Here is a 57,671-nt window from a genome sequence, read left to right as displayed (position 1 = left end):
GTGCCGAACGCGTGCCAGTGATCGGGATAGTCGGCGAGGCTCACCGCGTCCGCGTCGGCCAGACGCTCCACCTTGTCCGGGTCGAAGTCGAGCAGATGCGGGTGCGCGTCGTGCGCGCCCTTCCACCACTTCGCCAGATCGGCCACGCACGTCACATCCACGGGGACCACGGCGTTGTAGAAGTCGAACAGGTCCTCGTCGCTCACGGTCTGCGCCATCTGGCGCGTGCGGTTCGCGTCGTCGGCGGCCTCCTCGAGGATGTCGCGGTTGCGCGCCACGAACTCGTCGTAGCTGAAACGCTGCTGGACGTCGCCCTCCACAAGGCCCTGACGCAGCAGGAAGTCGCGTGCCTCGGCCGGGTTGATGCGTCCCCACTGCACGGTGCGGTCCTGCACGATGGGCAGGCCGTACAGCAGCACGCGCGCGCTCGCCACCGCGGAGCCGCGCGAGCCGGACCAGTGGGGCTCCGCGTACGTGGTGCGGGTGAGGGATCCGGCGAGCGGCTCGGCCCATGCCGGATCGATGGACGCCGAGTAGCGCGCCCACAGCCGGCTCGTCTCCACCAGCTCCGTGCTCATCACCCACGGCGGCGTCGACTTGGCCACGGCGGAGGCGGGGAACAGCGCGAAGTGCGTGCCGCGCGCGCCCAGATACTCGTTCTTCGACTGCTTCTGCGCACGCTTCATCGCGCGGGCGCGCGCGGCTCCCGTCAGGCCCGCGAAGTCGGACGCCTTGGGCTCGCGCACCACCTGCATGCCCATGTTGGACAGCAGTCCCGCCAGCATGGCGGTGTGGATGCCGCGGTCGTCCCACGAGCAGATCATGCTGCGCGCCGGCTGCTGGTTGATCGGCAGCTGACGCACCGTCAGGTCCGGACGAGACGCCGGCTGCGGCACGCCCACCCTGAATTTGAGCTCGCGGCACATCTCGGTGAGCTGATGGACCAGATCGCGCCACTGGCGCATCCTCAGCCAGCTCAGGTACTCGGTCTTGCAGATGCGGCGCAGCGCCGAGTTGCTCGGCTCGCCGTCCGCCTGGAACACGCGGTCCCACAGGTTGAGGGCCGTGAGGAAGTCGCTGGTGGGGTCCGCGTAGCGGTTGTGGATGCGGTCGGCCTCGTCGCGGTTCTCGTCCGGGCGCTCGCGCGGGTCCTGCAGGCTCAGGAACGCCACGATCACCAGCACCGCGGCCAGCGTGTCCGGCGTGGACTTGGACGCCTCGATCACCATGCGTCCCAGACGCACGTCGATCGGGATGCGCGCCAGCTGGCGGCCGATGTGCGTGAGCGTCACCTCGCCGCGCCGGCGGCCGATCGCCTTGAGCTCGGTGAGCTCGTTGAAGCCGTCGGAAACGGCCTTCATGTCCGGCGGGTCGATGAATCCGAAGCGCGTCACGTCCTCGGCGGTGCGCGCCACGCCCACCGACAGCATGTGCAGCACCACGGCGCCCAGCGACGTGCGCAGGATCTCCGGCTCGGTGAAGCGCGGACGCGTCTCGTAGTCCTCGCGCGAATACAGGCGGATCGCGATGCCGTCGGCGATGCGGCCGCATCGGCCGGAACGCTGGTCGGCGCTCGCCTGGCTGATCGGCTCGATGGGCAGACGCTGCACCTTCGCGGTCTTCGAATAGCGCGAGATGCGGGCGGTGCCCGGGTCCACCACGTAGCGGATGCCCGGCACGGTCAGCGACGTCTCGGCCACGTTGGTGGCGATGACGATGCGCTGGTGCGTGTGCGGCTCGAACACGCGATGCTGGTCCTTGGCGGACAGCCTCGCGAACAGCGGCATGATCTCGATGGCGTCCGGGCGGCGCATGTCGTCCGCGCGCGGGCCGTAGTGACGGTGCAGCGCGTTCTCGAAGTCGTGGATGTCGCGCTCGCCGGAGGCGAAGACCAGGATGTCGCGGGCGCCCCGCTCGTGGCTCGAATGGATGACGAGCTCGGCGCAGGCGCGGGCCACGGCGGTGGGCATGTCCGTGATGCCGTCGTCCGCGCCGCCTCCCGAACGCGACCGTCCGCCGCGCGGCGCGTCGTCGTCGGACGCGATGGCGGTGGACAGCTCCTCGTAGTCGGCGTCGCCGGGACGCGCGCCCACGGCGAATCCGGGCACCTCGCGCATCAGCGCCGGCGCGGTGCCGAGCGGCTCGTACAGCACCTGCACGGGGTAGGTGCGGCCTGACACCTCGATGACCGGCACCTTGGCCTTGAGCGCATGCTCGAAATGCTCCTTGAACTTCACCGAGTCGATGGTCGCGGACGTGATGATGAGCTTGAGGTCGCGCCGCCTGGGCAGCAGGGCGGTGAAGTAGCCGAGCAGGAAGTCGATGTTGAGGCTGCGCTCGTGCGCCTCGTCGATGACGATCGTGTCGTACTGGCTGAGCTTCGGATCGCGCTGGATCTGCGCGAGCAGGATGCCGTCGGTGACCACGCGAAGACGGGTCTTCGGCGAGCTTTCGTCGGTGAAGCGCACCTGGAAGCCCACCTCATCGCCCAGTTTCACGCCCAGCTCGGCGGCGATGCGCTCGGCCACGGTGCGCGCGGCGATGCGGCGGGGCTGCGTGTGTACGATCTGCCGTCCGTGCGTGCCGCGTCCCATCTCCAGCAGGATCTTCGGGATCTGCGTGGTTTTGCCGGAGCCGGTCTGGCCGGAGACGATCACCACCTGCGAGGTGCGCACGGCCTCGGCGATCTCGTCGCGTGCAGCGGAAACCGGCAGTTCAGTGGGATATTCGAAGTTCATGTCCGTTCAGCAGATCCTTGGAAATAAGTCAGTGGCGCGTATCGGCGGCCCCGCTCGGCCGTGCCTGAGCAGCGTCGGGGCGGTGCGGGATGCGCTATCGGCGCAAAACCTCAATGATACGGTAGCCCTTGGAACTGGCGTATTTGCTCACGGTAAAGTCGTCGCCGAGCGTTTCGTCGAGCCAGGGGATGAGCGAATCGGCGCCGAGGTTCTTCTGCACGACCAGATAGGCGCCGCCGCCGGCGTTGAGGCGCGGCAGCCAGGTCATGAGCAGCTCGTGCAGCGCGTCCTTGCCGATGCGGATCGGCGGGTTCGACCAGATGAGGTCGAACGTGAGGTCGGACGGCACGGCGTCGGCGGCGAGCACGGTCACGTTGCCGCAGCCGTTGGCCTTCGCGTTGGCCGAGGTGAGCTCCAGCGCTCGCTCATTCACGTCCACGGCCACGACCTGCGCGTTCGGCGAGGCTTCGGCGAGGGCGAGCGTGATCGGCCCCCAGCCGCAGCCGACGTCGAGGAAGCGCCCGGTCTCGGGCGGCTCCGGGGCGCCGCGCAGCAGCACCGACGTGCCCAGATCCACGCGGTTGCCGGAGAACACGCCGTTGGACACCTGCACCCGCTGCTCGCGGCCGCGCAGGGTCACCGTGAGCGTGCGGCGCACGTCCGCGGAGGTGGGCGCGGCGTTGAAGTACTGTTCGCCGTCGGCGGCGTGCGCGCGCCGGTCGGCGTGCCGCGCGGAGGCGCGTGTGCTCGATGATGCGTTCATGGCGTTCCGTCCTGTCTTCGTGGGTCGTCCGCGGGGCGTCGCGGATCGTTTCCGGACCCGTCCGTCCTGTCTTCTCAACCGATGATAATAATGAAGCGGAAAAGAACCGCGTCCGTAGGGCTTGAAGAGGTGCACTTGAATTCCAGCAGCAGCGAGCAGCGTCCGTTCATCCGGCGATCCGACGTCGACGTCGACGGTGACGGCGTCGGAGGCGCCGGGGTCATTGGGGTAGCCGGAGCCGTTGGGGGAGCCGGAGGAATCGACGCCGGGAACGATGGCGCTTCGGGCGCCGAGGGCGGCGCGGGTGACGTGCTCGCCGGGCGTTCCGACATCCTGCTCGACGAGGGCGCCGCGGGCGTCGGCGCGGCCGAGCGGCATGATCTGGACTGGCAGGAGCGTCAGCAGCGCAACGAGCTCAAGCACGTGGCCGGTCTGGGCGAGCTCAAGGACGTCGCCGAGGTCGAATACCGCAAGGTGCGTCTGGAGCGCGTGGTGCTTGTGGGCGTCTGGTCGAGCGCCGTGACCACGCAGGCGAAGGCCGAGGAGTCGCTGCGCGAGCTCGCCGCGCTGGCCGAGACCGCCGGCGCCGTGGTGTGCGACGGCCTGCTGCAGCATCGCCTCAAGCCGGACGCGGCCACGTACGTGGGCTCCGGCAAGGCGCGCGAGATCGCCGACATCGTGGCCCGGCACGAGGCCGACACGATCGTCGTGGACGACGATCTGGCCCCTTCGCAGCGCCGAGCGCTGGAGGACGTGGCCAAGGTCAAGGTGGTGGACCGCACGGCCGTGATCCTCGACATTTTCGCCCAGCACGCCACGAGCCGCGAAGGCAAGGCGCAGGTGGAGCTGGCGCAGCTGGAGTATATGCTGCCGCGTCTGCGCGGCTGGGGCGGTTCGCTGTCCCGTCAGGCGGGCGGACGCGCCGCCGGCGCCGACGCGGGCATCGGTTCCCGCGGCCCCGGCGAGACGAAGATCGAGATGGATCGCCGCGTCATCCGTTCGCGCATCGCGCGTCTGAGGCGCCAGATCCGCGAGATGGCGCCCGCGCGCGAGGTCAAGCGCGGTTCCCGCCGCCGCTACGAGCTGCCCACCGTGGCCGTGGTGGGCTACACCAACGCCGGCAAGTCCTCGCTGACCAACCGGCTCACCGGTTCCGCCGAGCTCGTGGAGAACGCGCTGTTCGCCACGCTGGACACCGCCGTGCGCCGCGCCGTGTCGCGCGACGGACGCCAGTACGCCTACGTGGACACGGTCGGGTTCGTGCGCCGCCTGCCCACGCAGCTCGTGGAGGCGTTCAAGTCCACGCTGGAGGAGGTGGCGGACGCGGACGTCATCCTGCACGTGGTGGACGGCTCGCACCCCGACCCGTTCTCGCAGATCGACGCCGTCAACGCCATCCTGGCGGACATCCCGGGCGCCGAGTCGATCCCCCGCATCGTGGCGTTCAACAAGTCCGACCGCATCGACGCCGCCACGGCCGATCGCCTGACGAGCCTGGACCCGGACGCGTTCCTGGTCTCCGCGTTCTCCGGGGACGGGCTCGACGCCCTGCGCGACCGCATCGAGGCGCTGCTGCCGGTGCCGAACGTGCACGTGGAGGCAGTGCTGCCGTATGCCGCCGGGGCGCTGCTGTCGCGCATCCGCGAGTACGGCAAGGTGGGGAAGGTCGACTACCGCGCCGACGGCGTGTACGTGGAGGCCGACGTCAGCGACCGTCTGGCGGCGCAGGTCATCGACGTCGCCGTAGCGTAGCCCGGAGCGGTTCGCGGGGCCGTGCGCCGACGTCGTGTGAGCGATAACAGACGTTCCCGCGCCGCGTGTCCAGCGTGTTGCCTCGAGTTGCCTTTTCGTCATGAGATGTGGTTACAGTGTGATAACGGAACGGAATGGAATGCGGCCCGCCCCCGTGGACGGGCCGGACGCCAAGGAGAGGTAAGTAACTATGGCTAATTCGCCCATCAAGCCCACGAAGCTCGCCATCATCGGCGCGGGCGCCGTCGGTTCGACCATGGCCTTCGCCGCCGCCCAGCGCGGCGTCGCGCGCGAGATCGTCCTCGAGGACATCGCCAAGGAGCGCGTGGAGGCCGAGGTGCTCGACATGCAGCACGGCTCCAGCTTCTACCCGACCGTGTCCATCAGCGGCTCCGACGACCCGGAGATCTGCCGCGACGCCGACATGGTGGTCATCACCGCCGGCGCCCGCCAGAAGCCCGGCCAGTCCCGTCTGGACCTCGCCGGCGCGACCATCAACATCATGAAGTCCATCATCCCGAACCTCGTGAAGGTCGCTCCGAACGCCATCTACATGCTGGTCACCAACCCGGTGGACGTGGTCACCCACGTGTCCATGAAGCTCTCCGGCCTGCCGGCCAACCAGATCTTCGGCTCCGGCACCAACCTGGACTCCGCCCGTCTGCGCTTCCTGATCGCGCAGCAGACCGGCGTCAACGTCAAGAACGTGCACGCCTACATCGCCGGCGAGCACGGCGACTCCGAGGTTCCGCTGTGGGCCTCCGCCACCATCGGCGGCGTGCCGATGTGCGACTGGACCGCCCTGCCCGGCCACGAGCCGCTGGACGCCGCCAAGCGCGAGGAGATCCACCAGGAGGTCAAGAACGCCGCCTACAAGATCATCGAGGGCAAGGGCGCGACCAACTACGCCATCGCCATGTCCGGCGTGGACATCATCGAGGCCATCCTGCACGACACCAACCGCATCCTGCCGGTGAGCTCGCTGCTCGACGACTTCCACGGCATCTCCGACGTGTGCATGTCCGTGCCGTCCGTGCTCAACCGCGCCGGCGTCAACACGCACATCAACACCCCGCTGTCCGACCACGAGCTGGCCGCCCTGAAGCGCTCCGCGGAGACGCTCAAGGAGACCGCCGCCAAGTTCGGCTTCTGATCGGCTCGGCCGTCTTCGGCCGCAGATCGCGCGTGAGGCCCGGTTCGCAGATTCGCGAACCGGGCCTCACGCATATGTCGGGCGTGTGTGCGGCGCACTGCTCGGCTACCTCACGTTCTTGATGCCGAAGACGGAGACGGCGGCGATCGTCAGCACGATGAAGCCCATGGGGAACAGCCCGGCGTAGCCGAACATGCCGATCACGGCGGCGGCCAGCAGCGGGGCGAGCATCTGCCCGATGGTGCCGGCCACGTTGAGGAAGGCGAGATCCTTGGCAGCGGTGTCCTTGCTGGGAAGCACCGAGGTCATGAGCGCCTGGTCGAGCGCCACGAAGATGCCGCCGCCCAGACCGGACAGCGCCACGTAGATGGTGTACATGAGCGGGGTGGGGATGAAGAACGGCAGCCAGCAGGGCACGCCCACCAGGAACACGGCGATGGCCACCGGCACCTTGATGGTCTTCAGATGGTCGGCGAGCGGCCCGGACAGCACCGCGGCGGCCACTGCCATGACGAGGCTCAGCGCCGCCATGAGGCTCATCCACTTCGCGGCGGCCTCGGCCGGGGTGCCCATGTAGTCGGTGAGCGTGTACAGACGGTAGGTGCCGATGCCGCCGGGCATCATGTACATCAGACGTGCGGCGGCGGCGAACCAGTAGTCGCGTCCCGCGCGGCGGGGCGGCAGGAAGCTCTCCTTCAGGGATTCGAGGGAGAACGGCTTCCGGGGCACGTGGCGGTTGGATTTCTCACGGCAGATCACCACGGCGACGATCAGCGCGATGTCCGCGATGATCAGCAGGGTGAACACGCCCGTGGACACGTCGGTGATGTACAGGGACGCCAGCGACTGCGCGCCGTTGAGGCCGATCTGCGTGGCCACGCCGAACATGGCGGAGGCGGAGCCGCGATGTCTCGGCGCGATCATGTCCGGCATCCACGCCATGGCCGCGGCCATGATCGCGTTGTACCACACCACGTACACGTACCATGCGCCCAGTGCGAGCGTGGTGTCGGATGCGGTGGCGAAGACGATCAGACAGACCGTGGCGAGGACGCCGCCGCCCACGATCCACGGGGTGCGGGCGCCGAACCGGGAGCGCGTCATGTCGCATAGCGCGCCGCAGATGAAGCCGGCGAACACCGAGATGAGCAGCGTGACGGTGGTGGCGCTGGCGGTCATCGCGACCTTGTTGTCCGGGTCGATCATCGCGATCTTGGCGGGCAGCAGCACGGCGCTGATGCCGAAGAACGGCGCGTAGAAGCCGATGGTGGCGAAGAACTGCGCGATGGAGGGGCGCCAGGGGAAGCGGCTCTGCTGCGCGTCGGTTATGCTGGCGTTGGCGACGTTGATGTTCATGGCGGCCCGGGATGCTCCTTTGCGATGCGGCGAATGCGGCGGACGGCATCGGATCTTGCAAGCGCTTTCATAGCGCCTGCGTTGCATTGCGGGCGAATGCGGGGTTCTGTGATTCGCTGCACGGTTGAAGTGCTGCAATGCAAGGTGGCGTCCGATGCGTGACCGCCGTTTTGTTGTGGCTGCCGTTACGGTACAACGTAATGAAACCGGTTTCAATCTGCGGTGTGTCGCGCATTCGGAAACGGGTTCCGTCCGCGGCGCGCCCGTCGGCGCGTTCCGTCGTGTTCCCACCGGCGTCTTGCGGGTCGCGGCGATCGGGTCTATTCTCAATAAAGTTTCGTTATTGAGAATCAAGGGGTGACGCATGGCTCACGATCATGCCGCTGCGCGGACGTCCGGGACGTCCGGGGATGCGGGGGCTTCGCATCAGCGGCGACTGCTGATGACGCTGGGGCTCACGGGCACGGTGTTCGTGGCCGAGGTGATCGGCGCGGTCGTCACGCAGTCGCTGGCGCTGCTGGTGGATGCCGGCCACATGCTTACGGACATGTCGGTGCTGATCGCCTCCGCGATCACGGCGGCGCTCATGCGGCGCAAGCCGAACAGCAGCCGGACGTGGGGATGGGCCCGTCTGGAGGTGCTCACGGCCGCGGGCGGCGCGATCGTGCTGTTCGTCGTGGGCGTCTACGCGTTGGTGGAGGCCGGCATGCGACTGTTCGGCGGCAGGGCGGATGCGGTGCACGACGTGAACCTGCTGCTGTTCTTCGGCGTGCTGGGACTGGCGGCCAATCTGGGATCCATCGGCATCCTGGCCTCGCAGCACAAGGACAACATGAACATGGGCGCGGCGTTCCTCGAGGTGATGAACGACGCGCTCGGATCGGTGGCGGTGGTGATCTCCGCGCTGGTGATGATGTCGACGGGCTGGGACGGCTTCGACGCCGTGGCCGGCGCGCTGATCGCGGTGCTCATGATCCCGCGTGCGGTCGGGCTGCTGCGCAACGCCGTGCGCGTGTTGCTGGAGGAGACGCCGAGCGGGCTGGATCTCGACGCCGTCCGCCGTCATCTGGAGCACGTGCCGCATGTGGTGGCCGTGCACGACCTGCATGCGAGCACGGTGGCCACCGGCCTGCCGAGGCTGACCGCGCACGTGGTGGTGGAGCGGGGCCTCTCGATGGAGCAGGCGGCGCAGGTGCTGCATCTGCTGCAGGAATGCCTGCGCGAGCACTTCCCCGTGGCGATCGAGCACACCACGTTCCAGCTCGAGCCCGAAGGCTACGAGCTGCGCAACCACGAGGAGGGCATGCACTCCTGATCGTGCATTCCTGATCGTGCGTCCCGCGGCCGGGCTCCGTGCGGCGGCTACAGCTTGCGCAGCACGGTGACGACCTTGCCCATGATCTCGGCGTGCGTGCCGTCGATGGGGGAGTAGGCGGGGTTGTGCGGCATGAGCCAGACGTGGCCGTTCTCCTTGCGGAAGGTCTTCACGGTGGCCTCGTCGTCCAGCAGTGCGGCCACGATGTCGCCGTTGACGGCGGAGTGCTGCTCCCTGACCACCACGAAGTCGCCGTCGCAGATGGCGGCGTCGACCATGGAGTCGCCGTGTACCTCGAGCATGAAGAGGTTGCCGCCGCCGGTGAGGCGTTCCGGCAGTCGCATGACGTCCTCGACGTGCTGCTCGGCGGTGATGGGGATGCCGGCGGCGATGCGGCCGACCAGCGGCACGTCCCGCGACTGCATGATGGAGACGGGGGCGTCCGACCGTCCGCTGCTCGGCGGCATGGGCGCGACGACGGACGCGCCTCCGTCGCGCGGGCGGGGCGTCTGGTCGGCGACGATCTCGATGGCGCGCCCCTTGTTGGCGTTCATGCGGATGAAGCCCTTCTGCGCAAGCGCCTCGAGCTGATGCTTGACCGATGAGGGGCTCTTGAGGCCCGCGGCCTCGCCGATCTCGCGGAACGACGGCGCGAAGCCCTGCCTGCTGACGTGCGTGCGGATGGCTTCCAGCACCTTGCGCTGGCGCTCGGTGAGCGCCGCGTCGTCCCGGTCCGCCTGACCGCGTGCGGGGTTGGTGGGGATGGTGGTCACGGGGGCTCCTTTCGTCGTTGTTGCCAGTGTAGCGTGAACGCCCGGTGAAATCAAACATCTGTTCGAAGGTGTTTCGGCGTGTCGTCGAACAGATGTGCCATCATGATACATACGTTCGATAGTACGCATGTTCGAAAGGAGTGGTCGTATGGCACGGGGAGCAACGGCCGCCGCGATGACGGCCATCGGAGGAGAACTCGGGAACGACGTCGTCGGGCACGTCGAGAACGCAGGCGGTGAAACGGGACGCCGTCGAGGGGGCGCCGTGCGGGATCTGCTCGCCGCGGCGTGCGTCGGGGCGCTGTGCATGTGCCTCATGGTGGCGCCGATGGTCCACCGGGCGTGGGGCGTCGACGAGCCGCGCGCGTTCGTCGCCTACACCGTGCAGCCGGGGGATACGCTGTGGGGCTATGCGGTCAGGGCCACGCCGGCGGGCGGCGACGTCAACGATTCGGTCGATGCGCGCGGATCAATCACCTCGATTCGGTCACGCTGGACGTGGGGCAGCGCATCCTGGTGCCGGTCGCGGAGTCGTGACCGTGGCGCGGGGAACGCCGCGCGGGGAAGCGATCGATGCCGCAACGTGCCGGCCGTGTCGTGCGTCGGCATGGTTGGGATACTGTAGAGGCATGCATTGTCCCTTCTGCCAGAATCCCGACACCAAGGTCGTCGATACGCGCATCAGCGAGGACGGCCACGCGATACGTCGCCGCCGCGAGTGCCCGAAGTGCGGCAAGCGGTTCACCACCATGGAGACGTCCACGCTGCTGGTGCTCAAACGTTCGGGCAACGCCGAGCCGTTCAGCCGGGACAAGGTGATCTCCGGCGTGCGTAAGGCGTGTCAGGGCAGGCCCATCAGGGAGGAGGACCTGAAGCTGCTCGGGCAGAAGGTCGAGGAGGACCTGCGCTCCCGCGGTCTGGCGCAGATCGACTCGGACGAGGTGGGGCGCGCGATCCTCAAGCCGCTGCGCGATCTGGACGAGGTCGCGTACCTGCGGTTCGCCAGCGTGTACCAGCACTTCAACGGGCTGGCCGACTTCGAGGCGGCCATCAACGACCTCAAGCGCCGCGACGACTGACCACTCGACGACTGACCACTCGACGGCCGGCCAGACAACGACCGGCCACGCGACGACCGTCAAACAACGACCGGCCAAACAACAGTCAGGCGAACGACGACCGGTCAAACAACGCCGGGGGCCATGTCCGCCGTGCCCGAATGACGTGCATGACCGGAGACATGGTTCGGCCCCGGCGCCGTAAGGGTGCCGGGGCCGAACCATGGGCGTGCGTGCGGGGAGCCATCCGCCGGGAGGCTCCGGCGTTCCCGCGGCGCAGAAGCCGTCAGCGCACGACGCGCATGCGGATCGTGCCGTTGAGGTGGGCGAGCTTGTCCAGCGTCTCCTGGCTCGGCATGGTGGCCACGTCGGTGACCACGTAGCCCAGCTCGCCCTCGGTGGCCAGCGACTGCGCGGAGATGTTGATGTTCTCGTCGCCGAGCACGTGGTTCACGCGGGCCAGCACGCCGGGCAGGTTCTCGTGCAGGTGCGCGATGCGCGCCACGCCGGTGTGGGGACCGAGGTTGATCTGCGGCAGATTCACCGAGAGCGACGTGGATCCCTTCTCGAAGTAGTCCTCCAGACGCTGCGAGACGAAGTGACCAATGGCCTCCTGCGCTTCCAGCGTGGACCCGCCGATGTGCGGGGTGAGGATCATGTTGTCCTCCTCGGCCAGCGGCGTGGCGAACGGGTCGCCCGCCTTCTTGGGCTCAACCGGGAACACGTCCACGGCCGCGCCGGCCACGCTGCCGTCGTCCAGATGCCGCTTCAGGGCGTCCAGATCGGCCACGAAGCCGCGCGACAGGTTGATGAAGATGGCGCCCGGCTTCATGTGCGCGAACTGGTCCTCGCCGAAGAAGCCGGTGTTCGACTTGCGGCCGTCCACATGCAGCGTCACGGCGTCGGACTGCTCGAGCAGCTCGTTGAGCGTGGCGCAGCGGTGCGCGTTGCCCAGCGCGAGCTTCTCCTCGAGGTCGTAGAACACCACGCGCATGCCCAGCGCCTCGGCCAGCACGGACAGCTGGGAGCCGATGTTGCCGTAGCCGATGATGCCGAGCGTCTTGCCGCGCACCTCGTGCGAGCCGGACGCGGACTTGTCCCACACGCCGTGCTTGATGTGGTGGGTGTGGGCCGGGATGCGGCGCATCAGGCAGATGATGTCGCAGATCACCAGCTCCACCACGGAACGCGTGTTGGAGTACGGGGCGTTGAACACGGCGATGCCCCTGCGCCCGGCGTCGGCCAGGTCGACCTGGTTGGTGCCGATGCAGAAGCATCCCACCGCGGTCAGGCCCGGGCGGGCCGCGAGCACCTTGGAGGTGACGTTGGTCTTGGACCGCACGCCGAGCACGTCGACGCCGTCCAGGGCCTCGATGAGCTCGTCCTCGCCCAGGGCGCCCTTCATGGTCTCGACCTCGAAGCCATGGTTGCGCAGGCTTTCGGCCGCAAACGGATGGATGTTTTCCAGAAGTAGTGCTTTAGGCATGCCACCCACTCTAGAAGGTGAGGTCGTCTTACAGGGGCAGCTCGTCCGCATCGCGTTCGGTGCGCACGATCACGAGGCGCTGCGTGGGGCGGGTCATCGCCACGTACAGGTCGGATGCGGCCACCAGACGGGACGCCGCGTCCTCCTCGATCTCGCCGGGCTGCACCACCACCACCGCGTCGTATTCGAGTCCCTTGACCTCCTCGGTGCCGCACACCACCACCTGACGGTCCCAGTCGCCCTGCGACTCGAGACGGTGCGCGTTCGCCTCGCCGAGCGCCTTGGCCACCGCCTTGGCCACCGCCTTGCGCACCGCGGCGAGACGGGCGTCCGGGGCGATCACCGCCACGCGGCCGGTGCCGTCCGCGGACACGAACTCCTGCGCCAGTCGCGCGGCGGTGCGCGCCGTGCGACGGATCAGATCGTCGTCGTCCTCCGCCAGCAGCCGCTGCACCGAGCCGGGCACCTGGCGCACGGCGTTCACCGTGGAGATGTAGAGGCCCTCGGCGGTGGCGAACGAGGCCGCCATGTCCGAGACCTCCTGCGGGTTGCGGTAGTTGATGGTCAGCTCGTTGAGGTCCCAGTTGTCCGCGCCGAACAGCGGGTCCAGCGTCCGTGCCCAGTGGCGGGTGCCTCCCAGCGCCGAGGTCTGCGCCACGTCGCCCACGATCGTGAACGAGCGCGAGGGGCAGCGGCGGATCAGCATGCGCCAGTCCATGGCCGTCAGCTCCTGCGCCTCGTCCACCACGATGTGCCCGTACGTCCATTCGCGGTCCGCGGCGGCGCGCTGCGCGGCGGTCTCGTCGTCCATGCCGTTGATCTGGTCCACGAGCATCTGCGAGGTGACGATGCCGGAGCCGATGCCGGCCTGCGCAAGCGTGTCGCGCGCGTACTGCTCCTCCTCGGCGCGCTGCGCGTCCGCCGCGGCGTTGCGCCCGGCGAGCTTCGGATCCGGGCCCAGCAGCTCGAACGCCTCGTCCAGCAGCGGGATGTCCGAGCGCGTGAGCGGCGCGCCCTTGGGGCGCGCGAGCTCGGCCACGTCGGCGTCCGTGAGCCACGGGGCGAAGCGGCGCAGGCGCTTGGGCTTGCTGAACATGTTGTCGATGAGCCACGGCGCGTTCATCGGCAGCCAGGCGAGGTTGAGCGTGGTGCGCACCTTGTCGTTCATGCGCAGCAGCGAGGTGACGCGGCTCAGCTCGGACTGCTCGGGCGTGTAGTCGAGCTGTTCGGCGTAGCGCGCGGTCATGGCGCGCAGCATCGATTTGACGAAGGTCTCGCGCGCCTTGTTGTGCGTCTGGCGGGTGCGCCTGGCATCCAGCTGGGCCTGCTCGATGTCCGCGGCGGTCATCGGCACCATGAAGCCGTTGACCGGGATGCGCGGCAGGTCGTGCGGCACGCGGATGCGGGCAGCCACGGCGTTGGCCACCGCGGACGCCATGCGGCGGTCGCCCTTGAGCTGCGCGGCGCGCGGGGAGTCGACGGCGGTGGCCTCGATGCCCGGGATCAGATCGGCGATGGTGCGGCTGACCACGCCGGTCTCGCCCAGCGAGGGGAGCACCTGGTCGATGTAGTGCAGGAACGCGGAGGACGGGCCCACCACCAGCACGCCGGAGTGCTCGAGCGCGCGGCGATGCGTGTAGAGCAGGTAGGCGGCGCGGTGCAGCGCCACGGCGGTCTTGCCGGTGCCGGGTCCGCCCTGCACCACCACGGCCCGCTTGAGCTCGGTGCGGATGATGCGGTCCTGCTCGGCCTGGATGGTGGCGACGATGTCCGTCATCTTGCCGGTGCGGCGCGAGCTGAGCGAGGCGAGCAGCGCGCCCTCGCCGGTGAGCGTGCCGGCGGACGAGGCCTCGCCCACCTGATCGGAGTGGACGTCGAGCACCTCGTCCTCCACGCCCACCACCTTGCGGAAGCTCAGCGTGATGTGGCGGCGCATCACGATGTCGCCGTGCGCCGACGGCGTGGCCTCGTAGAACGGGCGGGCGGCCTCGGCGCGCCAGTCGGTCAGGATCGGCTCGTGCGCCTCGCTGGACAGGCCGATGCGTCCGATGTACCGGCGCTCGTCCGAGGACGTGTCGAGGCGACCGAACACCAGACGGTCCTCCACGGCGCGCAGCTGGGCCAGGCGGTCCTCGTACATCGTGGCGAAGGAGTCGCGTTCGGTGCGCTGGGTGGGGGATCCATGCGACCCGGCGGCGCGCACGTCGCGCAGACGCGTACGGGCCTGGGTGCGCAGCGCATCCAGACGGCCGTAGGCGCGGTCGACGGCCTCTTGCTCCTCGCTCAGCTGGGACGCGTAACCCGACATATCGCTCCGTTCTCGCGGCCCTCGGACCGGGGCCGCGCAGTGACAACTTGGAAAAACTAGGACCACCAACTTACTCCCACCTCCCTACGGGGAGTCGTCCGACGATGCCCGGCGAGGTGAATTCACGGTGAACTCGCCGCGTCCGCGCACGTGCCGCGCCGCCGGTCGCGCGGACGTCCCCGGACGCCCGTGGGGGCCGTGTGCGCGGCCGTGCAGGCAGGTGTGGAGGAAATTGGCGGTTTTGACGGCGTGGTGGGGAGTTTTGGGGAGCCGTGGGGTAGAGTGGGGAACGTTCCGCGGAAGTGTCCGCGTGGTCGTGCGTTTGATGCCGTTCAGGCGCAGCTCAGCAACGAAAAAAGGAGGTGGGGGTCGTGCCGGAAGAATCCGAAGACGTGTTCGATGCGCTGCCTCCGCTGCTGCTGGGCACCTACACGCCCAAGATCGACGCCAAGGGCCGCATGGCGCTGCCCGCGAAGTTCCGCGCCCAGCTCGGGGGAGGGCTGGTGATGGCCCGCGGTCAGGAGCGGTGCGTGTACGTGCTGCCCATCGCGGAGTTCCGTCGCGTGGCGGCGCAGATCCAGCGCACGTCGCTGGGCAACAAGGCCGCGCGCGAATATCTGCGCATCTTCCTGTCCGGGGCCACCGACGAGGTGCCGGACAAGCAGGGGCGCGTGCTCGTGCCGCAGATGCTGCGCGACTACGCGGGCCTTGGCGACGACATCGTGGTGATCGGCGTGGGCACCCGCGCCGAGATCTGGGACCGCGCCTCCTGGGAGGAGTACCTGAGCGCCAAGGAAGAGGCCTATTCCGATATCGCGGACGACGTATTGCCGGTGGTGGATTTCTGATGACGATGACCGAGACGACCGATTTCAACGCCATTCATCAGCCCGTGCTGCTCGACGACTGCGTGGGCCTCGTCGCGCCCGCGCTGGACCGTCCGGGCGCCGTGGCGGTCGACTGCACGCTGGGCCTGGCCGGGCATTCCACCGCGTTCCTCGCCGCCGCGCCGCAGGCGCGCCTGATCGGCATCGACCGCGACGCCGAGGCGCTGTCCCTGGCCACCGAGCGCATCGCCAGGGCCGGGTTCGCCGACCGCTTCACGCCGGTGCACGCCGCGTTCGACGCCTTGGGCGACGTGCTCGAGGAGCGCGGGATCGACGCCGTGGACGCCGTGTTCATGGATCTGGGCCTCTCCAGCCTGCAAATCGACGAGACCGACCGCGGATTCTCCTATGCGCACGACGCGCCGCTGGACATGCGCATGGATCCCACGCAGCCGCTCACGGCGCAGGACGTCCTGGCGACCTACGACCAGCGCGAGCTGACGCGCATCTTCAAAGAGTACGGCGAGGAGCGGTTTGCGCGCCAGATCGCCGCGCGCATCGTGCGCGACCGCGCCGACGCGCCGCTGACCAGCTCCGGCCAGCTCACCCGTCTGGTGGACGCCGTGGTGCCGCAGGCGCATCGTCCCGCCGGCAACCCGGCCAAGCGCGTGTTCCAGGCGCTGCGCATCGAGGTCAACGGCGAGCTGGACAAGCTCGCGCGCACGCTGCCGCAGGCGGCGCTGCACCTGAACGTGGGCGGCCGTCTGGTGGTGGAGTCCTACCATTCGCTCGAGGACCGCACGGTCAAGCGCTTCATGGCGCAGGGCCTGAAGGCGGACGTGCCCGCGGGCCTGCCGGTGATCCCGGAGGACGCCATGCCGTTCCTGAGGGACCTGACCCACGGCGCCGTCAAGGCGGACGAGGCCGAGATCGCGCGCAACCCCCGCTCCGCCTCGGTGCGTCTGCGCGCCGCGGAGATGACGCGGCCGCTGCCCGACCGGTGGGTCAGGCGCTTCTCCGAGGACGCCGAGTCCGGCGCGTACGGGAGGTCGGGACGATGACGCTCACCGTTCGATCGGCGCGCGTGGCGCGTTCCGCGCGCAGCGCCGAGACCGGTCGTCCCCGTCCCCACACGGACGAGCGCACGGCCGCCAGACCGGACGAATCCCGCGGCGAATCCCGCGCCCGCAGGGAGCGTTCCGTGGACGTCTCCGCGATGAGCGAGGGCTTCGGCCGCATCCTGCGCTGGGTGATGAACCGCAGGGCGCCGTTCCTGCCCACCGTGCTCGCCGCGCTGTTCCTCATCGGCACCCTGCTGGGCACCCTCGCCCTACGCACACAGATGGTGGAGAACTCCTTCGAGGCCACAAGACTGAATCGGTCGATCAGCAACCTCACGCAGGACGCGCAGACCTACCAGAGCGAGCTCGACCGTCTCGAGGCCCAGCTGCCCACCAAGGCCAAGGATCTGGGCATGGTGCCGCAGCAGGGCTCGATCACCATTGACCTGCAGGGCTATCAGGCGCCGGCCGACTCGCCGTCCGCCTCGGCATCCGGCGCCGCCACGGGCGCGGAAGGAGCGCAGTGACCCCCATGTTCGCATCGTTCAAGCGTCGTCTGAGCCAGCACACGCCGTTCTTCAACCGCGTGGTCGCCGTGGCGGTCGTCTTCGCGGTCATCGCGGCGCTCTCGATCGTCAAGCTCGCCACCATCCAGCTGCTCGAGGGCTCGGCCACCGCGCAGGCCGCCACCAACAGCCGCACCACCAAGACCACGCTGTACGCGCAGCGCGGGTCCATCGTGGACGCCAACGGCACGGTGCTCGCGCAGAGCGTGGAGCGGTACACGCTCATCGGCGACCCGCTCATGGCCTCCTCGTTCAAGCCCATCGACTGCGGCACCGCGGAGGCGAAGAGCAACGGATACTGCCACAGCATCGACGGGCAGAACGTGGGCGACACGGGGCCGGCCGCCGTGGCCAGACTGCTCGCGCCGCTGCTCAACATGAGCGCGCAGGAGCTGGGCGCCAAGCTCACCGGCACCAGCCGCTACGTGGTGCTCGCCAGGAACGTGGAGCCCACCGTGAAGCGCCAGATCGACCAGCTGCACATCTCCAGCGTGGTCAGCGCGCAGAACGCCAGCCAGCGCACCTACCCCAACGGCACGCTGCTGGGCGCCGTGCTCGGCGGCGTGGACGACTCCGGCGCCGGCGTGGCGGGACTCGAGCAGATGGAGAACGACGTGCTCACCGGCACCGACGGCTACCAGATCTACCAGCAGGGCAATCTGGGCCAGAAGATCCCCGGCACGCAGACCGAGTCCGTGGACCCGGTGAACGGCTCCACCGTCAAGCTCACCATCGACCGCGACGTGCAGTGGTACGTGGAGCAGGCCATCCAGGAGGGCACGAAGAAATACAGCGCCAAGTGGGGCATGGCCGTGGTCTCCGACCTCCAGGGCAATATCATCGCCATGGCCGACTCCGACACCTACGAGGCCGGCAGCACCGACGCCAAGATGCACGCCTCCCGCGTGGGCACCGAGACGTTCGAGCCGGGCTCCACCGGCAAGGTCATCACCATGGCCGCCCTCATGCAGGAGGGCCTGCACAAGGCCACCGACCAGTTCTCCGTGCCGTCCACCATCACCGAGGACGGCCAGACCTACAAGGACTCGCACGACCACGGCACCTCGCAGTGGACGCTCGCGGGCATCCTGCAGAACTCCTCGAACGTGGGCATGATCATGGCCTCCAAGAACTACTCCGACGCCAAGCGCTACGAGTACCTCACGAAGTTCGGTGTGGGCCAGTCCACCGGCATCGGGCTGCCCGGCGAATCCAACGGGTACCTCGCCCCGTCCGCGGACCGCTGGGACCGCCGCACCCGCAACACCGTGCTGTTCGGCCAGGGCTACTCGATGACCGCGCTGCAGCTGACCAACATGGGCGTCACCATCGCCAACAAGGGCGTCAAGCCGCAGCAGCGGCTCGTCAAGTCCGTCATCGACGCCAACGGCAAGGAGACCGCCGCCTCGAACGACGGGGCGACGCGCGTGGTGGACGAACAGGTGGCGGCGGACACGCTCAACGCGATGGAGTCCGTGGCCGAGGACTACAGGAAGGTCGTCTCGGTGCCCGGATACCGCATCGCCGCCAAGACCGGCACCGCCGAGGTGGCCGGGGACAACGGGTCGCTCACGTCGATCGTGGCCGACTGGGTGGGCATCCTGCCGGCCGACAACCCGCAGTTCGTGGTGACCGTGGTCCTCAAGGACCCGTCCGGCATCTACGGCGGCATGACCGCCGGACCGATCTTCGCGCAGATCGGCCAGTTCCTCATGCAGAAGTACGAGGTGACGCCCTCCGCGCCGCGGACGGACGCCATCCCCGTGGACTGGTGAGGGGAAGGAGCGACGTTATGAGTGCGGTGAACGAAGCGCTGGCGCAGCGGATCACGCTCGGGGCCCTGGCGGACCGGTACGGGCTGATGCTCGATCCGCCGTTCGCGTCCCCGGTGACCGTGACGTCCCTGGCGGACGAGCTCGACGACATCCGTCCGGGCTCCCTGTACATGCCCGCGGACGCGGACCCCACCACCGATCTGGTGCGCCGGGCCTCGCTGCTGGGCGCGTACGCGGTGCTGGCGCCCGGCGCGGTGCGCGGCACCATCGACGACCCGGACATCCCCGTGCTCTACGGCGATCTGGACGGGCGGCAGGTGGGCGGCTTGGCGGCGTGGATGGCCGGCGAGCCGTCCGACGGGCTGGCCATGTTCGGCGTGGTGGGGCCGGACGGCGCGGGGACGGCCCGCGCGCTCGCCTCGTTCCTCCACGTGCTCGGCAATCCGGTGGGCAGGATCGGCGCCGGCGAATCGTATTCGCTCGACCGGGACCTGTCCCTGGACTATCCGCTCGACAGCCTGGACGTGCAGCACGTGCTGTCCGTGTGCGCGGAGGACGGCGCGGCCGCGGCGGTGCTGTCCGTGGACGACGCGACGCTGCGCGGCGGCACGCTCGGCGGTGTGAAGTTCGACGTGCTGGCCGTGGCCTCGACGTCGCGGATGGGCGTGGACGAGCAGCGCAGGATCCTCGACGCCGCGGCGCGGCGCTACGGGTTCCGCATCGACGACGACACCCACGTGGCCTGGCGCACCAGCGACTCCGACGCGCTGGCGCAGCAGTCGGGCGACGTGCACGACCCCGTCGACGTGGCGCGGCTGTCCTGCGGCATCGCCATGGTGATGGCCGCGGGCGTGCGGCGCAGCAACATCCGCAGCGCGCTGCGCGTCTCGCACGAGCTGTCGTGACGGTGCGGGCGGACGGCGGGGAGCGCCCCCGTCTGCGGCGCCGCAACGAACGTGAATGACTGACGTAACCGACGCAAAGGTTCAGAGGAAAGGTTGGTAGAACGAACATGATGTCCATGACCCCACGCCAGATCGCCGAGGCGGTCGGCGGCAGACTCGTCGAGGCGCCCGGCTCCGAGCGCGGAGCCGACGGTCCCGCGGTCGCCGGCGCGGTCAGCGATTCGCGGCAGGTGACGCCCGGCACGCTGTTCGTCGCCATCCGCGGCGAGCGCGTGGACGGCCATGACTTCGTGGCCCGCGCGGCCGGGGCGGGGGCTCCGGCGGCCATCGTCGAGCACGAGGTGCCCGGCGCGGCGCTGGCGCAGATCGTCGTCGACGACTCGGTGCGGGCGCTGGGCGATCTGGCGCGGCACAACCTGCGTCTGCGCCGCGAACAGGCCGATCCGTTCACCATCATCGGCATCACCGGTTCAGTGGGCAAGACCACCACCAAGGACCTGCTGCGCGCCATGCTCGCCGAGCTGGGCGAGACGGTGGCGCCGGTCGGATCGTTCAACAACGAGATCGGCATGCCGCTCACCGCGCTCAAGGTGGGGGCCTCCACGCGCTTCCTCGTGGCCGAGATGGGCGCGAACCACGTGGGCGAGATCGCGCACCTGACCACCATCGCGCCGCCGGACGTGGCCGTGGTGCTCAAGGTGGGCGTGGCGCATCTGGGCGAGTTCGGCTCGGTGGAGCGCATCGCGCAGGCCAAGAGCGAGCTGGTGCGCGGTCTGGTGCCGCACGGGGTCTCCGTGCTCAACGCCGACGACGCGCACGTGGCCGCCATGGCCGCGATCGCGCCCGGGGACGTGGTGTGGTTCGGCCGCGGCGCGGGCCTCGGCGACGGCGTGGAGCGTCCCACGGCGCTGGGCGCGCGCGACGTGCACCACGACGAGCTCGACCATCCCTCGTTCACCCTGACGAAGGGGGACCGGTCCGTGGACGTGCATCTGGCGATCTGCGGCGACCACAACGTGATGAACGCGCTGGCCGCGGCCACCGTGGCCGACCTCATGGGCCTGCCGCTGGAGCGCATCGCGGCGGTGCTGGCCGACCAGCGCCACATCAGCCCGCACCGCATGGCCGTGGGCGAGGTGGACCGCGACGGCGTGCGCTTCACGCTCATCGACGATTCGTTCAACGCGAACCCCGATTCGATGCGTGCCGGCCTCGACGGCCTTGCCGCGTGGGGCGCGTCCCGCGCCGGGCACACGGTGCGCGTGGGCGTGCTGGGCGCGATGCTGGAGCTCGGCGCCGACGAGCACGAGCTGCACCGGTCCATCGGCGCGTACGCCGTCTCGCTCGGGCTGGACGCGGTGATCGCGGTGGGCAGCGCGTCCGACGCCGCGCTGGACGCCCTGGCCGGCGACATCGCCGCGGGCGCCGATCGGGCCGCGGAGGGGCGCGACGCGTCGCATCCGGTCTCGGTGAAGCTGGTGCACGACGTGGACGGTGCGGACCGCGCGGTGCGCGCCATCGCGGCGGCGCATCCCGGCACGACGGTGCTGCTCAAGGGGTCGCACGCCTCCGGCCTGAGCGCGCTGGCCGAACGCTGGGGATCGGAAGGGGCCGCGGCGTGACGCGTCGCGCGCAACCATAGCTACCATGAGGTCGTCAAGAGGGAAGGTGTTGTTGTGATCGCACTCATCATCGGCATGCTGGTGTCGCTCATCGTGACCATCGTCGGCACGCCGCTGCTCATCAGGCTGGTGCACAGGCTGCACTACGGCCAGTACATCCGCCAGGACGGTCCGCAGTCGCATCTGGTCAAGCGCGGCACGCCCACGCTCGGCGGCGTGGTCATCAACCTCGCCGTGCTGCTGGGATGGGCCTGCTCGGCGCTGTTCCGGTATTCGCGCACGGGGGAGACGCCGTCGTGGTCGGCCGTGCTGGTGCTGTTCGCCATGCTGTCGATGGGCGTGCTCGGCTTCATCGACGACTTCGCCAAGGTGCGCAAGAAGCAGAGCGAGGGCCTGACCGTGCGCGGCAAGTTCTTCGGACAGTTCGTGTTCGCCACCGTCTACGCGGTGCTTTCGCTGCTCGTCCCCACCAAGTCGGGCTTCCCGAGCGCGCAGGCGGGCATGAGCTTCATCGAGACGCCGTTCCTGAGCTTCGAGTTCGCCGGGCGCGTGGTGGCCATCGTGCTGTTCGTCATCTGGGTGAACCTGCTGCTGACGGCCTGGACCAACGCGATCAACCTCACCGACGGCCTCGACGGGCTCGCGGCGGGCAGCTCGATGATCGCGTTCGTGGGCTACGCGATCATCGCGTTCTGGGAGAGCTACCACATCAAGGGCGGCACGCACGAGGGCTTCTCCTACGCGGTGTCCGACCCGCTCGACCTGACGATCATCGCCGTGTGCGCGGCCGTGGCCTGCTTCGGCTTCCTGTGGTACAACTGCAACCCCGCCGAGGTGTTCATGGGCGACACCGGCTCGCTCGCGCTGGGCGGCCTGTTCGCGGCCCTGTCGATCGCCACGCACACCGAGTTCCTCGCCGTGATCCTGGGCGGCCTGTTCGTCATCGAGACCTGCTCGGACGTGATCCAGGTGGGCTACTTCAAGATGACGCACCGCCGCGTGTTCAAGATGGCGCCCATCCACCACCACTTCGAGCTGTGCGGATGGCCGGAGACGCGCGTGGTGGTACGGTTCTGGATGATCGAGCTCATGTTCGTGCTTGTCGCGCTGGTGCTCTTCTACTCGGACTGGGCGTCCCGGTCCGGGCTGCTGTGGTGACGCGCCGCGCGGCGACGCGGGGACGATGCGCGCCGGTCCGCCGGCGCCGATGCACAAGGGAAGTGGTTGACATGATGGACTTTTCCGACAAGACCGTGCTGGTGGCCGGTCTGGGCGTCTCCGGACGCAGCGTGCGCGAGGTGCTGCAGGGGCGCGCCAGGCGCGTGATCGGCGTGGACGAACGCCGCGAGGACGCCGACCTGCGCTCCTTCGACGCGATCGACTGGGACGACGTGGACATGGTGATGACCTCGCCGGTGTTCAACCCGCGCACTCCGTTCATCCTCGAGGCGCAGCGCCGCGGCATCCCCGTGGTCTCCGAGGTGGAGATCGCCTGGCTGCTGCGCGCGGACAACGAGCGCACCGGGCGCCCGGCCGGATGGATCGGCATCACCGGCACCAACGGCAAGACGTCCACCACCGAGATGACCTCCGCGATGCTCACCGAGGCCGGCCTGACGGCTCCGGCCGTGGGCAACATCGGCAGGGCCGTGTCGCACGCGGCCGTGGATCCCGGCAACGACGCGCTGTGCGTGGAGCTCAGCTCGTTCCAGCTGCACTTCACCGAGTCGCTCGCCCTGGAATGCGCGGTCATCACGAACCTCGCGGACGACCACCTCGACTGGCACGGCGGATTCGACAACTACGCGCACGACAAGGCCAAGGTGTACCGCGGCGTCAGGCGCGCCCTGGTCTACAACGCCGACGACGCGCGCGTCACCGCGCTCGCGCGCGAGGCGCGTCCCGCCGAGGGCTGCCGCCGCATCGGCTTCACGCTCGGCGCGCCCGAGGCGGGCCAGATCGGCGTGGAGGACGGCTGGATCGTCGACCGCAGCGGCGTGGCCGGGGGAGCGCCCGGAGAGGCCGTGCGCGTCGCCGAGGTCGCCTCGTTCACGCATCTGACCGAGCCGGACGGCACCGTGTACCCGCATCTGCTGGCCGACGGCCTGACCGCGCTGGCGCTCGCGCTGGGCTACGGCGTGCCGCTCGAGCCGGCGGTGAGGGCGCTGCGGGCGTTCGCCCCCGGCGGCCACCGCATCGCCACCGTTGCCACGCTGGGCGAGGGCGCCGACGCGATCCGCTTCGTGGACGACTCCAAGGCCACCAACGCGCACGCCGCGCACGCCTCGCTGTCCAGCTTCGGCCCCAAGCGCGTGGTGTGGATCGCCGGCGGACTCGCCAAGGGCAGCCGCTTCGAGCATCTGGTCGCCGACCAGGCGCACACCATCGCCGCGGCCGTGATCATCGGCAGGGACCAGCGGCCCATGCTCGACGCCTTCGCCGCCAGCGCCCCCGACATCCCGCTCACCGTCATCGACCCGTCCGACAACGCCACCGTGATGGCGCGCGCCGTGGACGCCGCGGGCAAGTACGCCACACCCGGCAGCGTGGTGCTCATGGCGCCTGCATGCGCCTCCATGGACCAGTTCCGGTCGTACGCCGACCGCGGCGACCAGTTCGCCGCCGAGGCCGCCCGCTGGGTGGACGCGCACGGCGGGCGCCGATGACGCGCACCGCACGATCGGGCGGCGCGGGCAAGACCGCCAAGACCAGGCCCGTCCGTCCCTCCGCGCGCAAGTACGTGGGATGGCGCGTGCTCCTCAACCCGCTGTGGTGCTACTGGGGCTTCATGGCCTCGGTGATCGTGGTGACGGTGTTCGGCCTGCTCATGGTGTTCTCCAGCTCCACGGTGGACGTGATCTCCAGCCGCAAGTCGCCGTGGGCCGAGCTGCGCGACCAGGCCATCTTCTGCGCGATCGGCGTCGCGTTCGCCCTGTTCACCATGCACGTGCCCGAGCGTCTCTACCGCAGGCTCGCGATCTACATCGTGGGCGGGGCGTGGGTGCTGCAGGGGCTCACGATGACCGGGCTCGGCCAGGGCGCGTACGGCAACAACGGCTGGATCAGCGTGGGCGGCGTCTCCTTCCAGCCGGCCGAGTTCCTCAAGCTCGCGCTGTGCGTCTGGCTGCCCGCCGGCATGCTCGCCGCGCAGCGGAAGATGCGCACCGAAGTGTGGTGGAAGGCGTATTCCGGGGTCTTCCTCGTCACCTTCGTCAGCTTCGCGCTGGTCATGCTGGGCAAGGATCTGGGCACCGGCATGATCGTGGCCCTCATCTGCGCGTTCGCCTTCTTGGTGGGAGGGTTCCCGCTCAAGCTGCTGGGCATCTTCTCCGTGGTCGGCGGCGCCGCCGTGCTGGGCCTGTTCGTGTTCGGCAGCGGCAACCGCATGTCGCGCATCATGGCCACGTACGGCACCTGCTCCGCCGACGACGCGCAGAGCGTGTGCTTCCAGTCCATCCACGGCAACTTCGCCATGGGCTCCGGCGGCCTGTTCGGCGTGGGGCTGGGCAATTCGCGCGAGAAGTGGAACTACCTGCCCGCCGCGCACAACGACTTCATCTTCGCCATCATCGGCGAGGAGCTCGGGTTCGTGGGCGCGGCCCTGCTCATCCTCGGGTTCGTGGTGATGGGATGGTGCATGGTGGGCGTGGCCCTGCAGTGCAAGGACCCCTACGCGCGCATGGTCATCGTGTGCGTCGGCGCGTGGATCGTCGGTCAGGCGCTCATCAACATCGCCGTGGTGCTGGGGCTGCTGCCGGTGATGGGCCTGCCGATGCCGTTCGTCTCCGCGGGCGGATCCGCGCTGGTGATGTGTCTCGGCGCGTCCGGCGTGGTGGTGCAGATGATGCGCCAGCAGGGCGACATCCGGGCGGCGCTCGTCAGGGAGTGAGCGCGGTTTCGCGGACGCGCGCGTTTTCCCGCGCGCGTTTCCGCGTGCCCCGGCGCCGATGCGTCCGTCAAACGATTAAGCTGGTATCCCATGAGTGGTAAGAGAGTTCATGTGGTGCTGGCCGGCGGTGGGACGGCCGGCCATGTCAACCCGCTGCTGAGCGTCGCGAACGCCATCCGCGAGGCCGATCCCGACGCCGTGGTCACGGTGCTCGGCGGCAACACCGGTCTGGAGAACGAACTGGTCCCCGCCGCAGGCTTCGAGATGGACACCATCGACAAGGTGCCGTTCCCGCGCTCCCTCAACGGGGCGGCGTTCGCGTTCCCGTACCGGTGGGTGCGCGAGGTGCGCAGGGTGAAGGGAATCCTCGCCCGCCGCGAGGCGGACGTGGTGTGCGGATTCGGTGGCTACGTGTCCGCGCCCGTGTACCGCGCCGCGAAGAAGATGGGCATCCCGCTGGCCATCCACGAGCAGAACGCCCGCGCCGGCATGGCCAACAAGCTGGGCGCCTCGTGGGCCGACTTCATCGGCACCGTCTACGAGGACACCGGCCTCAAGCCGGGCAAGGGCACCCGCATGGAGCGTGTGGGACTGCCGCTGCGTCCCGCCATCGCACGGCTCGCGCGCATGCTGGAGGACAACCCGCAGCTCGCCCGCGTCGAGGCGGCCTCCGCGCTGGGCGTGGACCCCACGCGCCCGCTCGTGCTCGTCACCGGCGGGTCGCTGGGCGCGCAGAGCCTCAACGAGGCGGTCGCCGGCAGTGCGGCCGAGCTGCTCGCGCACGCGCAGGTGGTGCATCTGACCGGCAGGGGCAAGCTCGACGAGGTCCGCCGTCTGGTCACCGCGTCGGTCGGCGCGGACGCGCTCAACGGGCTGGGGCTCGACACGGTCGGCCACGGCGACTACCACGCCGTGGAGTATCTGGAGCGCATCGACCGCGCCTTCGTCTGCGCGGACCTCATCATCTGCCGTTCCGGCGCCGGCTCCGTCAGCGAGATCGCCGCGCTCGGACTGCCCGCCGTCTACGTGCCGCTGCCCATCGGCAACGGCGAGCAGCGCTTCAACGCGCAGCCCGTGGTGGACGCGAAGGGCGGCATCATGGTGGCCGACGCGGATCTCACCTCCGACTGGGTGCGCTCCCACGTGCCGGGTCTGCTGGCCGACCGTGCCGCGCTCAAGGCCATGGGCAAGGCGGCGTGGGGCTACGGCATCCGCGACGCCGCGCAGGTGATGGCCGAGCGCGTGCTGGCGCTGGCCAGGTGACCGCAGCGTCCGTCCGATCGCCGCACGGGCGTGGTTCCCGTCCCGTCGCGCCGCGCGACCATAATGGGGACCGCGCGCGATCGTCGCGCATCGTCGTTAAGGAGAGTTCCCGTCGTGACCGAATCCACCATCGTGCTTGACCCCACCCATGCGTCCTTCTCGCCCACCGAAACCGTGGCCGATCTGGGCGTCACCCACTTCATCGGCATCGGCGGGGCCGGCATGAGCGTGCTCGCCGAGATGCTGCACGAGCAGGGCGTCACGGTCACCGGCTCCGACCGCGAGGAGAGTGCCAAGACCGAGCGCCTGAGGGAGCTGGGCGTGACCGTGCACATCGGCCAGCGCGCCGAGAACGTGGCGGGCGCCTCCACGGTGGTGTTCTCCAGCGCCATCAAGCCGGACAATCCGGAGATCGTCGCGGCGGCGCAGGCCGGCGTGCGCATCGTGCACCGCAGCGACATCCTGGCGCTGCTGCTGGGCGCCAGGCGCGGCGTGACCGTGGCCGGCGCGCACGGCAAGACCACCACGAGCGCGCTGCTGGCGCACATTCTTGTCACCGCGGGCGAAGGCGCCCTGGCGGATCCCAGCTACGCGATCGGCGGCTCGATCCAGACCCCGGACGGCGGCGTCAGGGACGGCGGGCACGCCGGCACCGGCGCGGTGCTGGTGGCCGAGGCCGACGAATCCGACGGCAGCTTCGAGAAGTACCGTCCCGAGATCGCCATCGTGACCAACGCCGAACCCGACCATCTCGACCACTACGGCGACGCGGCCCACTACCACGCCGCGTTCGTGGAGCATGCCGGCCACGCCACCGGGCACGTGATCGTGTGCGGCGACGACGAAGGCGCGCGCGACGTGCTCGCCGCGCTGCCGGACGACGTGGCCGCGCGCACGATCGTCTACGCCGCCGACGCCTCCGCGCTGCCCGAATCCCTTGCCGCCCGTGTGGAGGGCGTGGTGGAGATCGAGCAGGAGCACGAGGCGGCCGAATCCGGCGCCGAGGGCTTCACCGTCCACATCCCCGCGGGCCTGCTGCCGGGGGAGGGCGCGGCCGAGGACGTGCCGGTGTCCCTGATCATCCCCGGTCTGCACAACGCGCGCAACGCCACCGCGGCCATTCTCGCCGCCGCGCTGCTCGGCATGGATCCGCGCGCCGCCGCCGGGGCCGCCGCATCGTTCCGCGGCGCCGCGCGTCGCTTCCAGATCCGCGGATGCGTCGAGGGCGTCACCGTGGTTGACGACTACGCGCATCATCCCACCGAGATCGCCGCGCTGTTCGACGCCGCACGCCGCCGCTACCCGGATTCCACGCTGCGCGTGCTCTTCCAGCCGCACCTGTTCTCGCGCACGCGCTTCTTCGCCCGCGAGTTCGCCGAGGCGCTGGCCAAGGCCGACGACGTGATCGTCACCTGCATCTTCCCGGCGCGCGAGAAGCCCGCCGACTTCCCCGGCGTGAGCGCGCTGACCGTGGTGAACGCGGCGGACGGCGTGCCGCACGATCCGGCCGAAGGCTGGATCAGCGCCGTGCAGGACATGTGCCAGGCCGCCAAGATGCTCGCCATGCGCGCGCATCGCGGCGACGTGATCTTCACCGTGGGCGCCGGCGACGTGACGCAGATGTCCACCGTGCTGCTGCGCGTGCTCGAGGCGCACCGCGAGGCGCATCAGATCCGCGAGGCCACCCAGCCGGAGCGTCAATGACCGGTCGCGTGGTCTCCTCCCAGCAGTCCGGCGATCACCCCGGGGACTCCCCGCGGCACGACGCCGCACGGCACGGCAAGGCGGCGGGCCGCGCCGCGCGTTCGGCGTCGTCGGGACGCGGGGCCGCGGACGTCGAGGCGACGGGCAGGTCCTCCCGGTCCTCCCGCAGCGTGTCCTCCGCCGTGGGCGAGGTGCGCGCCGCGGGTTCGGGCGCCGCGGCGGTGGACCGCGTCACCGTCTCCAGACCCGGCGGGTTCGTGGACGCACGCGGGCTGAAGTCGGATCGCGAGGTGTCCGAACGGCTCGGCATGGACGCGCAGCGCGGGCCGCTGCTGCGTCCCAAGGTGATCGGATTCCAGGCGCGCGACAGGGAGCGGCGTCGCGCCCGGCGCGTGGCGCTGCTCATCCGCGGCGGCATCGCGGCGGGCGTGGTGGCGCTGATCACCGCGATCGTCTGGCTGCTGTTCTTCTCTCCGGTGCTCAAGCTGCAGGAGGGGCGCATCGCCGTCGTGGGCGCGAACGAGTGGGTGAGCGTCGAGGAGGTGGCCGCGGTCGCGCAGCCGCAGGTCGACCGTTCGCTGCTCATCGTCTCCACGGGCGACATCGCGCGCCAGCTCAAGGCGCTGCCGGGCGTCACGTCCGCGAGCGTCGCCAAGAACTGGCCGCACGGCATCACCATCACCGTGGCCGCGCAGAAGCCCGCCGCGATCCTACGCGCCGCGGACGGCTCGCTCACCGCCGTGGACAGCCAGGCGCGCATCCTCAACGCGGTCGGCGCCTCGGTGACGGGCATCCCCGTCATCGACGTGGACGACGTGACGTCCGGCCTGGCCAACAAGGCCGTGCAGCAGACGCTCGAGATCGTGGCGTCCCTGCCCGAGTCGATGCGCCAGCGCATCAGCAAGGTCACGGCGAAGACGCAGGACTCCATCACCACCGAGCTTGACGGCGGCAACTACGTGATCGTGTGGGGCGACGCCTCGCAGCTCGACCTCAAGAAGGCCGAGGTGGACAAGATCATCAACGATCCCGCCGTGATCGGCGACAAGCACCAGGTCAACGTCTCCTCCCCGCGCAAGCCGATCATCAAGTAGGCTCTGGGATGAATCCCGACGCGTGGTTTGGCGTGTCCGCCCGATCGGTGTATTCTGAAAAGTCCGCGTACCGGAAGGCATGCGGGTGCTTGACAACTCAAGATCGGGGGCGATCGGTTTCGACGGTGACCTGTTCGTCGCAGGGAAGCGTGCCGAGAACGTAGGGTCCGCTCGTGGATGACCCCTACAAACAAATAAGTGCTAAATCTAACCGCACTGAGTTTGCTCTCGCTGCCTGAGCTTCGCGCCAGGACTAACCAGTGAGCAGCCGCTCCGTTCACTCCTCCTCGTCCTTGGGAGGATGCTGAGCGTCGTTCAGAGGACTTGCTGATGCCATTGCGCCACAGGGCGGCATCGGGACTTTAACTGCGGATATGCTCGCCATCAGTCGTCTGCGACATCGATGGGGGCAGAAAAACCGCCGCACGGCCAGCAGACTACGCACGTAGAAGACTGCGGGCTCGGTCATCGGACCGGGGTTCAATTCCCCGCGCCTCCACTCATTGAAGGCCTCGTGATCACGCCGATCACGAGGCCTTCGTCGTATGCGCGCGGTCCGCTTCCGGCGTCCCGTACCGTGTCGGGCCTAGGCTGGTGCGCATGAGAATCGTATTGCAGCGCGTGTCGCAGGCATCGGTGGACGTCGTCAACGAGGTCAATGGCGAGGTGGATCCCACGTTCCTGCCGCAGCAGATCGGTCCCGGCTTCGTGCTGCTCGTGGGCGTGGCGGACGCGGACGGCGACGAGCAGATCCAGTGGCTCGCGCACAGGATCGCGAACCTGCGCGTCTTCGAGGACGAGCACGGCAAGATGAATCGGTCGATCCAGGACGTGGGCGGCGAGATCCTCTCGATCTCCCAGTTCACGCTGTTCGGCGACGTGCGCAAGGGCAACCGTCCGAGCTTCGTGAAGGCCGGCAGGCCGGAGCACGCCGACATCATGTGGATCCGCTTCAACGAGCTGCTGCGCTCCGCGGGGCTCGTGGTGCGCGAGGGACGCTTCGGCGCGCACATGCGCGTGGGACTGGTCAACGACGGGCCGGTCACCATCGTCATGGACACCGACGAGCTGATGGCCCCGCGCGGCTAGGCGCTAGGCGTCGGCCTTCCGGAGCAGCGCGACGGCGTCCGCGTACGGCGGACAGCTGGGCACGCCGTTCTCGCTGCGGTCGATGGCGATCGTCGCCGCGGCGTTGGCCAGACGCACCGCGTCCACGAGCCCGTCGCCGGCCGCGAGACGCGCGCAGACGACTCCGGTGTGGCATGATCCGGCGGAGCGCGTGTGGCTGCCCCTGGCGGGGATCGCGGCGACGTGCGTCACCTCGTGCCGCGTTCCACGCTTCTCCGCCGTGCGGTCCACCACCCACGCGCCCTTGGCGCCGCAGCGGATCACCAGCGAGGCGCCGAGCACGTCGGAGAGCCGCAGGCACAGGTCGTCCATCGCGTCGTCGATGTCGCCGCCCACGGTGATGCGCCGCGCGTCCGTGGGCTGCACGCCGAGACGCAGCGCGAGCACGTCGGCCTGACGGCGGTTGCACGACCAGATCGGCCGGGCGAGCGTGAGCGTCTCGAGCAGCTGGTCGCTCACCTGCTGCAGCGCGCTGGTGGGGTTGAGCACGATGTCGAAGCGGCGCTCGCGCGGCGCGCACGAGGCGCGTCCCAGGAACTCGCCCAGTCCCTCGGCGGTCTGGTTGGTCAGGGTGTTGCCGCTGATGTGCACCACGTCGCCGGCCTGGGGCTCCACGGCGGCGAAGCAGTCGCCCTCGCCGTGCGCCTCCGCGCCGTAGGCGGCGATCATGGTCTTGACGCCGGCGTCGTCGGTGAGCATGATGCGGAAGCCGGAGTCCTCGTCGATGCGGTCCTGTCCGATGTGCGCGATGCCGGCCTCGTCGAACGCGAGGTGGATCATCGAGGCGAGCGGACCGTTGCCGAGGATGCCCGCGTGGCTCACCGGAGCGCCCATGCGCCGCGCGGCGCGCATGACGCGGTATCCGGCCGCGATCGACACTTTCGGCGCGCCGGCCACCGCGTAGCCGCCCTGCGCCGGCACCTGTCCGACGCCGAGCATGATGTCCGGCACCACCTCGCTCAGGGATATGACCGTTCCGTTCCTGTTGTCCGTCGTGTTCGCTGCCATGACGCCTCCTCGCGCTGTGTGTTAATTGCGTCCTTCGCTTCCTTGCGTCCCTCACCGTCGATGCTACGCCCGTGCGGGTGTCGGACGCAAACGTCGGGCGACATCGTGCGTCCGGGCGACGGGCATCGCATCGCATCACGCCGCATCGCGTCGGCGTCGGCGCCGCGGACGGTGAGACGGACACGCGGGTTGCGCATGAAAGCGGTTTCACGCTATGCTGGTCCCATCCGAAACGGACGCGACGCACGGATTCGCTCCCGCGCCGCGCACCACAGCAACGAAGCTCACCACGAGGTCCATCATGAACATGCCCGCAGCCGCCGGCGCGCCCGGCACCATCGTCAACCCCATCCTCCCCGGCTTCCACCCGGACGCCAGCGCGCTGAAGGTCGGCGACGACTACTACATCGCCACGTCCACCTTCGAATGGTGGCCCGGCGTGGACATCTACCACTCCAAGGACCTCGTCAACTGGGAGTGGGCGGCCGCGCCGCTGAACCGCGCCAGCATCGTCAACCTCCGGGGCAACTTCGACTCCGGATCCATCTGGGCGCCGCACCTGAGCTACGCCAAGGGGAAGTTCTGGCTCGTCTTCACCGACGTGAAAAGCTGGGCGCCGTTCAAGGACACGCTCAACTACGTCATCACCGCGCCAAGCATCACCGGCCCGTGGAGCGAGCCCACGTTCGTCACGGCGTCGGGCTTCGACCCTGCGCTCTACCATGACGACGACGGCCGCAGCTACTTCCTGAGCATGCTGTTCGACTGGCGCTACGACCGCCCCGGATTCGCCGGCACCGTCATCCAGGAATTCGACGCCGACGCCATGCGCCTCGTGGGCAAGCGCAGGCACTTCTACAAGGGCACGTCGCTCGGCGTGTGCGAAGGCCCGCAGATCCTCAAGAAGGACGGCTACTATTACCTGCTGTGCGCGGCCGGCGGCACCGGCTGGATGCACGCCGCCACCGTGGCGCGCGCCCGTTCGCTCGACGGCCCTTGGGAGGACTCGCCGTACTTCCCGCTCATGACCACGCGCGACAACCCCACCGCGCCGCTGCAGAAGTCCGGCCACTGCTGCTTCCTCGAAATCGGCGACGAATGGTACGTCACGCAGATCTGCGCCCGTCCGCTCACCGAACGCGGCAACTGCACGCTCGGACGCGAAACCGCCATCCAGCCCATCGAATGGACCGAGGACGGCTGGCCGCGCCTCAGGAACCACACCATCATGCCCGATCTCGTGGTGCCCGCGCCCAAGGTCTCGCGCGACGTCGTGCAGTGCCGCGACCGCAGCGAGCGCATCGACTTCGCGCCTGATCGTCCGCTGCCGCCAAGCCTCAAGACGCTGCGCTGCGGCCTCGACGCGGAGGAGGACTACTCGCTGACCGCGCGCCCCGGCTGGCTGCGCCTCTACGGCCGCCAGACCCTGACGAGCCTCGACAAGCAGACGCTGTTCGCCCGCCGCTGGGAGCACTTCGACTTCGACGCCGAGACCACGATCGACTTCACGCCCGAGAACTTCCAGCAGGACGCCGGGCTGATCCTCTTCTACGACACCGCCAACTGGATCTACGCCATGATGACGTTCGACGACGAGGCGCTGGACCGCCGCATCCTGCGCATCGTGACGCTTGACGAGCACGACGGCTCCTACGGCAGCGATCCCGTGACGCTGGACGCCTCCACGCCGGTGCGGCTCAAGGTGGAGGTGCGCGGCGCGGTGGCGCGGTTCTTCTGGGCGTACGACGACGGCAAATCCGACGGCGAAGCGCCGGACTGGCAGCCGCTCGGCGGCGACCAGCCCGCCGACCACATCAGCGACGACTACATCGAATCGCGCCGCGGCTACTGCGTGTTCACCGGCGCCATGGTGGGCATCTGCGCGCAGGACATGGACGCCCACCGCTCCCACGCCGACTTCCGCGGCTTCGACTACCGCGAGATCCACTGAGAACGGGAAGGACATCGCCATGGCCAGAACCGTCATCGCCCAGTACTCCCGCAACGGCATCGCCGCCCTGTACCGCAGGGACGATGCCGGCGTCGTGGAGCTCATGCTCGTGCCCGTCGACCTGACCGGCGCCGTCGTGCGCGACGACTGCGCCGCCGAGCCGCTCGTCCAGGCCAAGATCGTCGGCGACGACTACCCGTTCGGCTTCTCGCAGGGCCGCACCATGCGCAACTCCGCCACCGTGGCCGCCATGCGCTACGCCGGCCAGCGCGTCGAGGAGCGCGCCGGCGAAACCGTCGTGATCACCCGGCTGGAAGACCCGCGCGGCTACGCGTACGTGCACGTGCTGCGCATGGGCGACGACTCGCAGGCCGTGGAGATCGCCACGAGCTTCGAGAACCACGCCGACGCGCCGGTCACGCTGGAAATGCTCTCCAGCTTCACGCTTGGCTCCCTCTCGCCGTTCGTGCAGGGGCTTGCGCCCGAAACGCTCACGCTGCACCGTCTGCGCAGCACGTGGAGCGCCGAAGGCCGACTCGTGAGCGAGCCGGTGGAGGACGAGCAGCTCGAACCCAGCTGGCAGGGGTTCTCCGCCAACTCGGTGCGCTACGGGTCCATCGGCAGCTTCCCCGTGCGGCAGTACGCGCCGTTCGTGGGGCTTGAGGACACCACCCACGGCGTCACATGGGCCGCGGCCACCACGCACGCGTCGAGCTGGCAGATCGAACTGTACCGGCGCGACAACGGGCTTGCGATCTCCGGCGGCATCGCCGACCGCGAATTCGGGCACTGGACGCGCACCATCGCCCCCGGAGAGACGTTCGCGGCGCCGTACGCCGTGGCGACCGCGGTGCACGGCGGCGTGGACGACGCCAGCCAGGCGCTCGCCGGCAACGTGCGGCACCGGCTCGACCTGCCGGATTCGGAGCGCGCCATGCCCGTGGTGTTCAACGAGTTCTGCACCACGTGGGGCGTGCCCACCGAGTGCAGCGTGGACGAGCAGATCGAGTTCCTCGGGCGGCTTCGCAGGCGCAACGGTGGCACGGGCATCGACTACTTCGTCATCGACGCCGGCTGGTTCGACGACAAGGCGTTCGAGGCGGCCAGCCGGCTCGGATCGTGGCAGGTGAGTCCCACGGCGTTCCCGCACGGACTCAAACCAGTGGTGGACAGGGTGCACGCCGTCGGCATGAAGGCCGGCATCTGGTTCGAGTTCGAGATCGCCGGACGCGACGACGCCGAGTGCTTCAACCGGCGCGCATGGCTGCTCTCGCGCGACGGCGTGACCATCACGTCCGGCAACCGCCGCTGGTGGGACATGCGCAACCCCGACGTGCGCGCATACCTTGCCGAAAGGGTCATCGACTTCCTGCAGGAGAACGGCTTCGACTACGTCAAGGTGGACTACAACGACACCATCGGCATCGGCTGCGAAACGCCGGGTGCGGCGGGGGAACGCGCGGCCGAGCCGGGAGACCCGGCGAGCCTGGGCGACGGGCTGGTCGAGCAGATCCGCGCCAGCCAGGAGTTCTTCCGCGAGATGAAGCGCCGCGTGCCGGGGCTCATCGTGGAGATCTGCGCGTCCGGCGGGCATCGGCTCGTGCAGTCGTTCATGGAGATCGGCTCCATGGCGAGCTTCTCCGACGCACACGAATGCGACGAGATCCCGGTCATCGCCGCCAACATGCACCGCATGATCCTGCCGCGCCAGAGCCAGATCTGGGCTGTGGTCAAGCACGACCAGCCGCTCGCCAAGCTGTACTATCAGGTGGCGTCCGGCCTGCTGGGGCGCCTGTGCTTCTCCGGCGACACCGGTTCGCTGCGCGACGAGCAGGTGGAGACCATCGCCGCGGCCGTACGGTGGTATGCCAAGGCGGCTCCGGTGATCGACCACGGCGTGAGCGCCTGGTTCGGCCCGAGGATCGTCAGCTACCGGCATCCGCGCGGCTGGCAGGCCGTGGTGCGCCGGGGCGAGGCCGGTACTCCGGCCGAAGGCCGCACGCTGGCGGTGCTGCACACGTTCCACGACGCGCCCGGCGCCGTGGAGATTCCAGTGCCGGCGGGGTCCGTGGCGGACGACGTCTGGGCGCGACCCGGCATCGACGTGGCCGTGGATGGGGCTGCCGGCGTGCTCAGGGTGAGCGGGTTGCGCGAATTCGACGGTCTGGCGGTGCTGCTGCGCTGACCGGCTGCGGTCGTCGGCTGCGGCCTGACGCACAAGATGGCAAGGGGGGCCGTCTTGTGTGCCAGGCCGCTGTTCGGTTTCTGTTGCGGTTTTGGCGCGGTTGTGCCAAAGCCGCATGTTTGTTTCCGTGACGCCGTGTGCGGTTTGCGTCGCACGCGGTGAAGGGCCGCAAATCTTGTGCGACGGGCGTCTGCTGCCTTGGCTCCGGCCTTGCTGCCAAGATGATTTTCATGTAATCGCTCTCAGGGCGAAAACACGCCGGATTTCCTGTTTTGACACGGTTTTTCATCTGTGATTCAATACATTATGAAATCGGTTTCATCAGTATGTATACAGGTGAGGCCGAGACCGTACAGCACCCATCTCCCAACGAAGGGAAGAACAACCATGGCATTCTCCATTCCCGAGGCGCTGCCCGAGCAGGACCGTCAGTGGGCCGAATCCCTGCTGCCCAGGCTCGAGGCCAAGTTCGCCGCCGAGCGCGACCGCGTCGGCTCGCACATCCCGTACATCGCCGAGGACGGCGTCTACAAGGACCTCAAGGACGTGAGCGACCCCGCATGGTGGACCAACGGCTTCTGGCCCGGCATCCTGTGGCAGATGTTCCACGCCACAGGCGATCAGGCGTACGTCGGCCCCGCCCGCGAAGTCGAGAAGACCCTCATGAACGTCATCGACACCGATTTCATGGGTCTGCACCACGACGTCGGCTTCATGTGGCTGCTGTCCGCCGTGGCCGACTGGCGGCTCACCGGCGACGAGCGCGCCAAGAACCGCGGCCTCGCCGCCGCGACCCTGCTCGCCGGCCGCTTCAACCCGGAAGCGAAGTTCATCCGCGCGTGGAACCTGCCCGAATCCGAAGGCTGGGCCATCATCGACTCCATGCTCAACATCCAGATCCTGTTCTGGGCGAGCGACGTCACCGGCGACCCGCGCTTCGCGGACATCGCCCGCATGCACGCGGACACGCTGAGCCACACCGCCGTGCGCCCGGACGGCTCGTGCAACCACATCGTCGACCTTGACCTCGTCACCGGCGAACTCAGGCACAACCCCGGCGGCCAGGGCTACGAATCCGGCTCCTCCTGGACCCGCGGCCAGTCCTGGGCCATCTACGGCTACGCGCTCGCCGCGCACCACAGCGGCAAGAAGGAATACCTCGACGTGGCCAAGAAGGTCGCGCACTACTTCCTCGCCAACGTGGCACTGGAAAACGACCTGTCGCTCGTGGACTTCCGCGCCCCCGCCGAGCCGAAGTACTGGGACGCCCTCGCCGACGTGATCACCGCATGCGGCCTCATCGAGATCGCCGAGCAAGTGCCCGAGCTCGAGCGCCCGCTGTACCTTCGCTGGGCCGTGCGCCTGCTCAGGGCCGTGGAGGCGCACTGGTGCGACTGGGATCCGTCGCGCGACGGTCTGGTGCAGATGTGCACCGGCTGCTACCACAAGTCCGACGACCGCGAAGTGCCGATGATGTACGCCGACTACTACTTCGTGGAAGCCGCGCTGCGCCTCGCCGGCAAGGGCGCGCGCCTGTGGTGATCGACCTGTGGTGATTGAGAGGTGAATGCCATGACACGATTCGACCCGCGCGACTACGGCGCGATCGCCGACGGCGAGACCAAGGACACTGCCGCCATCCAGCGTGCCATCGACGCGTGCGCGGCGGCCGGCGGAGGCACGGTGGCGCTTGACGGCGGCACCTTCATTGCCGGCACGATCCGACTCAGGAGCGGCGTGGAGCTGCATGTCGACGGCTCGGCCACGCTGCTCGCCAGTCCGGACATCGCCGACTACGCCGAGGATGTGCACCACAACCGCTACCGCAACGAGCCTGAGCTCGACCGGTGCCTCATCTACGCCGAGGATGCGCATGACGTGGCCCTGACCGGGCGCGGGCGCATCGTCGGGGCCGCGGAATCGTTCCCCAACGAGGGCTCGATCTACCGACCCATGATGATCCGCATGCTGCGCTGCTCCAACGTTCATGTGACCGACCTGCGCCTGCTTGACGCGGCCGCGTGGACCACCGCGTTCCTCGACAGCGAGTACATCTGGGTGCGCGGCGTGTGCATCATCAACGACAAGCGCTACAACGGCGACGGCCTCGACTTCGACGGCTGCGCGCACGTGTTCGTCTCCGACTGCTATGTGCGCGGCACCGACGACAACCTGTGCCTGCAGGCCAGCAGCCGCGACTGGCCGGTGCATGACGTGCACATCACGAACTGCGAGTTCACCGGCGTGTGCGCTGGCCTGCGCTTCGGACTCAAGTCCATCGGCGACATTTACAACGTCACCGTTTCGAACTGCACGCTCAACCGCGTGTGGCGCGAGGGCATCAAGCTCGAATCCACCGAGGGCGGAGCGATCACGGACATCGCGTTCAGCAACATCGTGATGCGCAACGTGACGCGGCCCGTGTTCGCCATCCTCAACAACCGCTTCGAGCCGGACGACCTCGGTTCCTCGGTGGAGCTTGACCACATGCCAGAAATCGGCGCTTTGGCACGCATCTCCATCAGCGGGCTCATCGCCACGGACGACGACGAAATGGCCAACGTACACCGGCGCTTCACCGACGACGTGATGGGCGAGCCGCGCTTCAACGGCATCCGCTTCGACGCGGCGGACGGGCATCCCATCGAGGACGTGACGCTGCGCGACGTGCGCTACACGTTCATCGGGGGAGTGCGGCTCGCTGACATTCCGCCGGCTGGGGAGTATCCGCGGCTTGTGGATCGTCTCGTCGAGCCGGGCGTGAAGTCCAGCGAGAACTACTGGCCTGACTGGTCGCGCGCGGCGTTCATGGACCTGCGCAACGTGCATCGGCTCGACATGACCGGCGTGCGGCTGCATGCGCTGCGCTCCGACGAGCGGCCTGCCGTGCTGCTCGACGGGTGCACGACCGTGGGGGAGCCGGACTGGCGCGTGCTGTAGTGGTCCGCGGGTCGCCGCGGCGTCGGCTCGGCGTGCCGCCGATCCTTGGCGCGGTGGAAGTCCCGTGCCCCCGTATGCCCTCCGTGGCCGGATTCGTCCGGCTGCGGAGGGCATCTGCGTTCTCGGGGGTGGATCCGGCGTCCCGCGGGCAGAGGTATCCGCATTGTCGGGGCGCCTCGGCGGAGTGCCGGCCGTGGCGCCCGGATGCGGCGTCGTTGCGATTCCGCGGTTTTGGCGTTCGTCTCGTGTCGGGAGGGGGTGTGCGCGGCACGACGGAGGCCCCCTGAGCATGCGGATATCTGCCGACGCTTGTCGCAATCCGCCCCTGAGAACGCAGATACTCTGGCCGGATGAGTGCCCGGTCTTCCGAGGCCTTGCCGGGCGGCGGAGACGCGACTCGGGGGAGCGCGGTCGGGAACCGGCGCGGGCGGTGGACGGAGGAGCTGAACGATATGGCCGGAACGCATCCCGACGGTCCGAACGACACGCCGATGATGTGCGTTTCCCGATGCAAACGATGCCAACAAACAGAACGGTTCACGGACTTTCTGTAATTGGTTACAACGCTGATTTGACACCGTTTTCAAAAGGATGCTATAGTTCAATCAGTTTCAGCGATGAAACTAGTTACAGGAAAACCAAGGAGGGTTTCATGAAAGCTTCGAATCGTTGGATGAGGACCGCGATCACCGCCGTCGCCGCGCTCGGCATGGTCGCCCCGATGGCCGCCTGCGGCTCCGACACCGCGTCGAACACCGCGTCCGGCAGCTCGGACGGCCCGGTCACCATCGAATGGTGGGGCGCCACCCAGGGCCTGCAGGAGCAGGCCGACGCCTTCAACAAGTCGCAGGACAAGATCAAGGTCGAGTTCAAGAAGCAGGCCAGCAAAGCCAAGACCGAGGAGGGCGTGGTCAACGCCGTCAAGGCCGGCAACGCGCCGGACCTCTTCGAGGCGGACATGGACTCGTCCCTGTCCCTGCTCGTGGACGGCACCATCCAGGACATCGCCCAGTACAACCCGGACCTGTCCAAGCTCAACCAGAACGTGGTCGACTCCTTCAAGATCGGCGACCAGCTGGCCGTCATCCCGACCCAGTCCAGCCCGCAGTTCATCATCGCCAACCAGAAGACCTTCGATGACAACGGCGTCAAGGTGCCCACCACGTGGGACGAGCTCATCCAGGCCGGCAAGGACCTCAAGGCCAAGAATCCGGACATCAAGATCATGAACTTCCCCGGCGAGGATCCGTCCACGCTGGTGCTGCTCGCCCAGCAGTTCGGCGCCCAGTGGTACTCCGTCGACGGCGACACCTGGGTGGTGGACATCAACGGCCCGGAGACCAAGAAGGCCGTGAACTACCTGCAGCAGATCGTCGACAACGACATGTTCAGCCAGAAGACCTACATCGAGTGGGACGCCCTGATGCAGTTCTTCCAGTCCGGCGACCTCGCGCTGATCGGCACCTCCACCTGGCAGCTGTCCGCCTACCAGTCCAACTTCCAGAAGTCCCTCGGTGACTGGAAGGCCTACGCATGGCCCAAGGAGTCCGCCTCCTCCGACGTGGTCTCCCCGCTGAACGCCTCCGGCAACGCCATTCCGACCGGCGCCAAGCACCCCAAGGAGGCCGCCGAGTTCGCCACCTGGCTCGCCACCAACGACGACGCGCTGAAGATCGCCGCCAACGCCACCACCGGCTCCGGCGCCTTCCCGGCCCTCAAGGACACTGGCAGCTACCCGACCGATTCCCTGCCCGACAAGCTCCTTGCCGACAACGCCGAGGCCGCCAAGGTGGTCCAGCAGGCCGCCGACACCGTCGCCCCGTACAAGACCGGCGCCAACTGGAGCCAGATGTTCAAGCAGCTGCAGGACCAGTGGGCCAAGTTCCTCAACAAGCAGGTCACCGGCGAGCAGATGCTCGACGCCGTCCAGCAGTGGACCGTCAACGACCTGCAGCAGAAGGGCATCAACGTCAAGTCCGCGAACTGAGCCCCGCGGTTCGGACATGACCGACCGGCCCCATGGCCGGCCTTCCCGTCCGGCGGCGATCGGCATCCCCGCCGCCGGACGGTCCCTCCCGGAGCATCCGGGGCGGGATGCCGCCTGGATCTTCCCTTTCTCCTTTCCTTCCCGAAGCCGCGTTCCGTCACTGCCATACGCGGGACGCGGCTTCTTCCCTGCCCGACGGCCGATCCGGAGCCGCCGGCGTCATGCAAAACCCATCCATCTGCTTGTGATTGGAGTGAATCGTGAGTGCTGTCACCGATTCCGCGTCATCGGCCGTCCGCGGCAACGAAATCCGCGAAAACGCGACGCCGAAATGGAAGAAGCTCATCGGTCTGAAGGGATTCGCCTTCAGCCTGCCCTTCTTCGCTCTGTTCCTGTTCTCGTTCATCATCCCGTTCTTCTACGCGCTGTGGGAGAGCCTCTACCAGAAGAAGTCCAGCGGTCTGGGCATCGGCGGCGCCAAGCGCTCCTTCGCCGGCCTCGCCCAGTACGTGCGCGTCTTCCATGACCCGTCCTTCTGGCAGGGCATGCTGCGCGTGGCGATCTTCACCTGCGTGGTGATGCCGCTCATCATGGTCTTTGCGCTCGTCGAGGCCCTGCTCCTCGACTCCGCCCGCAAGAAGGCCAAGCGAGCCTACCGCTTCCTGCTTCTCGTGCCGTACATGGTCCCGTCCATCGTGGCCACGCTGATCTGGGTGTACATGTACTCGCCGGACATCGGCCCGCTCAAGAAGTTCTTCGAGATCTTCGGCCTCGAGGTCAACTTCTTCAGTCCCGCCATGGTGTGGGTGTCCATGGCCAACCTGCTGCTGTGGATCAACATCGGCTTCAACATGCTCATCCTCTACGGCTCCCTGACCGCCATCGACCCGTCCCTGTACGAGAGCGCCAAGGTGGACGGCGCCGGCGAGTTCCGCATCGCCTGGTCCATCAAGATCCCGATGATCCGCGGCACGCTCGTGCTCACCTGCCTGCTGTCGATGATCGGCATGCTCCAGCTCTTCGACCAGCCGCTGCTGTTCCGCTCGGCGTCCCCCGAGACCGTGACCGCGAACTTCACGCCGATCATGGCCATCTACAACTACACGTTCACCGCAGGCGGCGACTACAACTACGCGGCGGCCCTCTCGGTGGTGCTCGCCATCGTGATCGGCATCATCTCCGCCATCGTCTACGGCGTCTCCAACAGGAAGGACAAGTGAGATGAGCAGCGCGATCATGCAGCCCAAGACCCGTCCGGCCAGGAAGTCCAAGTGGACCCGTCCCGGCATCATCGTGGCCCTCGTGGTCCTCACGTTCTACTCCATCGCCCCGCTGTGGTGGCTCGTGGTCTCCGTGACCAAGAACCGCGTGGAGCTGTACAACACCAACGGCCTGTGGTTCGGCTCGGAGAACCACATCCTCGAGAACTTCCAGCAGCTGTTCACCTACGAGAACGGCATCTTCTTCAAGTGGATGCTCAACTCCGTGCTCTACGCGGGCGTCGGCTCGCTGGTGTGCATGGTGATCTCCATCATGGCCGGCTACGCGCTGAGCAAGTTCGAGTTCCGCGGCCGCGGTCTGGAGATGGGCCTCGTGATGTTCTCGTTCCTCATCCCCACCGCCCTGCTCACCCTGCCGCTCTACCTGCTGTTCGCCGGCATGCACCTGACGGACACCGTCTGGGCCGTGCTCATCCCGTCGTTCGTCAACGCGTTCGACGTGTACCTCGCCAAGGAGTACATCGACGGCTCCGTGCCGGACGAGCTCCTGGAGGCCGCCCGCATCGACGGCGCCGGCGAGATGCACATCTTCCGCAAGATCGTCATGCCCCTGCTGCCCACCCCGGCCGCCACGATCTTCATCCTGACGTTCGTGATGCAGTGGAACAACTTCTACCTGCCGATCACCATGCTGCGCGGCGCCGACAAGTGGACGCTGTCCCTGGGCCTCTACAGCTTCATGCAGACCAAGCAGTCCACGCTGTTCGACCCGACCACCATCGCGCTCGCCGGCTCGGTGCTCTCCATCATCCCGCTGGCCGTGGTGATGATCGCCATGCAGCGCTTCTGGAGAACCGGCGTGGCCCTCGGCGGCGTCAAGGGCTGAGCCGCCCTCTACGGAAGCCGCAGCACAGACGGTCCGTGCCCGCACCCGTGCGGTGCGCGGACCGTCGCGCCCGACGGATGCCGCATCCTCCCGTTCCGCCGCGCCCCGGAGGCGAGGCAGCAGCCACCTCGACGAGACGGGGCGGGAGACGGCACGTCGCCGTCGGGCGCGACCTCATTCGTTTTTCGTTTCCGCCGCCTCGGAACGGCGGACCCTTCAGGGAAGTGAGTCGATCATGTCCGATTCCATCGAAGCCGCCGCGCGCACGCTGAACGCCGACGACGAGGCGTACGTCGTGCTGGTGCACGGCTGGGGAGGCTCTCCCGAAGCCTGGCGCGGCGTGGAATGGCCGGAGCGCTGGCGCCCGCTCGCCTACGAGCTGCCCGGGCACGGCGACCGCCGCGGCGACCGTCCCTTCACCATCCGCCATGCGGCCGACGGGCTGGCCGAGTTCATCCGCACGCACGTGGAGTCCGACCGACCGGTGATCGTGGTGGCCCACTCCATGGGCGGGCAGCTGTCCCTGCTGCTCAACGCGGAGCACCCCGAACTGCTCGACGGCGAGGTGGTGATCGACCCGGCCTACGGCGCGCCGGACACCCCCGAGGAGGTGGCCCAGCACCGGAAGGACCTGAACGACCTGCGCGAGCGGCCGTACGGCACCATGCTGCGCTTCCTGCACGGCGCGTTCTCGCCGTACCTGTCCGAGGCGGCGAAGGAGTCGATCCTCGTGGACGTGGGGCGCACCGAACCGCGTTCCCTGGCCGACTACTACTGGGACGAGTACCTGTCCGACGCGCAGGTGGGCCTGTATCCGGCCACGAAGCGCGTCGCGGCCCGGCGCACCCGTCCGGTGCTGGGCATCTACCGCACGCCCGACCGGGCCGAGATGGAGGAGAGCCTGAATCCGGGCATCCTGCCGTGCCGCACCGAGGCGTGGGGCGCCGATCATGGGCACTATCTGCAGCTGGAGGCGCCTGATCGGCTGGTCGGGAGCATCATGGCATGGGCGGGGGAGTGCATTCCCGCTCCGGTCGCGGCCTAGCGGGCCGATACGGGGACACAAGATTTCACGCCCTTCATCTTGTGAGACGCCAGCCGCACAATATCGCACATTCCGATTATGCGGAATCGGCCTAATTTCAAGGAAATGCCTGTTCATGCGCGCATCATGGCGGCGCACAAGATGAGGGGCGCGAAATCTTGTGCGCCGCGTGTGATGTAATCCTCGTGGTGTAATCAGTTTCATCAAGCGCGGCTTGGGCAGGCCATGCCGCATTGTTCTGTGAGGTGACGTATGTCCGAAGCGCAAGCAGTCGGCGCGGCGCGGCATTCCAAGCCCGGCCCCGCCAAGACGGGGCAGGCCAACATCGCCGACATCGCGCGTCTCGCCGGTGTCTCCACGGCAACGGTGTCCCGCGTGATGCGCGGCAAGGGCAGCGTCTCCCAGGCCACGCGCGACAAGGTGATGAAGGTGGTGGACGATCTGGGCTATGTGCCCAACGCGCATGCACTGGCCCTCACCACGCCGCCCAACTCCGTGACGATGGTGGTGCGCACCATCTCCGGCGGCACCTACGCGGACCTCATGTCCGGCGTGGAGCAGGAAGTCTCCAGCCGCGGCATGACGTTCCGCCTCATTTCCACCGGCATGCGCGTGGGAGGTCTGCAGCGGGTCGTGGACGATCTGCTGTCCCAGCGTCCCAAGGTGGCCGTGATGCTGGCCGACGCCGGCACCGACGTCGAACAGGACGAAGTGCTCAACGACTCGTTCGAGCAGCTCAGCCGCGTGGGCACCACGGCGGTGCTCGCCGGACGTCCCCGGCTCTCCCTCAACCCCGGCATCGGCGTGGTGGACTACGCCAACGAGCAGGGCATGCATGATCTGACGCGCTACATGATCTCGCTAGGGCACCGCGCCTTCCTCTTCGTGGGCAAGGCGGACATCTCCAGCGTGTTCTCCGCGCGATACCGCGGGTTCCTGCGCGCGCTCGACGAGGCGGGCATCGTCCACGATCCCCGGTTCGACGTCGCACGTACGGACGACCGCAGGACGAACATGGACGCGCTCGCCGCGGCCTATGCGGCCGGCGGGCGGTTCACCGCCGTGGTCGCCTCCACCGATGCGATCGCCCTCGACGCGATCTACGGACTGCGCACGCTGGGGCTCGACGTGCCGCGGCAGGTCTCGGTGGGAGGATTCGACGACATGCCGTATGCCGGGGATCTCGTCGTGCCGCTGAGCACCGTGCACGTGCCGTTCGCCGACCTGGGACGCGCCGCCGTGAAGGTGGGGCTCGGCGACATGCCGCTCGACGTGTCCGTGCCGACGCATCTCGTGGTGCGTCGGTCCATCCTGCCGCCGGACGGCGACGCGGCGGCGCGCTGACGGAGGCCGTGCCGCTGACGTCATACGGCGCGGCCTTGTCGTCCGCACGATTGTGAAACCGGTATCATAAGAGTTGTGTTCGCCGTTCGTGCGCCATGGCGGCGCGGGGCGCACGAACCGACGGGGAGGTGCATGTTGCGTATCGAGACCTATCCCGCGCCGGTGGGCGCGGCGCTGCGGGCCGACTGGCGTGTGCGGGTGCGTCCGGCCGTCGGCGTGGACGGTGAGGAGGGTGCGGCATCCGCCGACGGGACGCCCGCGGACGCACGGTGGCGGGAACTGCCCGTCTACCGCGTCAAGGTGGACATGCACGACGTGCATGCCGCGTCGATGGCATACTTCGATGCCGATTTCGCCGCCGGACCGGTCGAGGTGGAGGTGACGCCCGTCGGATGGGACGCCTTCTACACGGCGGCGGTGCGGCCGCTGAGCCTCGGCATCGAGCCGACCGTGGAACAGCGCGCCGTGCGCTTCACGCTGGACCGCCCGACGAACTGCTCGGTGGAGATCAACCGCAACCGCATGGGCAACCTGCACTTGTTCGCGGGTGACCTCGCCGAGATGGACACGCTGATGAAGCCCGGATTCGACGTGGCGGTCGAGGGCAATCCGAACGGGCCGAACACCTTCGGGCGGGACGTGCTGCGGCGCATCGAGGCAGCGCGCAATCGGCGGGAAGACGTCGGTGCCGACGCTGCCGCGCGCCCGGTCCGCGTGCTCGTGCGCCGCGCCCACTACTGCATCGAGGACTGCGTCATGGACCTGCCGAGCGACGTAGAGCTCGTGCTCGCCGGCGGCGTGGTGCTCGACGGCGCGTTCCGCATCCGCGGACGGCGCAACGTGGCCATCCGCGGGCGCGGCGTGTTCGATCAGGCCGACTTCAAGCGGTTCAGCGGGCTGAACGGCGTGACCATCGCGCAGTCCCGGCACGTCACGGTGGACGGCCCGACGTTCGTCAACCCGCCGCACTACACGGTCATGCTCGGCGCCAGCTCGGACGTGACGATCCGCAACGTCAAATCGTTCAGCTGCGAGGGCTGGAGCGACGGCGTGGACATGATGGCCTGCCGTGACGTGACGGTCGAGCGCTGCTTCCTGAGAACCTCCGACGACTGCATCGCCATCTACGGCTCGCGCTGGGAATATCGCGGCGGGTCGTCCGACGTGACCGTGCGCGACTGCGCATTGTGGTCCGACGTGGCGCACCCGATGATGATCGGCACGCACGGCGACCACGAGCATGACGGCGACGTGCTGGAGCGGCTGCGGTTCGAGGACATCGACGTGCTGGAACACAACGAGTACCAGGACAACTACCTCGGCGTCATGGCCATCAACGCCGGCGACGCGAACGTCGTGCGCGACGTGACGTGGCGGTGCGTCCGCGTCGAACGGTTCCGCCACGGGCGCGTGATCGACATCGAGACCAAGTGGAACAAGGACTACAATCCCCGTCCCGGGCGGCTCGTGGAGCATGTGCTCGTCGACGGCGTGGACGTGGCGTCCGGCTCGGGGGAGGAGCCGTCGATCATCGCCGGATACGACGCCGACCATCCCGTGCGGGACGTGACGATCCGCGGGTTCCGGCGCGACGGCGTGCCATGCGGCGATGCGGCCGCCGTGAACGTGAGGATCGGACCGAACGCGGACGACGTGCGGATCGAGGCGTAGACGAAGCGGCCGGCCATGCGGGGACGCGCGCCGGCCCCCCCCCGCACGTGACGGCAATCGATGCATGAAATCGTTACCGCGGCCACGATGGCCCTATGATGTAAGGAGTCGAACGAACGCTATGAAACACGCGAAGGAGCAATGCCATGGCACAGGGCAAGGTGAGCACGATGCCTCCCAGCAGTAGGCGCAGCACGCCGGTCATCAAGGACGTGGCGCAGCTGGCGGGCGTGTCCGTGCCCACCGTGTCGCGCTATCTCAACGGCACCGCCAAGGTGAGCGCGGAGAAGCGCGAGAAGATCGCGCAGGCCATCAAGCTGCTCGACTACAAGCCCAGCTTCGTGGCGCGCGCCCTGGCCAACAAGGAGATGGACTCGGTCACGCTGCTCACGTCGCTGAGCAACTACTGGGCCACCACCGAGGTCAACAGCGGCGCCGAACATGCCGCGCGCGACCGCGGCTTCCTGTTCGGCGTGACCTCGCTCGACGGCATCTCCGACGACGAGATCGAAAGCACCATCAACCGCGTGCTGTCCGCCAACCCCGCCGGCGTGATCGTGAGCGAATCCGACGAGATCGCCATCCAGGTGATGCGCCAGATCCCCAAGTCCGTGCCGATGGTGCTGGTCGGCGGCTCCCGCGGCGACGCGCCGTATCAGGTCATGCCGTCCGAACGCGAGGGCGGCCGCGTCATCACCGAGTATCTGCTGGGCCTCGGCCATCGCAACGTGGTGCACGTGCACCGCGCGGAAGGCCCGAACAACAACACGCGAACGCTTGGCTGGCGCGACGCGATGAAGGCCGCCGGGATCCAGGCCGTGGAGGCGTATCAGATCGGGGTCGATCTGGAGGAATCCGTGGAGCTCGGACGCAGGCTCGCGCACGAGGACGGCGTCACCGCCGTTTTCGCCGGCAACGACGAGACCGCCATCGCGCTCATCAAGGGACTGCGCGACGAGGGCGCGCGCGTGCCGGACGACGTGTCCGTGGCCGGATACAACGACCAGACGTTCTCCCGCATGTGGGATCCGCCGCTGACCAGCTACAGCCAGAACTTCGTGGAGCTCGGCGCCGCCGCATTCGAGATGCTGTACGCGCAGATCGAGGCCAAGCGCGCCGGAGAGCCGCTGCCCGAGCCGGAGTGCCGCATCATCGAAGGCCGACTCGTGGTGCGCGAATCCACGGCCGCGCCGCATCCGCGCCGTTAGGGTGCGGAGGTTCGGGGCGCGGTTCCCGAAGGCTGCCGAAGGTCCTCGGAGGTCCGTCGCCGAGACGTCGCGACGGCTGATCTCCGGGGACCTTTCCTGTCGGACCTCCGATGCGTTCGTCGCAACGTTGCGATGATCGACCGTCTTACGACCCGTCCTGCGGGTCTTCGACGGCGCGTCGTCGCAACGTTGCGATGGACGGCTGCGGCGGGGAGGGGCGGCGTATCGCGATGCGACGGCCTCGCGTGAGGCAGCGGTCCTCGCGCGATGTGTTCTCGCGCGACGCGACACGCCGATGATGATCGTGTGATCACGGTTTCATGAAATCTTTGTTTGCGTGATGAACGCCGTAATAAAGCCAAAAATATCCGTATGCATGAAACTTCGACGCTTGCATTTTTGAAAGCGGTTTCATACACTGTGAATCACCAAGCACGGATCGCAGGTAATGGATCCGGAAGCGGTGACGGCACCCACGACGCCGCCGCGCAACACAGTCCACGGTTTCAATGACGAAAGGACAGACGATGGCACTCAAGCATCAGACCGATTCCGCGGCCTACCAGCTCGGCACGGACGAGAACCGCGAGTTCCTCAAGGCCGCGGGCGAGGATCTGCTCGCCTTCGGCCACAACTTCCCGGCGCCGCAGGGCGGCTCCCTGTGGCTCAACGCCGACGGCACCACCGACCCGGCACAGGGCATCCAGACCTGGATCACCTGCCGCATGGCGCACGTCTACTCGATGGGCGCGATGCTCGGCCACCCGGGCAGCGAGGCGCTGGTCGACGCCGCGCTCAAGGGTCTCACCGGTCCGCTGCACGACGACGTGAACGGCGGCTGGTACCCGCAGATCGCCGTGGACGGCACGCCGGATCCGGGCAAGATCTGCTACACGCACGCCTTCGTGATGCTCGCCGCGTCCTCCGCCACGCTCATCGGCCGCCCCGGCGCCAAGGCGCTGCTCGACGAAGCCGTCGACACGTTCCTCAGGCGCTTCTGGAACGAGGACGAGGGCCTCGCCGTCGACACGTGGAACACCGAGTTCACCGAGCTGGACCCGTACCGCGGCGTCAACGCGAACATGCACACCACCGAGGCGTTCCTCGCCCTGGCGGACGTGCTCAAGGACGAGACCTTCCGCGAGCGCGCCGGACGCGTCGTGCGCCACGTGGTCGACTGGGCCGAGCACAACGGGTGGCGCATCCCCGAGCACTTCACGTCCGACTGGACGCCCGCGCTCGAGTACAACGCGGACAACAAGGCCGACCAGTTCAAGCCGTACGGCGCCACCCCGGGCCACGGCATCGAATGGGCGCGTCTCATCACGCAGTACGCGCTGAGCTCCCAGGCCGTGGATGCTACCGAGAAGGCGCATCTCATCGACGCCGCCGAGCACCTGTTCGACCGCGCCGTCAAGGACGGCTGGGCCACCTGCGAGGGCGGCAAGCCGGGTCTGGCGTACACCACCGACTGGAACGGCGTGCCCGTGGTCACCGATCGCATGCACTGGACGCTGGCCGAGGGCGTCAACACCGCCGCCACGCTCTTCAGGGTGACCGGCCGCGACTCCTACGACGAGTGGTACGCCCGCTTCTGGCACTACATCGACGACAGCCTCATCGACCACGAGCTCGGCTCCTGGTTCCACCAGCTGGACAAGGACAACCACGTCATCGGCACCGTGTGGCCCGGCAAGTCCGACCTGTACCACGCGTTCCAGGCCACGCTGATCCCGCGCCTCGACCCGTCCGTCTCCGTCGCCCCGGCGCTCAAGGCGCGCATGGACGGCATCGCCAAGGCTCCGGGCGCCAACGCCACGGCCCGTCAGCTGCACTTCGACATCGGCCGCTTCCCGGCCAACGTGGCGTGGGCGATCATGAGCTGCATGTGATCGGTCTCCGGTCCGCGTCGGTCCGCCTGCCATGCGGGCCGACGCGGAGGGCTCCCGTTCCGGGCGGCCCGGCGTGCGCAGGATGTGTTTCTTTCTTCCTTTCCCTGCCTTTCCCGCATCCCGCGCGCACCGGACCGTCCGGAACGGGGCAGCCGGACCTTCCCGGGCCGGCCGTGGCCCGGCATGCGAAGAAACCCCGTCGACCAACGGCAGCATTGTGGTCGACGGGGTTGTTAAGGGGTGCGGGGCCGGACGGCGAAGGGGGACAGATCCGTGCGGCCCCGACTGCTCAGGGGTACGTTTGCGGTTGCTCCCGATGCGTTGGCGTTGCGCGGCGGTCACGCTGGACGGCACCGCGCAACGAACGTCCGGGAGGCGAGGGGGATCAGGCCTCCACGGCCTTCCTGCCCTCGAGGACCTTGTAGCCAAGGCCGATGACGAGCACGTAGACGCAGCCCACGGCCATCACGATGATGCCGCCCAGCTGGCCCATCGCGTCGGCCGCCACGCCCATGATGGGCGGGAAGACGGCGCCGCCGATGAGGCCCATGAGCATCAGGCCGGAAATCTCGTTCTGGCGCTCCGGGCGGTACATCAGGGCGTGGGACAGGAACAGCGAGAACACGTTCGAGTTGCCGAAGCCCACGAGCGCGACGGCGGTCCAGAACAGCCACACCGGCGGGTTGACGGAGGTGGAGGCGAAGACCGCGAAGCAGATCGCGGAGAGGGTCATGATGACGCCGCAGATGCGCAGGCCCATCTTGTTGCTCATCTTCTGCAGCACGATGCCGCCGGTGAAGCAGCCGATCATGCGGGCCACGAAGTAGACCATGGTGGCGGTGGCGGCGATGGAGGTGAACTGGTCGCCGGTGTGCTCGGTGAGGATGCGCGGCGCCTGGGCGTTGATGCCGACGTCCACGCCCACGTGGGACACGATGCCGAGGAAGCACAGGAGGATGATCGGGTCGCCGAGCAGCTTGAAGCACTTGGCGATGGTGGTGGTGCCGGCGTCCGGCGCGGGCTCCTCGATCTTGTCGAACGCGAGCAGCACGTAGCCGATGATGCCCACGACGAAGTAGATCACGAACAGGATCCACCACATGCCCAGCTGGTTGGCGCCCCAGATGGCGATGTACGGCGCGAACAGGGAGGCGAAGGCCTTCACGAACTGGCCGGTGGTGAGGGTGGAGGCGAGCTTGTCGCCCTTGACGAAGACGGTCAGCAGCGGGTTGAGCGACACCTGCATGAGCGTGTTGCCGATGCCGAGGAACGCGAAGGAGGCGACGATGAGCACCAGACGCGGGGTGCCCTCGAACACGGTGTAGGCGATGATCGGCAGCGCCATGGCCACGAGCGTGACCAGGATGGACCACAGCACGGTCTTGCGGCGGCCGATCTTGTTCATGAGCATGCCGGTGGGCACCGAGAAGATGAGGAACCAGAAGAACACCATCGTGGTGAACAGGTTCGCAGTGCCGTCGGCCAGGGCGAACTCGCCCTTGACGTAGTTGGTGGCGGTGCCGACGAGGTCGACGAAGCCCATGACGAAGAAGGCGAACATCACGGGGATGATGGCCTTCAGTCCGGCGTTGCCGGTCTTGGGGGTAGCGTTGTTCATTTCTTTCCCTTGGTTGTTTCCCTCCGGGCCCCTTGCGGGACCGCGGTTTCCCTGTGTTCGCCGCGTGCGGTCCGGACGCCTCCGACTGCCATTCGGAAGCGTTCCGACCGTTGACGGTGCCGGCGTCCGCGGCGACGAGCGCCGGCACCACGATCAGGGGCGGATGCCGTGGGGAGAGGCGTGCTCCCGCGGCATCCGGCGGGTCACTCGCCGGCCTCGGCGAGGTAGTCCGGGATCTGCTCCGGGTACTCGGGCCACGCGCCGTTGGCGGTGCACACGAAGGCGGCGGTGTTGACGGCCTTCTTGTGGGCCTCGGTCAGCGGGTCGCCCAGCAGCGTGCGGGCGGTGAACGTGCCGGAGAAGGAGTCGCCGGCGCCCACGGTGTCCACCACCTCGACGTGCGGGGTGGCCAGGGTGGAGGACTCGCCGTTGCGGGAGATGATGGTGGAGAACGTGGAGCCGCCGGTGAGGATCACGTAGTCCAGGCCGTACTTGGTCATGAACCAGCGGCAGGCGTCGTCGTCGGAGGTGCCGCGGATGTCGAACATGTCGCGCAGGAGCAGCAGCTCGGCGTCGTTGATCTTGAAGACGGTGGCGTAGCCGAGCAGCTCCTCGATGAGCTCCTTGGAGTAGTGGTCGCCGCGCAGGTTGATGTCGAAGAACTTCATCGCGCCGGTCTTGGCGTGCTTGAGCAGCTCGATGATGGTGTCGTGGGTCTCGGGGGAGCGCAGGGCCAGGGTGCCGAAGCAGATGGCGTCGGCCTGCTCGACCACCTCGATGAGCTGGCGGGTGAGCAGCAGGTGGTCCCAGGCCACGCCCCTGACGATGGTGTACTCCGGGATGCCGTTCTTCAGGGCGACCTCGACGGTGGAGGTGGGCCAGGCGTTGCGCTGGATGATGGTGTGGATGCCGGCCTTCTCCGCCTCGACGAGCAGCTCGTCGCCGAGCTCGTCCTCGCCGACCGCGCTGATCGACCAGCCGTCCGCGCCGTTCATCATGGCGTGGTAGGCGAAGTTCACGGGGGCGCCGCCGGCGCGCTTGCCGGAGGGGAGCATGTCCCACAGAAGTTCGCCGAGGGACAGAACGATGGGCTTGGACATGGGGTTTCCTTTCCTTGGGAGGGATTGTATCGATTGACGAATGTGGCGCGGGCCGGCTGCCGTCGTCCCGCGGACGCCGTGTGTCAGGCGACGTCGAAGAACATGGATGGATGATCGAGGAACTGGGTGATCGCCACCGCCGCCGCGCCGGCCACCGCCGCGTCGGTGGGCATCGTGGACAGCTCGATCTCGGTGGTCTCGTATATCTCGGGTATCGCGCGTTCGGCCACCGTGGCGCGCACCTGTGCGAGGAACGCCTCGCCGGCCTCGGAGACGATGTCGCCGATGATGATGCGGCTGGGGTTGAACGCGTTGAAGATCGTCACGCAGCCGTAGGCCACGTAGCGGGCGATCTCGCGCACCATCGTCGCGGCGCGCTCGTCGCCGCCCTTGGCCAGCGCGAACAGCCGCCGGCACGACTCGGTGTGCGTCATGCGGTCCGCGTCGGGCACCAGCGTGCCGTCCTCGATGAGCATGGCGTGGATGGCGGAGGTGGAGCAGTAGCGCTCCAGGCATCCGACGTTGCCGCAGTCGCAGGGCCTGCCGTTGACGTCGATGGAGATGTGGCCGATCTCGGTGGCGGCGCCCAGCGCCCCGTTGATGACCGTGCCGTGGTCGATGAGGCCGAGTCCCACGCCCTCGCCGATCAGGTAGTAGCCGAGTACGTCCTCGAGGTGCGTCCGCTCGTCGAACAGGAAGTGCGCCATCGCGCCGGCGCGGGCGTCCTGCTCGATGAACACGGGCACGCCGAAGGCCTCGGAGAACTCGTCGATGAAGTTGACCCTGCGCCAGCCCTGCATCGTGGAGACCACGGCGGTGCGTCCGGAGTCGCGCAGATAGGGGCCGGGGACGGCCATGCCCACCGCCACGATGGCGTCGTCGCGGGCGATGAGGTCCTCGATGCGCTCGTGGATGAGCGCGACGGTGCCGTCGATGGTGTGCTCCCAGACCGTGGGCAGGGTCTCCAGGGAGAGCTCGGTGCCGGCGAGCGTGAACACGCCGATCTGTACCAGCGAGCGGGCGAACTTGACGCCGACGATGTGGAAGCGCGCGTTGTCGAGCCTCAGGCCGATGGAGCGGCGGTTCTTGCTGCCCTCCATGTCCCCGGTCTCCTCGATGACGCCCGCCTCGATGAGCCGCGCGGTGATCTTGGTGATCGCCGCCGGGGTCAGATGCAACGCCTTGGCGATCTGCGCGCGGGAGCTGACGCCCTCGTGGTACAGATGCTTCATGATGCGCGAACGGTTGGTTTCGGAAACGGTGGCGATGCTCGGTGCGTCGTTTGCCGCGTTGGTGTTCATCGACGCCTCCTTGCCTCGTGCTCATTCGTCGTTGATCTGAACGTGGTTCATATATTAACCAAGTTAATCCGATGGTCCAAATCGTGTGCGCGTTGCGGCGTCATGACGCTGATCGCTCGGCGTGTCGCAAGGGGAACGCGGCCTCGGTTTCCCCGTGGAAAACGTTTGACGCGCGATGTCGGGCCATGCGCTATCCTACGAAGGGTAGGGCGTTCGAGGAGGAACGCCGCGAGGGAGCGGAGACTATGAACACCACCGACAGGTTCAGCGATGCGCAGGCGCAGTACAACGGATCAGCGCCTCGAGTGGAGATCGTCGTGCAGGACGTGGACGGCGCCAAGATCGCGCGCGAGGAGGGGGCCGACCGCATCGAGCTGTGCATGGCCATGGGCGCCACCGGAGGCATCACCCCGAGCTTCGGCCTCATCCAGCTGTGCTCGCACGTGGGCGTGCGCCTCGGCGTGCAGGCGCGCATCCGGCCGCGCGGCGGCAACTACGTGTATGACGACGAGGAGAAGCGCGTGATGCTCGCCGACGTGCGCTCGACGATCCTCGCCGGCGCCTCCGGCGTGGTGGTGGGGGCGCTCGACCGGCACAACAACATCGACCTCGCCTTCGCCAAACGGCTGTACGACGCCGCCAAGGACGAGGGCGCACGCTGCGCGCGCAACGTGTCCGTCACGTTCAACCGCGCGTTCGACATGGTCTCCGATCCGTTCGGCACCCTCGACGCGCTGGTCGGCATCGGCTACACGCGCGTGCTCACCTCCGGCGGCACCGACCGCGTGGAGGACGGGCTCGGACGTCTGCACGATCTGGTGTGCCACGCCGCCGGACGCATCGACGTCATGGCCGTGGGGCACATCACGCCGGATCTGGTGCATCCGGTCCTCAACACCGGCGTGCCGTCTATCCATCTGTCCGCGCGCTGCATCATCGCGTCCGACGGCGGCCCCGGCGGCAGCGGCGACGATCCGATCATCGAGCGCACCGACCGCGACTGGGTGCGCGCCGTGGTGCGGGCCGCGCACAACCGCTGACGGCTCTTCCGCCGGCGGTTTCGGCGTTTTCCTGGCGCGAGGCCAGGCGAGACGTTTCCCGCGCCCGCGTCTGGTGCCGTGTCCTGCCTTGTGCCGTGTCTTGCCTTATCCGTGGCTTCATTCGCGGCCGCGTCCATGGCCGCGTCCATGGCCGCGTCCATGGTCTCGTCCGACGCCCGGGTCTCCTTCCACGGGGCCCGGGCGTTCGTCGTGTTCGCGGATGTCTCGCGTCCGGTGCTCCGGGACGCTCCATGCGGCGCTCGCCCGGCCTGCGGATGCCCGATGATGGGCGCGTCCGGGCCGTTGATGGCAAACGAACGGCCGGGTTTTTTCGACGAGGGCGGAATTCCGGGCTTCGCGGGCGAAACCCGGGCCTTCGCTTGCCTGCGGGCGGCAAACGAACGGGCGGGTTTTCGGTGGCGTCGTTGGCATTCCGCGCTTCTTGCTGGAACCCGGGCCTTCGCTTGCCTGGATGGGTGCCGGATGGGTGCCGGATGGGGTGGGGCGGATAGGTGCCGTATCGGATGCGATCGCCGGAGCGGACGGGGCCGCGTACTCGGCGTGATGCCGCGACGCCGATAAGTTTTTTGATTTGACAAACTTAGTTCGCTGGTTTTATTATATGAGTCATGCGGTCGTCGAACCCGACGCACCGAACGGAACCCCGCCTTATCGGCACAAGCAAAGGAGCCATCCATGGGTCTGTGGGACATTGACAAGATCGAGTACGTCGGCCGCCAGAAGGGGCCGCAGGAGAGCCTCGCCTTCCACTACTACGACGCCGACAGGGTCGTGGCCGGCAAGAAGATGAAGGACTGGCTGCGCTTCGGCGTCGCCTGGTGGCACACGTTCAACCAGGAGCTCGTCGATCCGTTCGGTACCGGCACCGCGCACCGCCCGTACTACAAGTACACCGATCCGATGGATCAGGCCCTCGCCAAGGTGGACTACGCATTCGAGCTGTTCACCAAGCTGGGCGTCGAGTACTTCTGCTTCCACGACCGCGACATCGCCCCCGAAGGCGACACGCTGCGCGAGACCAACGCCAATCTGGACAAGGTCGTGGACAAGATCGAGGAGAACATGAAGGCCACGGGCGTCAAGCTCCTGTGGAACACCTCCTCGCTGTTCACCAACCCGCGCTTCGTCTCCGGCGCCGCCACCTCGCCGTTCGCCGACATCTACGCCTACGCCGGCGGCCAGCTCAAGAAGAGCCTCGAGATCGGCAAGCGCCTGGGCGCCGAGAACTACGTGTTCTGGGGCGGCCGCGAAGGCTACGAGAACCTGTGGAACACCGAGATGAAGCGCGAGACCGACCACATCGCCAAATTCTTCCACATGTGCGCCGACTACGCCAAGGAAATCGGCTTCGGCGCCCAGTTCCTCATCGAACCGAAGCCCAAGGAGCCGACGCTGCACCAGTACGACTTCGACGCGGCCACCGCCATCGAGTTCCTGCGTGCGCACGACCTCACCGACGTCTTCAAGCTGAACCTCGAGGGCAACCACGCCAACCTGGCAGGCCACACCTACCAGCACGAGATCCGCGTGGCGCGCGAGTCCGGGTTCCTCGGCTCCCTGGACGCCAACCAGGGCGACAAGCTCATCGGCTGGGACATGGACGAGTTCCCGACCGACCTGTACGAGACCGTCGCCGTGATGTGGGAGGTCCTGCAGGCCGGCTCCATCGGCCCGCACGGCGGCCTGAACTTCGACGCCAAGCCGCGCCGCACCTCCTTCTACGCGGAGGACCTGTTCCGCTCGCACATCGCCGGCATGGACGCCTACGCCGCCGGCCTGCTCGTGGCGGACCGTATGAATCGCGACGGCTTCATCCAGAACCTCATGGAGGAGCGCTACAGCTCCTACGGCGAGGGCATCGGCAAGAAGATCGACGAGGGCACCACGTCGCTGGCCGAGCTCGAATCCTACGCGCTCGACATCCCGCAGGCCGACCTGATCGCCGCCACCAGGTCCGATCACCTCGAATCCGTCAAGGCCACGATCAACAACTACATCGTGGATGCGCTGGCCGAGGTCCGCTGACGCGATGACGCCCCGTCCGCCGTTCCGGTCCCTGATCGCCGGACGGCGGGCGGTTCCTTGATCCTCATGATCCTCCGATCCTCGTGATCGTTTCCTTCCTGCGAATGCGCCCGGATGCCCAGTGCGGCATCCGGGCGCATCCGTATGCGCGAGAGGGCGAAGATGTCGCGCGGGGCATCGGGGCGCGGCGTCGGGCATGCGTGGCGGAGGGGCGGCTGCGACGTTGTCCTGTTCGATGGGGAACGCCTGATGGGATCGTCCGATGGAAACGCGCGCTGAGCATCGTTCCTGGCAAGCGAACGGGCGGGTTTCGCGACGGATCCCCGGAACCATGCGGGTCCATGCGGAAACGTGGGCGCGGAATGGCGGGGAACGATGGAAAACCTGCCTCTTCGCTTGCCGGCAACGGTCGTCGATGGGCGAAGGGGCGGGTCCTGCCGCGGACGACGGTGCGCGCGACGAGATGCGGAACGGACCCGTGCGAACGGGCCGGTGTGATGGCGCGCGCTACGCCCGGCCGAGCACGCGTCGGCGGAACCGGCGCCCGGCGAACAGGGCCATGGCGGTCAGACAGGTGCCGAACGTCGCGACGGCGCCCATGCCGAGCAACGTGACGTCGACGACGATGATCGCGGTCAGCAGCAGGACGAAGGCCGCGGTGATCCTGGTCGCGCGACGGGCGCCGGTTCCGCC

General features: G+C 68.4%; 42 protein-coding genes, 1 other RNA gene and 1 pseudogene (1 of these 44 running past the window's edge). 33 read left to right on the top strand and 11 right to left on the bottom strand.

Annotated features, from left to right (window positions below; all coding sequences use genetic code 11):
* Positions 1-2,738: the 5' portion of an ATP-dependent RNA helicase HrpA gene (gene hrpA / locus G1C96_RS07635; protein WP_169275993.1), read on the bottom strand. 1,375 nt of this gene lie to the left of the window's left edge; the window shows 2,738 of its 4,113 coding nt (coding positions 1-2,738); the start codon lies at positions 2,736-2,738; its stop codon lies off the left edge, out of view.
* 94 nt (positions 2,739-2,832) lie between these two features.
* Positions 2,833-3,501 carry a class I SAM-dependent methyltransferase gene (locus G1C96_RS07630; protein WP_169275992.1) on the bottom strand — a complete coding sequence of 223 codons (669 nt, stop codon included), beginning with the start codon at positions 3,499-3,501 and terminating at the stop codon, positions 2,833-2,835.
* A gap of 258 nt (positions 3,502-3,759) precedes the next feature.
* Here G1C96_RS07630 and hflX point away from each other — a divergent pair, with 258 nt between their 5' ends.
* Together hflX and G1C96_RS07620 are read left to right on the top strand one after the other, a co-directional pair.
* The gene (hflX, locus tag G1C96_RS07625) at positions 3,760-5,253 is read left to right on the top strand and encodes a GTPase HflX (RefSeq protein ID WP_169276017.1); all 1,494 of its coding nucleotides are present in this window, start codon (positions 3,760-3,762) and stop codon (positions 5,251-5,253) included.
* A 190-nt stretch (positions 5,254-5,443) separates the two neighbouring features.
* Positions 5,444-6,406, top strand: a complete 963-nt coding sequence (locus G1C96_RS07620) for an L-lactate dehydrogenase (protein ID WP_169275991.1) — start codon at positions 5,444-5,446, stop codon at positions 6,404-6,406.
* A 105-nt stretch (positions 6,407-6,511) separates the two neighbouring features.
* Here the strand turns inward: G1C96_RS07620 and G1C96_RS07615 are convergent, their stop codons facing one another.
* Positions 6,512-7,762 carry an MFS transporter gene (locus tag G1C96_RS07615; protein WP_169275990.1) on the bottom strand — a complete coding sequence of 417 codons (1,251 nt, stop codon included), beginning with the start codon at positions 7,760-7,762 and terminating at the stop codon, positions 6,512-6,514.
* Positions 7,763-8,126: 364 nt separating this feature from the next.
* Between G1C96_RS07615 and G1C96_RS07610 the strand changes: the two genes are divergently transcribed.
* Positions 8,127-9,077 carry a cation diffusion facilitator family transporter gene (locus G1C96_RS07610; protein WP_169275989.1) on the top strand — a complete coding sequence of 317 codons (951 nt, stop codon included), beginning with the start codon at positions 8,127-8,129 and terminating at the stop codon, positions 9,075-9,077.
* A gap of 47 nt (positions 9,078-9,124) precedes the next feature.
* On the opposite strand, the gene lexA is transcribed toward G1C96_RS07610, so the two are convergent.
* Positions 9,125-9,841 (bottom strand): transcriptional repressor LexA, encoded by a 717-nt coding sequence (lexA, locus tag G1C96_RS07605; protein WP_417852180.1) that lies wholly within the window; start codon positions 9,839-9,841, stop codon positions 9,125-9,127.
* Between the two features lie 157 nt (positions 9,842-9,998).
* Here lexA and G1C96_RS10290 point away from each other — a divergent pair, with 157 nt between their 5' ends.
* Positions 9,999-10,475, top strand: coding sequence for a LysM peptidoglycan-binding domain-containing protein (locus tag G1C96_RS10290; protein WP_240945159.1), 477 nt, complete (start codon positions 9,999-10,001; stop codon positions 10,473-10,475).
* A gap of 4 nt (positions 10,476-10,479) precedes the next feature.
* Positions 10,480-10,929 carry a transcriptional regulator NrdR gene (nrdR, locus tag G1C96_RS07595; protein WP_169275987.1) on the top strand — a complete coding sequence of 150 codons (450 nt, stop codon included), beginning with the start codon at positions 10,480-10,482 and terminating at the stop codon, positions 10,927-10,929.
* 265 nt (positions 10,930-11,194) lie between these two features.
* On the opposite strand, the gene serA is transcribed toward nrdR, so the two are convergent.
* Positions 11,195-12,394, bottom strand: a complete 1,200-nt coding sequence (gene serA / locus G1C96_RS07590) for a phosphoglycerate dehydrogenase (RefSeq protein WP_169275986.1) — start codon at positions 12,392-12,394, stop codon at positions 11,195-11,197.
* 28 nt (positions 12,395-12,422) lie between these two features.
* Complete coding sequence (locus G1C96_RS07585; protein WP_169275985.1) at positions 12,423-14,702, bottom strand: HelD family protein; 2,280 nt, start codon at positions 14,700-14,702, stop codon at positions 12,423-12,425.
* A 362-nt stretch (positions 14,703-15,064) separates the two neighbouring features.
* On the opposite strand from G1C96_RS07585, the gene mraZ reads away from it, so the two are divergent.
* The 14 genes from mraZ (at position 15,065) to dtd (ending at position 30,497) form a co-directional block, all read left to right on the top strand.
* Complete coding sequence (gene mraZ, locus G1C96_RS07580; RefSeq protein WP_169275984.1) at positions 15,065-15,550, top strand: division/cell wall cluster transcriptional repressor MraZ; 486 nt, start codon at positions 15,065-15,067, stop codon at positions 15,548-15,550.
* A 5-nt stretch (positions 15,551-15,555) separates the two neighbouring features.
* Positions 15,556-16,590, top strand: coding sequence for a 16S rRNA (cytosine(1402)-N(4))-methyltransferase RsmH (rsmH, locus tag G1C96_RS07575; RefSeq protein ID WP_240945163.1), 1,035 nt, complete (start codon positions 15,556-15,558; stop codon positions 16,588-16,590).
* Complete coding sequence (gene ftsL / locus G1C96_RS10285) at positions 16,587-17,117, top strand: cell division protein FtsL (protein WP_240945158.1); 531 nt, start codon at positions 16,587-16,589, stop codon at positions 17,115-17,117. Before rsmH ends, ftsL begins: the two co-directional genes overlap by 4 nt.
* A 5-nt stretch (positions 17,118-17,122) precedes the next feature.
* A complete protein-coding gene (locus tag G1C96_RS07565; protein ID WP_169276016.1) occupies positions 17,123-18,931 on the top strand; it encodes a peptidoglycan D,D-transpeptidase FtsI family protein in 1,809 nt (602 codons plus the stop codon).
* A 17-nt stretch (positions 18,932-18,948) separates the two neighbouring features.
* Complete coding sequence (locus tag G1C96_RS07560; RefSeq protein ID WP_169275982.1) at positions 18,949-19,836, top strand: UDP-N-acetylmuramyl peptide synthase; 888 nt, start codon at positions 18,949-18,951, stop codon at positions 19,834-19,836.
* A 107-nt stretch (positions 19,837-19,943) separates the two neighbouring features.
* On the top strand, positions 19,944-21,458 hold the full coding sequence (locus tag G1C96_RS07555; RefSeq protein WP_169275981.1) for a UDP-N-acetylmuramoyl-tripeptide--D-alanyl-D-alanine ligase: 1,515 nt from the start codon (positions 19,944-19,946) through the stop codon (positions 21,456-21,458).
* Positions 21,459-21,512: 54 nt separating this feature from the next.
* Entirely contained in the window at positions 21,513-22,616 is a 1,104-nt protein-coding gene (mraY, locus tag G1C96_RS07550; protein WP_169275980.1) for a phospho-N-acetylmuramoyl-pentapeptide-transferase, read from the top strand.
* A 74-nt stretch (positions 22,617-22,690) separates the two neighbouring features.
* Complete coding sequence (murD, locus tag G1C96_RS07545) at positions 22,691-24,124, top strand: UDP-N-acetylmuramoyl-L-alanine--D-glutamate ligase (RefSeq protein WP_169276015.1); 1,434 nt, start codon at positions 22,691-22,693, stop codon at positions 24,122-24,124.
* On the top strand, positions 24,121-25,347 hold the full coding sequence (locus G1C96_RS07540) for an FtsW/RodA/SpoVE family cell cycle protein (protein WP_169275979.1): 1,227 nt from the start codon (positions 24,121-24,123) through the stop codon (positions 25,345-25,347). The genes murD and G1C96_RS07540 overlap by 4 nt, the downstream gene beginning before the upstream one ends.
* A gap of 90 nt (positions 25,348-25,437) precedes the next feature.
* Positions 25,438-26,610, top strand: coding sequence for a UDP-N-acetylglucosamine--N-acetylmuramyl-(pentapeptide) pyrophosphoryl-undecaprenol N-acetylglucosamine transferase (locus tag G1C96_RS07535; protein WP_169275978.1), 1,173 nt, complete (start codon positions 25,438-25,440; stop codon positions 26,608-26,610).
* Positions 26,611-26,673: 63 nt separating this feature from the next.
* Positions 26,674-28,314, top strand: a complete 1,641-nt coding sequence (murC, locus tag G1C96_RS07530) for a UDP-N-acetylmuramate--L-alanine ligase (RefSeq protein WP_169275977.1) — start codon at positions 26,674-26,676, stop codon at positions 28,312-28,314.
* Positions 28,311-29,408, top strand: a complete 1,098-nt coding sequence (locus G1C96_RS07525; protein ID WP_169275976.1) for a cell division protein FtsQ/DivIB — start codon at positions 28,311-28,313, stop codon at positions 29,406-29,408. Before murC ends, G1C96_RS07525 begins: the two co-directional genes overlap by 4 nt.
* A gap of 105 nt (positions 29,409-29,513) precedes the next feature.
* Positions 29,514-29,910, top strand: a transfer-messenger RNA (tmRNA) gene (gene ssrA / locus G1C96_RS07520).
* 98 nt (positions 29,911-30,008) lie between these two features.
* Positions 30,009-30,497: a D-aminoacyl-tRNA deacylase gene (gene dtd, locus G1C96_RS07515; RefSeq protein ID WP_169275975.1), complete on the top strand. Its 489-nt coding sequence runs from the start codon at positions 30,009-30,011 to the stop codon at positions 30,495-30,497.
* Positions 30,498-30,500: 3 nt separating this feature from the next.
* Here the strand turns inward: dtd and G1C96_RS07510 are convergent, their stop codons facing one another.
* The gene (locus G1C96_RS07510) at positions 30,501-31,544 is read right to left on the bottom strand and encodes a PfkB family carbohydrate kinase (protein WP_169275974.1); all 1,044 of its coding nucleotides are present in this window, start codon (positions 31,542-31,544) and stop codon (positions 30,501-30,503) included.
* Between the two features lie 301 nt (positions 31,545-31,845).
* Between G1C96_RS07510 and G1C96_RS07505 the strand changes: the two genes are divergently transcribed.
* From G1C96_RS07505 to G1C96_RS07450, 12 genes and pseudogenes are all read left to right on the top strand, one after another.
* On the top strand, positions 31,846-33,495 hold the full coding sequence (locus G1C96_RS07505) for a glycoside hydrolase family 43 protein (RefSeq protein WP_205832091.1): 1,650 nt from the start codon (positions 31,846-31,848) through the stop codon (positions 33,493-33,495).
* Positions 33,496-33,514: 19 nt separating this feature from the next.
* Complete coding sequence (locus G1C96_RS07500; protein WP_169275973.1) at positions 33,515-35,680, top strand: glycoside hydrolase family 36 protein; 2,166 nt, start codon at positions 33,515-33,517, stop codon at positions 35,678-35,680.
* A gap of 387 nt (positions 35,681-36,067) precedes the next feature.
* Positions 36,068-37,222 (top strand): glycoside hydrolase family 88 protein, encoded by a 1,155-nt coding sequence (locus G1C96_RS07495; protein ID WP_169275972.1) that lies wholly within the window; start codon positions 36,068-36,070, stop codon positions 37,220-37,222.
* Between the two features lie 30 nt (positions 37,223-37,252).
* The gene (locus tag G1C96_RS07490; RefSeq protein ID WP_169275971.1) at positions 37,253-38,620 is read left to right on the top strand and encodes a glycoside hydrolase family 28 protein; all 1,368 of its coding nucleotides are present in this window, start codon (positions 37,253-37,255) and stop codon (positions 38,618-38,620) included.
* A gap of 652 nt (positions 38,621-39,272) precedes the next feature.
* Positions 39,273-40,607: an ABC transporter substrate-binding protein gene (locus G1C96_RS07485; protein WP_169275970.1), complete on the top strand. Its 1,335-nt coding sequence runs from the start codon at positions 39,273-39,275 to the stop codon at positions 40,605-40,607.
* A gap of 260 nt (positions 40,608-40,867) precedes the next feature.
* Positions 40,868-41,827 (top strand): carbohydrate ABC transporter permease, encoded by a 960-nt coding sequence (locus G1C96_RS10280; protein WP_205832090.1) that lies wholly within the window; start codon positions 40,868-40,870, stop codon positions 41,825-41,827.
* 1 nt (position 41,828) lies between these two features.
* Positions 41,829-42,713 carry a carbohydrate ABC transporter permease gene (locus G1C96_RS07475; protein WP_169275969.1) on the top strand — a complete coding sequence of 295 codons (885 nt, stop codon included), beginning with the start codon at positions 41,829-41,831 and terminating at the stop codon, positions 42,711-42,713.
* Between the two features lie 235 nt (positions 42,714-42,948).
* Entirely contained in the window at positions 42,949-43,758 is an 810-nt protein-coding gene (locus G1C96_RS07470) for an alpha/beta fold hydrolase (protein WP_169275968.1), read from the top strand.
* A gap of 252 nt (positions 43,759-44,010) precedes the next feature.
* Positions 44,011-45,102, top strand: coding sequence for a LacI family DNA-binding transcriptional regulator (locus tag G1C96_RS07465; protein WP_169275967.1), 1,092 nt, complete (start codon positions 44,011-44,013; stop codon positions 45,100-45,102).
* Positions 45,103-45,234: 132 nt separating this feature from the next.
* Entirely contained in the window at positions 45,235-46,773 is a 1,539-nt protein-coding gene (locus tag G1C96_RS07460) for a glycosyl hydrolase family 28 protein (RefSeq protein ID WP_169275966.1), read from the top strand.
* A 146-nt stretch (positions 46,774-46,919) separates the two neighbouring features.
* On the top strand, positions 46,920-47,981 hold the full coding sequence (locus G1C96_RS07455) for a LacI family DNA-binding transcriptional regulator (RefSeq protein WP_240945157.1): 1,062 nt from the start codon (positions 46,920-46,922) through the stop codon (positions 47,979-47,981).
* 527 nt (positions 47,982-48,508) lie between these two features.
* A pseudogene (locus G1C96_RS07450) lies at positions 48,509-49,756 on the top strand (AGE family epimerase/isomerase); the annotation flags it as partial.
* 502 nt (positions 49,757-50,258) lie between these two features.
* On the opposite strand, the gene G1C96_RS07445 reads toward G1C96_RS07450, so the two are convergent.
* The 3 genes from G1C96_RS07445 to G1C96_RS07435 all read right to left on the bottom strand — a co-directional run bounded on the left by G1C96_RS07445 (position 50,259) and on the right by G1C96_RS07435 (position 53,892).
* Positions 50,259-51,491: an MFS transporter gene (locus G1C96_RS07445; protein WP_169275964.1), complete on the bottom strand. Its 1,233-nt coding sequence runs from the start codon at positions 51,489-51,491 to the stop codon at positions 50,259-50,261.
* 203 nt (positions 51,492-51,694) lie between these two features.
* Complete coding sequence (locus G1C96_RS07440; protein ID WP_169275963.1) at positions 51,695-52,591, bottom strand: carbohydrate kinase family protein; 897 nt, start codon at positions 52,589-52,591, stop codon at positions 51,695-51,697.
* 83 nt (positions 52,592-52,674) lie between these two features.
* Positions 52,675-53,892, bottom strand: coding sequence for an ROK family transcriptional regulator (locus tag G1C96_RS07435; RefSeq protein WP_169275962.1), 1,218 nt, complete (start codon positions 53,890-53,892; stop codon positions 52,675-52,677).
* Positions 53,893-54,137: 245 nt separating this feature from the next.
* Here G1C96_RS07435 and G1C96_RS07430 point away from each other — a divergent pair, with 245 nt between their 5' ends.
* Positions 54,138-54,932, top strand: coding sequence for a copper homeostasis protein CutC (locus G1C96_RS07430; protein WP_169275961.1), 795 nt, complete (start codon positions 54,138-54,140; stop codon positions 54,930-54,932).
* A gap of 696 nt (positions 54,933-55,628) precedes the next feature.
* On the top strand, positions 55,629-56,978 hold the full coding sequence (gene xylA, locus G1C96_RS07425) for a xylose isomerase (protein ID WP_169275960.1): 1,350 nt from the start codon (positions 55,629-55,631) through the stop codon (positions 56,976-56,978).
* Between the two features lie 507 nt (positions 56,979-57,485).
* Here xylA and G1C96_RS07420 read toward each other — a convergent pair.
* Positions 57,486-57,671, bottom strand: a 186-nt coding sequence (locus G1C96_RS07420) for a hypothetical protein (RefSeq protein ID WP_169275959.1), incomplete at its 5' end; no start/stop codon positions are given.

The organism is Bifidobacterium moraviense, assembly GCF_012932365.1.
Lineage (GTDB): Bacteria > Actinomycetota > Actinomycetes > Actinomycetales > Bifidobacteriaceae > Bifidobacterium > Bifidobacterium moraviense.
The sequence above is the reverse complement of the archived record's forward strand: the minus strand, read 5'-3'. Positions and strand labels throughout refer to the sequence as shown.

Coding starts and splice junctions, on each gene's coding strand:
- G1C96_RS07490 (WP_169275971.1), top strand. CDS start 37,253: ATGACACGATTCGACCCGCGCGACTACGGCGCGATCGCCGACGGCGAG.
- G1C96_RS07525 (WP_169275976.1), top strand. CDS start 28,311: ATGACCGGTCGCGTGGTCTCCTCCCAGCAGTCCGGCGATCACCCCGGG.
- G1C96_RS07430 (WP_169275961.1), top strand. CDS start 54,138: ATGAACACCACCGACAGGTTCAGCGATGCGCAGGCGCAGTACAACGGA.
- dtd (WP_169275975.1), top strand. CDS start 30,009: ATGAGAATCGTATTGCAGCGCGTGTCGCAGGCATCGGTGGACGTCGTC.
- G1C96_RS07565 (WP_169276016.1), top strand. CDS start 17,123: ATGTTCGCATCGTTCAAGCGTCGTCTGAGCCAGCACACGCCGTTCTTC.
- G1C96_RS07585 (WP_169275985.1), bottom strand. CDS start 14,702: ATGTCGGGTTACGCGTCCCAGCTGAGCGAGGAGCAAGAGGCCGTCGAC.
- G1C96_RS07470 (WP_169275968.1), top strand. CDS start 42,949: ATGTCCGATTCCATCGAAGCCGCCGCGCGCACGCTGAACGCCGACGAC.
- G1C96_RS07510 (WP_169275974.1), bottom strand. CDS start 31,544: ATGGCAGCGAACACGACGGACAACAGGAACGGAACGGTCATATCCCTG.
- G1C96_RS07615 (WP_169275990.1), bottom strand. CDS start 7,762: ATGAACATCAACGTCGCCAACGCCAGCATAACCGACGCGCAGCAGAGC.
- ftsL (WP_240945158.1), top strand. CDS start 16,587: ATGACGCTCACCGTTCGATCGGCGCGCGTGGCGCGTTCCGCGCGCAGC.
- G1C96_RS07535 (WP_169275978.1), top strand. CDS start 25,438: ATGAGTGGTAAGAGAGTTCATGTGGTGCTGGCCGGCGGTGGGACGGCC.
- rsmH (WP_240945163.1), top strand. CDS start 15,556: ATGACCGAGACGACCGATTTCAACGCCATTCATCAGCCCGTGCTGCTC.
- nrdR (WP_169275987.1), top strand. CDS start 10,480: ATGCATTGTCCCTTCTGCCAGAATCCCGACACCAAGGTCGTCGATACG.
- G1C96_RS07555 (WP_169275981.1), top strand. CDS start 19,944: ATGATGTCCATGACCCCACGCCAGATCGCCGAGGCGGTCGGCGGCAGA.
- G1C96_RS07455 (WP_240945157.1), top strand. CDS start 46,920: ATGGCACAGGGCAAGGTGAGCACGATGCCTCCCAGCAGTAGGCGCAGC.
- murC (WP_169275977.1), top strand. CDS start 26,674: ATGGGGACCGCGCGCGATCGTCGCGCATCGTCGTTAAGGAGAGTTCCC.
- G1C96_RS07560 (WP_169275982.1), top strand. CDS start 18,949: ATGAGTGCGGTGAACGAAGCGCTGGCGCAGCGGATCACGCTCGGGGCC.
- serA (WP_169275986.1), bottom strand. CDS start 12,394: ATGCCTAAAGCACTACTTCTGGAAAACATCCATCCGTTTGCGGCCGAA.
- G1C96_RS07435 (WP_169275962.1), bottom strand. CDS start 53,892: ATGAACACCAACGCGGCAAACGACGCACCGAGCATCGCCACCGTTTCC.
- G1C96_RS07465 (WP_169275967.1), top strand. CDS start 44,011: ATGTCCGAAGCGCAAGCAGTCGGCGCGGCGCGGCATTCCAAGCCCGGC.
- G1C96_RS10290 (WP_240945159.1), top strand. CDS start 9,999: ATGGCACGGGGAGCAACGGCCGCCGCGATGACGGCCATCGGAGGAGAA.
- murD (WP_169276015.1), top strand. CDS start 22,691: ATGGACTTTTCCGACAAGACCGTGCTGGTGGCCGGTCTGGGCGTCTCC.
- G1C96_RS07475 (WP_169275969.1), top strand. CDS start 41,829: ATGAGCAGCGCGATCATGCAGCCCAAGACCCGTCCGGCCAGGAAGTCC.
- G1C96_RS07505 (WP_205832091.1), top strand. CDS start 31,846: ATGAACATGCCCGCAGCCGCCGGCGCGCCCGGCACCATCGTCAACCCC.
- G1C96_RS07610 (WP_169275989.1), top strand. CDS start 8,127: ATGGCTCACGATCATGCCGCTGCGCGGACGTCCGGGACGTCCGGGGAT.
- G1C96_RS07620 (WP_169275991.1), top strand. CDS start 5,444: ATGGCTAATTCGCCCATCAAGCCCACGAAGCTCGCCATCATCGGCGCG.
- G1C96_RS07495 (WP_169275972.1), top strand. CDS start 36,068: ATGGCATTCTCCATTCCCGAGGCGCTGCCCGAGCAGGACCGTCAGTGG.
- G1C96_RS07445 (WP_169275964.1), bottom strand. CDS start 51,491: ATGAACAACGCTACCCCCAAGACCGGCAACGCCGGACTGAAGGCCATC.
- xylA (WP_169275960.1), top strand. CDS start 55,629: ATGGGTCTGTGGGACATTGACAAGATCGAGTACGTCGGCCGCCAGAAG.
- G1C96_RS07485 (WP_169275970.1), top strand. CDS start 39,273: ATGAAAGCTTCGAATCGTTGGATGAGGACCGCGATCACCGCCGTCGCC.
- G1C96_RS07440 (WP_169275963.1), bottom strand. CDS start 52,591: ATGTCCAAGCCCATCGTTCTGTCCCTCGGCGAACTTCTGTGGGACATG.
- G1C96_RS07460 (WP_169275966.1), top strand. CDS start 45,235: ATGTTGCGTATCGAGACCTATCCCGCGCCGGTGGGCGCGGCGCTGCGG.
- G1C96_RS07500 (WP_169275973.1), top strand. CDS start 33,515: ATGGCCAGAACCGTCATCGCCCAGTACTCCCGCAACGGCATCGCCGCC.
- G1C96_RS07630 (WP_169275992.1), bottom strand. CDS start 3,501: ATGAACGCATCATCGAGCACACGCGCCTCCGCGCGGCACGCCGACCGG.
- G1C96_RS07540 (WP_169275979.1), top strand. CDS start 24,121: ATGACGCGCACCGCACGATCGGGCGGCGCGGGCAAGACCGCCAAGACC.